This window comes from Streptomyces sp. NPDC059224 (assembly GCF_042754285.1).
Taxonomy (GTDB): Bacteria; Actinomycetota; Actinomycetes; order Streptomycetales; family Streptomycetaceae; genus Streptomyces.
This window is the reverse complement of the sequence record NZ_JBHZAN010000060.1, coordinates 1-42,386: the sequence shown is the minus strand read 5'-3', so window position 1 is coordinate 42,386 and position 42,386 is coordinate 1. Positions and strand designations below refer to the sequence as shown.

Genomic DNA, 42,386 nt, shown 5'->3' with positions numbered 1-42,386 from the left:
CTTTGCATGGCGGATGTCAGGGGTTCGACTCCCCTAGGCTCCACAGCAGGTCAGGACCCCTCCCGGACACCATCCGGGAGGGGTCTTGCATGATCGAAGTCCGCATAGAGTCCACATCCCCACGATGCTCACCCTCCCGGGGGACTGGACTACGTTCAACAAACACGTAAAGTGCTGATCACGAGGGGGGCAGGCGTGCCTCCCCCACCCGCGTCTGAGACGTGCCCCTCGCATACCTGCTTGGTGCCACCTGGGGAGGAAGGCCCGGCAGGCAGAGGCCCCCACCGGTGATATCGGTGGGGGCCTTCTTGTCTCCAAGGTAAACCGCCCCGAGGCTCGATGCCCCGGGGCGGGACGCCTCGGCCGAAGCCCGGCGTCTAACGACCGAAGTTGGCGGAGACGTGTACGCCGACTCCGGTCGCTACCGAACCGCAACCGCCTGGCAGGGACGGGCGGTAAGCGGTGTCAGCGGGATACCCCCTGACAAGATCAATAAATATGCCTGACCAGGCAAAGACAAGACCGCAAGATCAATACAGCGTGAACGGGTGCCCCTGGACCCCCCGCCTGACTGGCTACTCCCCCGGCGGCGGGAGATCGGCAACCGCATCCGCGCCGCACGCGAGGAACGCGGTCTGAGCCAGAACCAGTTAGCCGACCTGATCGGCCGCGAGTACCGCACGATCCTCCGCTGGGAGTACGCGCAGCGCATCCCCAACCTGGAAGACCTGCTGCTCATAGCTGACGTTCTCGGCGTCCCGGTGTCCGACCTTGTCCGGTGAGCCCGGCCCCGGAGAATCGGCAACCCCGGGGCCGGGGGTTTCAGCGACCGAGCCCGCGCGGCGTCGTCTGCCGCGGCTGCGCGGGACGGCAGTAGCTCGGGCAGACGGTCACCGTGGTGCCGCCGGCCGTCCCTCCGGGGATCTCCCACGTCCTCGGCTTGCCCCTGATCGGCTTGTCACAGCGGGCGCAGCGGTGCATGCAGCATCTCCTTACGGACGTGGGTGGCCGGCCGCCTTATGGCACTCGGGATGGGCGTACACGTCGATGCTCATGTCGTGCGCGCCCATGAAACCCGTGGCCCGACCGGCAGGTATGGCTCCCGACTTGAGCGGCTTGGCGCACCAGACGCAGGCCCATCCGCGGTGCTGCGGGCCGTTCAGCTTGGTCGCGTCGGGGAGGGGCTGCTTCCGCCGTCTCACGGCTCGACTACCTCGGCCCAGATATGCGGCCCGGTCCCGACGTCGCTGCTTCCCCAGTTGTCCGCCTGGCTCAGAACGGCGATGGCTTTCCGCCAGCTGTCCCAGTCCGAGGCGGCCGGTGCGGGTGCGGTCACGCGTATGCCGCGCCGTGCAGGGATCTCCCGCACCGGGCCGCCGAGGGCGTCCTCAAGTGCGGCACGCAGTAAAACTGCACGACTTTCAGGCACAGCTCATCCCCGCTCTCGTGCGAGAGAATGACTCTCGTACGAGAGTAGACCGAGGCTCACTACTCTGTCACGTAAGTCACATGGAAGGAGGCGGACGGTGAGCGAGACACCGCTGTACCTGCGAGTAGCTGACGACCTTCGCGCCCGCATCGAGAGCGGCGAACTCCAGCCCGGCGCTCGCCTGCCCTCCGTCGCCGAGCTGATCGAGCAGTACGGCGGCAGCAACAGCGTGCCCAGCTCGGCCTACCGGCTGCTCGTGTCCGAAGGCCTCGTCGTGTCTCGACATGGCGCCGGCCACTACGTCCGCGGCACGGACACCCCCGACCTCCTCGTCCGCCAGCACCGTCGCCGTAGCGAGGACTCGCCGTTCGCGCAGGGCGCGGCCGAGCAGGGCGCCGTTGGCACCTGGCAGCACGAGAGTACCACGGAGAAAGCCAGCGAGGCAACGGCGGCCCGGCTCGGCATCACGGCCGGGGACCCGGTCATGCACACCTCGTACGTCTACCTCGCCGACGAGCGCCCCGTGATGATCGCCGAGTCATGGGAGCCGCTCGCGCTTACCGGTCAATCCCTCATCGCTCTACCTGAGGTCGGTCCGTACGCGGGTGTTGGGGTGGCTGCGCGAATGCGGGTGCTCAGCATCGACGTCGGGGACCCAGTCGAGCGGGTCCAGGCCCGGCCCGCCACGCGCGCCGAGGCGCAAGCCCTCGGTATCACCCCGCCCGGGGCCGTGCTGGCGATCGAGCGGACGTACTACGACCAGGCCACCGGCCGCGCCGTGGAGACTGCGGACATCGTGCTGCGTGGCGACCGGTGGGTGGCGGTGTACGGGCAGGTCCCGCAGGTCTAGGACGCGGCGGCCCACACGTTGTTCGCGTCCGGGGTGTACCCGGAGAGCGTGATGCTGCTCGCGAGGGCCGTCTGCCCCGAGGCACTGCGGCACCACCTGTACGAGCCCGCGCTCAGGTTGGCGTTGCCCGGCGTGAAGGTGTTGCCGTGGGTGCTGCCGCAGCTGAAGTTGGGCGAGGTCGTGCCGTTGAACAGCAGCGCCGCGTAGTACCGTCCGGCCGCCGCGGTGTACGGCGCGGTCAGGCTCATGGCCTTCGCGCCCACGCTGTTCCACACCGTGGACTGGTCAGCGGTGATCCCCACCCGGGCGCCGCTGGAGTCGTACAGCCCGGCCAGACACTGCCCGGACGTCAGCCCGCTGCCCGCGGTGCCGATCACGGCGTGCAGCCGGTTGATGGTCGCGCCCTGCCGCAGCACCAGCTCCAGCAGGTAGATGAACCCCGCGCTCAGCGTCGTCCCCGAGGGGCCGCACGCGGCCGGGTCAAACGTCCACGCGGTCAGCCCGTGGTCGGCCGGCGTCCAGATGTTGCCGTAGGAGGCGAGGCTGAGCGCGCCGATCGCGCTCGGGGACAGTGCGTCCGAGCCGCCCGCAGCGTGGCTGGCCGCGTGCGCCGTCGGCGTCCGGGCGTTCGTGGTCGTCGGATCCGTCGACACCAGGGCGATCCCCGAGCCCGCCCCGGCCGCGCCGAGCGAAGGCTGCGGACCGGTCGCACCGGTATCGCCCTTCGGCCCCTGCGGTCCGACGTCGCCCGTGTCGCCCTTGGGGCCGGTGGCGCCAGTCGCTCCGGTCGCTCCTGCTGGCCCCTGCGGTCCCGTATCGCCAGGGTCTCCCTTCGCGCCCGCGGGCCCCGTGGCACCGGCAGGGCCCGGGTCACCCTGCGGTCCGGGCGGGCCCGGCACAAGCACGTACTCGCCGTCATCCGCGCCAGCGTCGGTCAGCGCCGACAGATCGACCGTGCCGAGACTGTGCGGCAGCGACAGGTACAGGGCGTCACCACCCGTCTCCAGACGGTACGTCCACCCCGTCGGCGTGAACCCGGCAGCGTCGTTGGCCACGAGGTCGACAGACCAGGGCCCATCTGCGTCGGGCTGAACGACGACGGGCTGATCGTTGCGGACGACGACGCCCCACTCCTCGCCCACAACGCGCGACGGCACCGGCCGGATCTTCACCGGCAGCAAGCGGCCCTCGCCGTCGGCCCGGGTCTGGTAGCCGGTCAGGGTGACGGTCTGCACCCCATCAGGAAAGGCCATGACGACTCCTACGTACGACGACGTCCGCTGAGGACGATCGGAGGGGTAGACGACTCAGACGGGTCAGGCTGCGGCGCACCGTCCCGCCGGCACACGAGAGCATCCGGGTCATCCGCTGGAGCCTGGAGCCCGTAGCCGTCCGGGCACGCCGGTCCGGCCGGGCCCTGGTCACCCTTGGGCCCCTGCTCGCCCTGCGGTCCTGGCTCACCCTGCGGGCCCTGCGGCCCTTGGGGGCCGGCGTCGCCAGGCGAGCCCTGCTGGCCGGACGTGCCGGGCGTTCCGTCCTCGCCGTCCTTGCCGTTCGCCCCGTTCTTGCCCGCGCTGCCGCTTGGGCCGGTGGGACCGGTCGCGCCGCGCGGGCCCGGTATCGGCACTGGTACCTCGGTCCTCGCGGGCAAGTTGTCCACGGCTCGGGTTGGGTCTGGGGCGACCGGGGTGCGGCCGGTGGACTGCACCTGCGCGCGCAACGCCCGAACGTCCCCGGCCAACGTGGACACCGCATCGCCGCGGCGGTCAGCCTCGGCCGCCGCCGCGGCGTACCGGCTGTCCGAGGCGTCGATGCGGTGCCACGTTGCCCACGCGATCCCGAAGAGCGCGACGATCGCGCACACCGTCGCGATGCTGCGCCAGTGCTGAACGATGGTGCGCTCTGTCCGGGTCATGGCGGGATGTTTCCTCCGAGTCGGATGATCTCTATCTCAAGCTGGGTGATCCTGATCAGGTCGTCGCGCCTGCGCTGGTGCAGAACGTCGACTTCAGCCTGTGCGGCCTTCCGCTCGCCGCGCTCCGAGTTCAACTCCTCTTGGAGCTGGTCGGTCAGCGAGTTCTTGCCTTCGCCGCGCTTGCCGATGAACGTCACCACCGAGCCGGACACGACGCCCACGCAGGCGAGAATCGCGCCGATGGTGGTGACGTCCACGGGCCTCCCTTACCGGTCGGACACGGACTGCGCGGCCGACCTGTTCGGCACGGCGTAGGTGATGCCCCACGCGCCGAGGACGGCGAGCACGATGGTGACGCCCTCGCCGGCCGTGATGATGTTGTCCTGCGCGGCGGTCACGGCCGCCGCGGTGCCGGCCGACAGACCGGCCAGGATGGACTTGACGTAGGTGGCGATCCTCATGGGTCAGGACTCCTTCTGCGCGGTGTGCGCGGCCAGGGCCGACGCGAGCGCGTCGACCTTCTGTTCCAGGCGGCGGACGACGATCTCGATGTTGTTCAGCCCGGTCGCCGGGGCGATGTAGGGGTTGGTCTTGTTGGTCTCCGGGTTGGGGTTCTTCACGACCCCGTCCGTCAGCCACACGGTCTTCACGTCGGCGGCGGTGAGCGCCACGTTGGTCTCCTTCGTGTCGGTGCTGCTGGCGCCGCCCTTCGCGGCCACCAGAACGGCGGCCATCGGGAACGCGCCCGGGTCGCCGTGGTCGTTCTCCGGGACGTGCTGGTGGCCACACCAGCCCTTGAAGGACCGCCACTCGGCCATCGACATGCGCGCCGGGTTAGCGCCGTACGACGCAGGCGTGACGCCCGGCCGACGCGCGTCCTTGCCGTACGCCAGCCAGTCCTTCACGCACGTCAGCGGGATTCCGTGGTTCGCGTTCAGCCACCGCACCAGCCACGCGAACTCGGCCACCGCCCAGTCCGGGGCCGTCGGCCAGTGGATGTAGTCGACGCCCGCCTTCTTGCCGCCCCAGCTGGTCTTCTTGGCGTCGTCGCACGTGCCGACCAGTTCGACCTGGAAGGCGTTCGCGGTGTTCGTCTCGACACCACCGGGCCGGTTCTCCAGGGCGCGCGCCGACTCGTCCACGTCGAAGTGCTGGTACCAGCGGATCTTCCGCGCCTTGAAGTCCGGGACACCGGTAACCGTCGGGGCGATCGAGCCGCCGCTGTAGTCCGTCAGCGTCATGCCCTCGGTGGTGTGGACGACGCCGCAGTTGACTTCCATCGCCGAGCCGCTGTACTGGCCCGTGCCGTAGAAGTGGGACAGCGAGGCGCCCGGTATCTTCTGGGGTCCGGTCATGGTCATGGGCTGTGCCTTTCAGAGGAGTCGTGCGTACCGGGGGGATCCGCCGATGGCGCCGCCACCGCCGTACTTGCCGCCCGTCGTGGCACCGGACGTGCGGCGCACCTGGAACAGCACCTTCAGCTGCGACACACCGCGGTATGGGGTGAGGTCGAGGGTCAGCGCCGGGAAGACGTACGAGAACGTGGCCGGCACCGTGCCGTTGGCGACCACCGTGCTCTCAAACAGCACCTGCCACGACCCACCGGTGTTCGTGGTGGAGACGACGTCGCCGATGAGCACCAGGCCGAGGGACAGCGTGGCCGTGCGCGGGCTCAGCACGGTCTCCCACAGGGTCACGAAGCTGGCCGAGTCCTCGTACACCAGGCCGTGCAGGCTGGTCGGGTAGAACGGCAGCTCATCCCGCTCCCACCCCGAGCGGCGCAGGTCGTCCACCTGCTTTTGCAGGTCGGCGATCTGCCGCAGGATGTTGGGGGGCTTCTGGACTTTGGGCATCAGGCCACCGCACAGGTGATCTTGACGACCTCGGGGCCGTTGACCGAGCTGTTCTCGATGGCGACGATCCGCAGCACGCCCTCGCGGCCGTTCGGAGACTGCGGCTCGGGGTCGATGACGAACAGCGCCTCGTCGCCCACCGAGTACGAGCCGAACGCCGGGTCGACGTCCGCAGCCACCGTGAACGTGGGCTGCACCGTGGCGCCCGAGGCTGCCTGGAGATCAGCGTTGGTCAGGCTCTGCACCTGCGTTTCATCTGTGACCCCGTCGTACGTGGCAACTCCCTCAAGGAGCGGCCATCCCGCGTCGAGCATGTCCTGCTCACTGGCGGTCTTCACGATCTTCGCCTCGCCCGTGCCGGCACCGAGCCCGGACATCTCCGTCACCAGCGAGGTGCCGTCCTCGGGCCAGTCGTAATCGAGGATCGACCCAGAGGGGCCGCCTTTCGAGAACACGAGCCCCGACTCGTCCGAGCTGCGGCCCCGGTTCGGGAACCACGTACGCGCCCGCCTGAATCGGCTGGGCGGGTTGTTGTTCGTGATCGGCGTCCAGCCCACCTCAATTGCGAAGTCGAACCCGTTGTCGGCCGCGCTCAGGTCGGCGATGCTTTTGTAGATCTCCGGGCGCTCGTACCCGAAGTACGTTGCCGTCCGGGTGATCCCGTCCGCGCCTGCCGCCAGCGCGTTGATGTCGACGTGGATGTCGCCGCCCGCCTGATCGTTCGCGTACCGCAGCAGGGACCAGACGATGAACTTCTGGTCCGCGTACAACCGCTGTCCGCCCGCATCCACATACGACGGGTCAATCAGCAGCGACGTGTCCGTGGACAGCGTCTTCTTCACGAATCGGCGCTGGTAGTAGCTGAGGAACTCGGCGGCCTGGATGGACTTGCCGCCGGTCGCGGGTGTCCGGGTCCACACGATTCCGCCCCACACGATCACCCCGTCCCGGTCGACGTAGACGGCGGTCCGGGCCGGGGTCGACGCAGTCTCCGGATCGAGCGGCAGCGTCTCGTTGTTGTAGGGGATCGTCCCGGTGAGGGTGCCGATGCCGTTCAGCGTGTAGTTGTACGTCACGTTGGACAGGGGCAGCTCGGCGAGTAGCACGTCCGTGCGCAGGTCGCAGAACAGGTACGTGTACGTGTGCTGCGGCTCGGCGCTGGCATCGAACAGGGAAGCGCTCAGGGCGCTCGGGTCGGCCGTCATGACGTCGTCTCGTACTGGCCGAGGATCGAGAATTTCATGGTGGACGCCCACGTGAATGGGGTGATCGAGTCGACCAGACCGCCGGGCGTGGAGCCGAGGTCGACGCGTGGCCCGTCAATGGCCAGCTGCAACTTGGTGGTCTGCCCCGGCACGCCCTGCGCCAGCGCGCTCACGGCGCGGACCGTGCTCGCGGGCTCCAAGCTGGCCTTGCCGACCGGGGCACCATCCACGGCCAGGGGGAACCCGGACGGAAGGCTGAAAGTCCAGTTGTCTCCGGTGCCGGCGCCGCTGCCGAAGTTCGTGCTGCTGCCGAATACGACGTTGATGTAGAAGAGAATCGTCCGGCCGATCTTGGTGTACCGGCTGTCCACCGTGGAGTTCCCGAAGGACGGGTTCGCCGCCCCGGTGGTCGTGCCCCACGCTGGCGTCCACGACGTCCACGCCCCCGGCGCCTTCTGGATCTCCCCTGAGGAGCCGTCCAGCTTGCCGTACAGGATCCGGTCGGTGTCGGTCAGGTAGCGGAGCTGGCCGGGCGCCGGATGGTTCATGTCGGCCGCCGCCGCGTGCGGCGTCATCCCACCCAGCAGCGGGGTGAACTGGCGGATATCCGTGATGTTGCCTGCGGCCACGCTGGTCTGGCTCGGGGCGACCGCGATATCGGCGAGGAGCTGCGCGTTGGACGGCAGCGTGCCCCGCACCGTCGCGCCCGCGGACGCCGCATACGGGCCCTGGATCAGCTCGATCCGGAACTCTGAAGTGGAGCCGGTGGTTTCCTGGTCGTACACCGAGGCGACGATGCAGTCTTTCCGGTACTGCCCGGCCCCGCCCGCGGGTGGCACCGTGACTGTGTAGTCGCCGTCGTTGACGCAGGCGTAGGAGCCGTACGCGGCCAGGTCGTGGTTCTCGATGAACGCGAACCCTGCGGACACGATGACGGTCATGTTCGGGGTGGCCGCGGCCCGCACCTTCAGCTGCTGCATCTGGTAGCTGGGGCGCACCCCCTGCCGGATCCGCATTGGGGTTGCCTCGTCCGCGGTGAACCCCGGGTAGCCGCACAGCGCGGAGAGGACCAGACGGTCCATGCGGGCCGAGTACGTGCCAGCCTGCATCCAGGTAGGCGGCGAAAGTGGTGCCACAGCAAGGCCTCCTTACAGGCTGGTGTCACGCCAGGTGACGGTCAGAAGGGACGTTTGGCCGGGGGCGCCCGCGAGCGCACTCCCGCGGTAAGCGAGATCGTTGGCGCCGGGCTGGAGCGTCGGCCACGAGGAGCCACCCCGCACCCACGAGCGGCGCGGCGTGGCGCCCATGAACAGCACCGCCCGGCTGCGGGTGTCGATCAGCAGGTACTCGCCGCTGTTCAGGGACGCATCGATCTGGAGGACACCGCCCGTGGTGACCTGCTCGACAGCAGGCGACGCCACCGGGCCGTCCACCCGCAGGACTGGGTAAGCAGGCGATGCGCCGCCGTTCACAGCCGTCAGCCGCCCGGCCGTTCCGGCGCTGCCGTACACGCGGCCCGTGCCGGCCACACGGCGGGACATGGACGCCTGCGGGGTGCCATCCCAGACACACCCGAACTGGTCGCCGTCCACGTACGGCTGTGTGGCCGAGGACGGGGTGGCCATGACGCCATCGATGTGCAGGGCAGACGCACCGGTCGTCGTCATGCGGATGCCCACGCCGTCGCAGACCTGCCCGACAGGGACCGTGAACTGCGCCTCGATGCGATTCCAGCCGCCGGCGCCCGGGGTCGTCAGCGATGAGGGCGTGTTGATCAGCGTGGTGCCGTTGAAGTACAGCATCTGGAGCGCGCTTACGCCCGACGTGGACGGCAGGTACACGTAGGCGATGAACCGGACGGGCGTGCCTGCGGGGATGCTCTCGCCGAGCAGGTAGCGGGCGCCCCCCGTCGCCGCCGCCGAGTACGTCACCAGCGCCGTGTCCGCACCCCACCGGGCCCCGAAACCAGGCGTGTTCTGAGCGATCGTGGGCGCGGTCCCGGACGAGGTGTATGCGGCGATGTTCGCCACGTCGACCTCGGCGCTCGGGTTGAGCACCAGGTTCCGCACCTCGGTGACGCCCGAGTACGTCAGCGGGTACGCGCGGCCGGCCGACGGGCTGTAGGCGGTCGTGGACACCGACTGCTCCTCCAGCCCGTACAGGTACGGGTCGGCGCAGTAGAACTCCAGGGCCGCATCCCCGAGGCGCCACAGGTATTCGGCGTCGTACGGGATGCTGCGCTTCCTGACCTTGCCGTAGACGAGGACGCCCTGATCGAGGAACTGCAACGGTGCGGGCTGCATCTGCGGTTGGGTGGCCGCGCGCAGGGCGAGGCTGAGCGCGCGCAGGTCGTCGGGGCTGTCGCCGCGCAGGCCGAGCCCGAGGGTGACCGTGCGTGGCCCGGTCCAGTCCGGCCCGGTGTAGTCGCCGTGCTGGCTCGGCCGTGCCACGTCCTCGGACCGGATGTCCGGCAGGTCATCGATCCCCTGCACCGACGTGATCGCGTACTGGCTTCCGGGCCCGAACGTCAGGTCGCCCCACTGGACTTGCCCGAGTGCCTGCTGCGGCATGTCACCCACCCCCCACAAGGCCACGCCAGCTGAGTTCGCGGATCATGTCCTGAGGCGTGGCCCGGGTGCCGTTCAAGTTGATGTGGTAGACGTCGCCGCCCCGGCCGGCGCCCGCCGACACGGCGGCCAGCTGCGGGCCCGACGGCACGGCCAGTGCGCCCCCGGCGATGTCCAGGGCGCCGCCGGCCACCGACCGGTATGCGGCCTGGATCTTCGCGGCCATGGACTGGAAACCGCCGCGCAAGCCCTCGCCGTCCATGACGCCGATGTCATGGAACGCGCGGCTCGGGCTGTGGGTCTTGTGGGTCTTCTTGACCGTTTTCAGCATGTTCTCGGCGATCTTCCGCATCATCGCCTCGATGGCTTTCTCCTGGCTCTTCAGCCCGGCCACGAGCCCCTGTGCCGCCTTGATACCCGCGCCGTACAGGGCGTCTCCGACCGTGTTGCCGGTCGCGGTCGCCGCCTTGGAGAGCTTCCCCTGAAGATCGTTGATCTGCTTCAGCTGCGCGGGCGTGGCCTTCGCCAGCGCCGCGGCCGTCGCCGCGCCACCCTCCACACCAGCGTCCGCGATCTGCTGCAACAGGTCCGAACGCAGGCCCGACTTCTTCAGCTTCGCGATGTTCGCCTGGAACGCCTGCGCCGCCTTCAGCGATTGCTGGAGCCCGACCGTGATGGACGAGACGCTGTTGACGTCCTCGTGCCCCGTGGTGATGTTGGCCTCTTGGAGGATGCCCGAGGTGATGTTCCCCGCGGCCTTGCTGCGCGCCGAGATGAGGCTGTCGAGGTTCTTCTGTGCGGTCGCCAGCTTCTTGATGACGGCGTCCCGCTTCGTCACTTCCTTCTGGAGTTCGGCCGTGGCCTTCGCCAGCACCTTGCCGTACCCGGAGCGGACGTTCGCGGGTAGCGCCTTGGTGATGGACGCCAGCGTGGACTGCAACTTGGCGGTGGTGCCGGTGATGCCCTTGATGAACCCCTCGATCAGCAGCTTTCCCGCCGGGGTGAGGATCTTGGCGTCCTTCGCCTTCGGCCCCTTCCAGTCCGTCAGCTTCCCGGTGAGGCTCTGGAGGGTGGACTGCACCGCCCCGATCTTGCTGCGGATACCGGCCACGAACCCTGAGATCAGCGAGGCGCCTGCACCGACCAGGACCCCGCCGAGGCTGCCGAGCGCCGACCTCGCGCGGCCCGGGATGCTGCGCACCTCGGCCACCGCCGCATCCAGCTTCGACCGCAGCGCCGACAGCAGTGACGAACCCGCCTGCGAGGCCTTCGCCGACAGGCTGCCCGCCAGACCGCCGAGCGCCGCCGCCCCCCGACCCGGCAGGCCCGCGATGTACTTCACCGCCTCATCGATCTTCTGCCGGACGTACGCCGTGATCGCGTTCCAGGCCGTGTGCACGATCGTGTTCAGGATGCTCATGGCCTTGCCCGCGGCGGCCGTCGCCCGCGGCGTGTCCCCGCTCATCAGGATGTTCAGGGCCTTGAGAGCGGGAATCACCAGGTACTGGAGCGTGACCACGAGCGCCGTGTTCAGGATCCCGGCGAGCTGCGCGATGGACTGGATCAGCGACGGCAGGTAGGGGGCGATCTTCTCGAACAGCTGGGAGCCGAGGAGAACGAACTGCGGCAGCAGCGGGCCGAGTTGCACGAGGGTGTCCCCAAGGGACTTCGCCAGCTGCACGAAGCTGGGTGCCAGCTGGGTGAGTAGGTCGGCGAGGATCGGGCCTTCCTTGACCGCGATGTCGGCGAAGGCGGCAGCAAGCGGCCCGATCAGCCCCGGCAGTTGGCTCAGGATCGGGGTGAGAGTGTCGCCGAGCACGTCCGCGACCACCTGCACCACGGGGGCCAGTGCGGTGAAAATCGTGGTCAGCCCGTCGAGGAGCGGGCTCAGGGCCGGAAGCAGGGCGGCGACCAGCTGACCGATGACGGGCAGCAGCGGGGACACGGCGGTCAGCAGTGCGCCGACGGCGCCGGCGGCGGACACCAGGACCGGGCCGAGGGCGTCGATGATCGGTGACAGGGCGCCGCCGAGCGCGGTGATCAGGGTTTGGATGGGCGGCCCCAGCGCGGTGAACACCGGGGCGATGGCACGGAGTGCTTGCGCGAGCAGCGGGGCGACCGTAGCCCCGAGCGTGCTCATGGTGGTGAAGATCGCCTTCAGCCCGCTCTGTACCTCGGGGCTGGAGCTGATGTCGGCGAGGGCTGCCGAGACCTGACCGAGGATTCCGACCAGGCCGCCGCCGCCCGCCGGGATCGCTGTGAAGATGTTGCCGATGATCTTCCCGACGTTCACGCCGACGGTCAGCAACTGGCCGATCAGGTCGACCGCGTGCTCGATGGCCGACTGCAACCCGCCCGACGCGAACGCCTTGGACAGCTTGTCGCCGATCGTGGAGACCACGCCGGCCGCGCCGCCGGTCAGCTTCTCGAAGCTGGGGCCCGCTGCCGCACCGATCTGCCCCAGCGACCGGACCACGATGCCCGGCACACCAGCCAGGTTCCTGAGGCCCTTGCTCGCCGATCCGATCGCCCGGCCGAGCGTGCCGCTGTCCGCCAGCTCCTTGCCGGCGGCGAGCACACCGGCGCCCATCTGGTTCAGGGTCGTCGCCATGGAGAGCACACCCTGCCGCAGCACCGGCAGCACGGACTTCGCCGTCCGCTGGAGCTGCGTGGACCAACCGTCGAACGTCTTGTCCTGCACCTCTTGCTGAAGAGCGTGCAGGGCGGGCGCGGCATCGTGCACCGCCTCGGCGAACTGCCGGGCCTCGGGGGACAGCTTCTTCAGCGCGTCGGCGTAGTCGTCCGCCTTCGACGGGTCCAGGGCCGCCGTGAGCGCATCCCCCATACCGGCAGCCGCCAGCTTCACCGTGCCCGACGCCAGCTGCACCGCGGCCAGCCCGGTCACCGCGATGGCCCCGGCCGGGGCGACGTTGGCCAGCGTGGTCACCACGGACGCGGCGGCCGGGACAATCGCGCCGATCCCGGCCGCGGCCTTGCCGATGGTCGCGCCGATCCCGCCGATTGAGCCGAGGCCGCTGGTGATCCGGCCGAGGATGCCCGGCAGCCTGGACAGCCGGTCCTCGTCCACGTCCACGTGCACGGTGGCGTTCGTGCCGTCCACGCGGCGGGCCGAGGCGAGGAGCGCGTCCAGCTGCGCCGCAGCCTGCCGGGTGGACGCCTGCACGTTGATATCCGGGTGCTGCTCGGACAGACGCTGGATGTGCGGCTGGAGTTCGTTGATCCGGCGGATCGCCTGATCGATGGGGATGTCAATCCCGATGCGCTGGTTGGACAGTTCCTCTATCTCGCGGCGCACCCGCGCGAGGTCCCGATCCAGGTCGGTGGAGTTGCCATCGATCTGCACCTCGGGCAGGTGCGAGACCAGGTCCCGCAACTCCCGCTGCACGCCGGCGCCGAGCGCGGCGCCGATGCTGGAGCCCTGCCGCTGCGCGTCGGCGATCGTCCCGGACAGGCCGCCGAGGTCGACGTTGAGGTGCGACACCAAGTCCGGCAGGTTGATGTCTTCAGGCATCGGTCACACCTCCTCGTCGTCGGGTTACTGCATGAGGGCCATCTCCATCAGCCCGGGGCCCGCGGTCTGCTCGGGGCGGTCGCCGCCGGCCTGGTGCGCGGCCTGGTGCTCGTCAGCCAGCGTCATCAGCTGGCCGAACGTCATGTCCCAGAAGGCGCCGGGAGGAAGGTGGAGGGCACCGACGGCGAAGTAGAAGAGCTGGGACCAAGGGAAGGAACCATCTCCACTACCGCCCCGGCCGGCACCGGGGCGTCGTCGTTTCCCAGACCCTGGAGGGCGCGGGTGAAGGACGAGTTGAAGGCCTCTACGTAGCGGGTGAGCTGGCCGGGCAGCAGCAGGTCGGCGAGGTCCATGCCGTCGGTGCGGCGCCGGAAGTTGATGTCTCCGCTGACCTTCCGCTGACCGTTCACGTCCTGGTGCTCGCGGTAGTGCGGCTCGAACCCTCCGGGCCCGAGCGCGCCGGCACCCACGAGCTGGATGATCGGGCCGAACGCGGCCCCGTTGCCGCTGGTGTCGATCGCGTTCTGCACCGCTGTGACGGACCCGTACCGGGCCTCCAGCAGGGCGAGGGCGCGCATCGAGTAGCGGAGGGTCACTTCGGTGCCGTCGGACAGCGGGATGGTGCCGCCGTCGCCGAGCAGGTCAAGGCCTTGCGTCATGGTGGTCTGTCCCTACGTGAGTGCCGGGGTTCGGCCTGCGGGTGGGAGGTGGCCGGGGCGGGCGCGCTGAGCGATGACGCGCCCGCCCCGGAGTCGTCAGACGATCGCGGCGGCGGTCTCGTTGAGGGTCGCCGAGATCCACTTGCCGTTGGAGATCAGCGGGGAAGCGTCCGCGGTGAAGGACACGATGCGGTAGTCCTCCTGCGCGAACCCGAGGTCCGGGAACGCCGACAGGTTCAGCTTGTGCAGCGTCCAGTGCAGGTCACCGCCGATCAGGTCGGTGCCGCCGGCCGGGGTAACACCCTCCAGCTTGAACGGAGGCAGGGTGGCGGTCGCGGCCGTCAGGTCCCACACGGTCTTCTGTGCGGGCGTGGTGCCCGAGTCGGTGACCGTGCCGCCGAGGATCGCCACGAGGACGTCCAGCGACAGGCGGGCGTGGTCCACCTTGACCTGGATGTTCGAAACCGTCGAGTTGCTGTCCAGCTTGGTGTTATCGCCTCGGAGCTGCTTGGTCTCCACGTCGCCCGAGATCTCCATCGTCTGGATACCGGGGACGTCGATGACCGTGGCGTACGTCGGCGAGCCAGTCGAAGGGTCAGCCGTGAGCGCGGCGATCTTCGCGTCCACCACCGAGTACAGCTTTGTTACGCGGGTGAGAGTGGGCATCGTGGGTTCCTTCCTGGTGCCGGGGTCCGGCTCAGTCCGTGTATGTGCTGTCCGTGTCGATGGGCGGCGTGTCCGGCCCCGGGTTGAGATTCGGGGCCGTGCCCAGAACCGAGCCCGGCAGCAGCGCAGCGAGCGCCTCATCCGGGACACCGGCGTCCTGCTGCGGAATCGTGGAGTCGACCACCCACCAGGTGGTCCCGGGGCGGCCCTCGTCCGGGTAGACGGTGGCCGCGCCGTCGGTGATGCCGGTGTCCGGGGGGATCGTCAGCGACGGCTCACCGGAGCGCGGTGGCCAGCCACGGCCGAGGTAGGAGATCACCTCGTTGCGTTCGATCGCGGTGTACACGGGGTTCACTGCGGGATCACCTCTTCGGCGAGGAGCACGCGATGCACGCGGACGGTGATCGAGTGCCGGACCTTGTTTTCGGCGATGGGGATGCGGTCGATGTCCTGCACGCGGACCGCTGTGACCTTGGCCGGGTGCGCGGGGAGGGTGCAGCCGTGGAGGGCGTGAGCGATGGCCTCGGCGAGTCCGTACCGCTCGGTTACCTTCGTGGTGCGCTCGCCGGTCTTCACGCGTGCCACCTGCACGAGGTCGACGGTGAGCGTCTCCACGATGTTGATCTCGGCGTTCGGGTCACCGAAGTCCCCGTTGCCGGTGTCGAGCCCGGCGGGCATGCCCTCTTGGACGACGATGTACGGCTCGCGCTGTCCCTCTCGGGGGCCGTCACGGAAGACGGGTACGCCGAACGGCTTGCCTTCGAGGTACGCCTTGATCGCGCCCGAGGTGCTCGCGGCCATCAGCCCCGCCTCCCGATCTGTGAGGCGTGCGCCCGCCAAAAGACCGGCGTCAGCTCGATCGCTGGACGAAGGAACGGCTGCGCGGCCGTGCCCGGGTGGTTGACCTTCGCCACCGGGTGCGCGGCGCCCGGCCAGTACAGGGCCTTGCGATTCTTCGGCACGATCACGTGCGGGGCGGTGCCGTACTCCACGGCCGCCGCGTAGTTCACGTTCGAGCCGACCACGTAGCCGAGCGACCGGCCACCGCCCTCGGTACGCGAGACGATCGAGGAGCGCAGCCTGCCAGTATCGACCGGGGCCCGCCGCCTCGCCTCGTTCTGCACGTCGATGCGAGTCCGCTCCACGGCGCGCGCCACGTCCTCGGACGTCCGCCCGAAGTACCGACGAAGGCCCCGCTCGAACTCGCGGGTATTGATCGTCGCCGAGGACACTGCGGCACCCCGGAACGGCACCCGTCGGCTGGCGCGCACCATCACACACCGCCGATCAGGTTGTAGCCGCGGTTCAGGAACGGGGCCAACAGCCCGTCAACCTGCGTCGATCCGGTCGACGCCGACGGGGCGACGGGCGTCTCAGACGGGGCGTCGTCGGTGTCCTCGATGGCCACGTTGTTGCCCTCGTCGTCCACCTGAAGGCTCGGGTCTTCGGCGGCGTCGGCGTCGGACGGCGTGGCCTGCCCCTGCATGTGCGCGGCCAGCAGCGCGTTCCCGAGGGACACCCCGAGCGGCGGCGAGTCGTAGCCGAAGCTGCCGAGCACCTTGACCTGCTCGGCCCCCCACCGCTCCCACAGCCCGAGCCAGCCCCCCGAGTACGACTCAGCCCCCGCCACCAAGTCGTCGTAGCCACCCCACATCAGGTGGATGGCATCGATCTGCCCGAGCACGCCAGACGACGTGACCCGGTAGGCAGACGACGGAATCGACGGCCCGTCGTCCGCCTCCAGCACCGGCATGACGGCAGTCACCGTGCGGACGCGGCGCGGCAGGATGACCAGTCCTGCCGCGCTCACGTCCGCGACCACCGCCATGTCCGTTGGCTCAAAGCACTGCTGGGTGTAGGCGTCGATCCGCTCGCGGGCAGCACCGATCCACGCGGCCACCTCGGCGTCAGTGCCGGTGCAGCCCGCTTCACGCGCGGCCTCGTTCGAGCAGTACGCCATGGGTCAGCCCTGCTCGCCCTCGGCGGCCGGCTTGTCGCCCGCCTCCAGCTCGCGCTTCACGCCTTCGGTGATCAGACCGCCTTTGGCGACGATCTGCCGGGCGTAGCCGCCGGGGTGGGTGTGCAGGACCGGGCCGACCTGTTCTCCGGTGCCGCCCGAGTCGAGGGCCCGGAACGCGTCGTCGGGCGCGGCCTGGCCGATCTCCCATCCGGGGCCGCTGGCGTACTCGCGGGTGCGGACGACGGCCGCGTTCGGCTGCTCTGGGGTCTCGTTGCTCTCGTCAGTCGCGGGCTTACTGCGTGCTGCCATGTGGATTCAGCTCCTACTGGATGACGCCGCGCGTGCGCAGGGCGGCGAGCAGGGCGTTGAACTGCGCCTGCGTGGGGGCCGCGCCTGCGTCGGCGATGGTGGGCTTGGTGGTCCCGTCCATGAGGCCGGGAGCGCTGCCGATGACCTGGAGCACGGTGGTCTCCTGGGTCGCTACCTTGCTGCCGCCCTTGGTGAGGGTGACCTGCTTCGTGACGCCGGCCATTACGGCAGCGCCGCAAACGTGATCTTGGTGAACGCGAGCGGGGTGTGGACCGCCACGTTCGCCCGACGCTCGGCGAGGATGACCAGCGTGTTCGCGGTGAAGTAGTCCGCGTGGCTGTCGGTCATCAGAATGGTGACGCCCTGCCGCTCCCACAGCGTGGCGCCTACCCGGAACCCGCCGAGCAGCGCCGTGCCGGACGCCATGGCCACCGAGGTGACGACGGTCAGGCCCCAGATCCGCATGGGCGCACCGGAGTCGGCCACGGACGTGATGACCCGGAACCGGCCGTCGGCGTCGGTGTCCAGCTCGATGTCCTGCCAGTCGAGCGGGTTCATCACGATCGCGTCCGGCGGGTACAGGGCGAGTTCGCCCTGCGTCTTCGCCTTGCGGACCGTGATCAGCTTGGAGTCGGTGTTGCCCGACGCCGGCTGGTAGGTGCCGATGCCCGAGGTCGTGAGGATCCCCTGCATCTGCGTGCTGCCGTTGCCGGTGAGGATCTCCCGGTCCAGCTTGTACTCCAGGCCGTACGTCAACCTCCCGTTGATATAACCCATCAGCTGGGAGTCGTCGTCCGCGGCCTGCCTCGTGATCGGCACCCAATGGGCGACGGTCTTGAGGGTGGTCGTGATCAGGTCGAAGGTGAACGGGCCCGACTTGGGCTTGTCGCCGCCCTCGGCCACGACCGCCGCCGCGTTCCACGAGGACTGCGGGCCGGACGTGTCCCGCATGTACTCCAGCGTGGTCCCGTCGCTGGTCTGCCTGTCGAGCAGGTTCGCGATGAGCAGCGGGAAGTCAGGGTTCTGCGGGATGATCCCCGGCTGCCGGCTGTTCTGCGGCAGCATCGTGCCGGTGGTGACCGTGCCAGACGGAGCCGCCCGGAAGTCCGCGCCGTCCACGCTGAAGTTGCCGCGCTTGCCGCGCTCCCGGAACGCCTTCAGCGCCTCGGACCGGACGAACGCCTCGGCGACCGTGAGCGGATGCTCGCGGCCCTTCGCGTCAGGCTGCATGCCCGGCTGCACGCGGGTGTCGGGAGCCGGGTCACCGGCCGGCAGGGTCGCGGCCCGGAGCGCGCGCAGGCGGGCGTCCCGCTGGTTGGCCTGCTCGATCTGCGCGGCGATGTCGTCGGCCCGCTGGAGCAGCTCGGCCATGTCGCCGTCGAAGTTCTCGTCCTGGAGCTGCACCACGATCGCGTCGCGCTGCTCGATCAGGGTGGGTGCGCCGCCCTTGATGGCGTAGATCGGGTACCGCTTCTTGGGGTTCTCGCCGTGCGCGGCGCGGCCCTTGCGGTAGCCGATGGGGCGGACGCGGGCAAAGTTGCTCACGGGGTCCTCCTCGGCCGGTGGACGGCGCGCAGCCGCCCATGCGTGATGGGTGTCTGCGGTCCGTCTTCTACGGCCGGTGGATCGCGCCCGGCATGCTCACGGCTTTTACGTCCGGTGCGAGCGGCCCGGATGGGTGGAGAGTAGATCGAATCTGGAGTGCGTGTTGCTGGGGGCTGCAATTCGCAGCGGGACGGGCGTCTACCGGCGTCGTCGGCCGCCGCGCGCCCGGCGCGGCAGCACGCGGTACGAGCGCGTGCGGTGGGCCCATGCGCGGGCCCACGGCATCTTCCGGGCGAACGCCCACCGCCACTGCGCGCGAGACACGAACCTGCCAGCCATCACGCGCCGCCGACCGTGGACAGCTTCAGCAGCGCGGCCCGCCGCTGCCGGCGCCGCATCTCTTGTTCGTGCGCGAGCGCCGTGTCCCGGCCGTGCTCGCGGTCGTACTCGGCGAGCCGTTCGGCGAGAGTGGGCTCGGCCACGGTCTCGGTGTAGAGCGCGCCGAGTGCGGAGCGGACGGTCTTCAGCTTCGATCCCGGCACGGCCGCCATACGCGCGGTGATCTGCGAGACCTCCACGAGCCGAGCGGAGCGGATGTTCTCCAGCACGTCCGCGCGGTCCTCGTCGCCCATCTCGGCGAGCTTCTTCCACTCGGGCAGGTCGGTGCGCACGAACCCGACGGACAGCTCCCGCGCGCTGCCGGACCGGGCCATCGCCCTCTTGTCGCGGCCATCCTGCGTGTCGTCGTAGGCCCCGGCGATGTGGAGCAGGTTGGTCTGTTCGTCGGCGCGGAACGTGCCGATCGGAGAGTACGGCGAGTGCATCCACAGGTAGGCGTACGAGCCCTTGTCGATGCCCTTCCGGAACACGCCCGGGTGGAAGGTCGTCCCGTACGAGTCCTTCTTCCCGTACTGGCAGGCCACGCCGTCGAACGTGCCGTCCTGGCCCTCGTCTACGCGGAACTCGTGCGTCTCGAAGACGCGGAACTCGATCTCCATCAGCTCTTCCTCTTCGTCCGGCAGCGGCGGTTGCCGCAGTCGATCAGGTCGGGGTCCATGAACTGGTCCGTGATGCTGTCCGGTGGCGAGGAGATGGGCAGGCCTGCCTCGTGCTCCAGCCGGGCCGTCACGGCGTACGACGCACGGTCGTGTGTCTCACAGCGGCCAGCAATGGCGCGCAGCAGCGCCTTCACGTCTGCGCCTGCTTCAGTGCGTGCTCGGCATAGACCTCGGCCACGCCGTTCATCACCTCGCGGTGCGAGGGGCTGAGGTTCGGGGCGTACCGGTAGACGGCGCGGCCCTGCTGGTCGCGGCCGTCGTACTCGTATGCCACCTGGCCGCCGCCGAACGTCATCACCTGCGGTAGTCCGCCGTCGGCGTCGGGCCGTACGGCGATGTCCTTCTTTCCGTCGAAGGGGCCGCGGCGTACCTCCTTGAAGGGCACGCCGGGCGGGCAGTAGGCGCCCTGGTACTGGGCTGTGCCTGCGGGCTGGAGGATGGCACGGACTTCCCCGCGCAGCAGCGTCGCCATGTTTAGTTGCCTCCCCGGAAGTTGACGGCGAAGCCAGGTAGGCCCATGCCGAAGTCGGGGTCCGCGCTCGCGGGACGGAGCGGGGCGCGCAGCTCGGTTTCGTCCACGCTGCACATCGGCCCACGCGGGGACAGACCCGCCTGTACGCCCGTCCACCGGAACGGCTCGGCGCAGTCGCGGCACGTCACCTTGATCTCGGCCGAGTAGCCGATCACGGTCGGGTCGGTCTCACTGGCCGTGATGCGGCCGACGTCCACGAAGGCGTCGAAGTTCTCGTGCGGGCAGGGGCGGTCTGGGTCGGTGGTCATGGTCAGGACTCCTCGAACTGGTAGGTCAGCGCGCAACGGCACTGAATCGACTGTGCGGCCGGGGCCGATGGATCGGCAGGCCACCGCGACTTGGTGAGGGTGAACCGCTTGTTCATCGGCGCGGACCGGCCGTTCTCCTGCCGGTGCGTCTCCCGCGTCCGCTGGTCGTCCGTCGCCAGCCACGTCTTCGTCGTCGCCCCCGCGTCCAGCGCGGCTAGGAACGACGCCTGGTTGTAGCCGCCCACCGTCTCCGTGCGGGCGATCATCGTTGCCCGGTAGTCGCCGAGGTTCGTAAACACCTGCTGGATCCGCGCCCGCAGCTCGGGTACCGACTCGCCCTCGGCGACACCGTGCGCCAGCACCTGCGAACGAAGCACCTGCTCCGTGGTCGCCGTCACCTGCCCGGCCAACTCCTCGATCCGGTCCCGGAGGGCGTCCGCCACGGTCGGCTCGTCCAGGTCGAAGTCCGCGGTGATGCTCGCGCCGCCACGCTTCCACGCCCGCTCCACAAACGGGCGCAGCACCTTCGCCGTCTGCCGCCGCCAGTACGCGCCGTCGAAGAAGTCCCGCAGCTTGATCCGCTCCTCCCACCCCTCCGGGCCCGAGGCCACATCCAGATCGGTGAGCCGCGCGGCCGGTACCTGCTCCGGGTCCGGCGGCGCGAGCACGAGCTGCTGCTCGCGAGCCAGCGCGCACGCCTCGGTGCGCACCTCGCCGAGCCAGGCTGCGGACCGCTCGGGCTTCTTCATCAGCCGGTCGAAGTCCCGCAGCACCCGCTCCCGCTGCTCGCGCGCGAGGGCCTGCACCGCGCGGCGGCCGGCGCCCTCCAGCTCGTCGTACGCGGCGTTGATGTCGGCGATCGACGGGGACGATGGGGCGTCGTCGGCGCGCAGCAGTTCCAGACGACGGGGCGCCGGACGGGCGTCGAGCTGCGTCATCGGCGCCATGAGCGGGGCCAGCACGGACGTCACCACGCGGGTGACGATGGCCTCCAGGTCGACGGTGTCGAGGCGCTGGGTGCCTGCGGCCGTGGCCGGGGCGGGCTCGTACTGAGACCGGTAGGCGGTCAGCGTCTGCTGTCCGATGCCGCCCGGCAGCGGGTCGTACCCGGCCTCTGCGCGGGCCTCGTCCAGCATGACGATGTCCGCCTCGGTCAGCTGGGTTGTGCGGGTCACGACCGCGTCCCGGGACTCGCGCAGGGCGTCCACGCCGGACAGATCGAACTCGGCGTCCTCGGCGTCGGAGGGAAGCAGCCGAAGGTCAATCTCGCTGGCGATCATCTCCAGCTTCGGCACGATGGTGTCCGACCACAGCGTGGTCTTGGCCGCCGCCCGGTTCTCGTATGTGGTGCCGGCGGACAGGTAGTCGTGGGGGATCCCGAAGGCGAGCATCACCTCGGCGGCGTTGGCCATCCGGGATTCGAGGTACTCCATCTCCTCGGGCGTGAACGTCATCCGCTCGACGGCGATGCCCTTGCCGCCGTTCCCGCCAGAGCCGGGCTGCGACCGCACGAACAGGGACTTGCCTGCGTTGCCGGGGCCCTGCATCGAGGACCGCCACGCGGCCACCGTCTGGTTGTACTCGCGCTCTTCCATGTCGCCGAGGTAGACGACGTTCGAGGGGCGGGCCCCGTTGGCGTAGCTGGAGCGCTGCCACTCGCGGGCGTACGCGTCCATGTCGACGGCGTGCCGCGCGGCCTTCCACGGGGCGAGGCAGCCCAGCGGATCGAACGGGTGCGGATACCGGAGCCAGAGCATCTCCTCGGGCAGCACCGGGACTTGTACGCCGTCGGTGCGGCGGATGACGAACCCGAGGAGATCGGCGATCGTCGGCCGCTGCGCGAGCGGCTTGTCCACGATGACGTCCACCCTGTCGAAGACGAGGTGGGCCTCGGTGATCGGGCCGAGTCCGGTCTCACCTCGGTTCAGCCAGACGAAGGACTGGCCCGCCAACTCGGCTTGCTGGAGCATGAGCGACTTGAAGGCCCGCGCGCTCATGAACGGGTTGGGCCTCTTGTTGAAGAGCTGCGCGACCTCGTGGCCTTCGATGTACGAGCCGTCCGGGCGGGCCACGGCCAGGGGCACGCTGGAGCCGTTGTCGGCGATCGCGGCGACGCACCGGTAGGCGACCGCGCTGTGGGCGTAGCCGCGAGCCTCGGCGTCCAGGGCCATGGTGAGGGACTGCTGCCCGCCGACGGAGGCGACGGTGATGGGCATGCGGTCGCGCAGGGTGTCGATGCCGAACGCGGCCCGGGTCTCGGCGGCTCGGCGAAGGGCTCGGTTCCTGTTGTGGGTCACTGGTCCTCCTAGGCGACCGCGGCTGTGTTGCCCGCGGAAGCGAGCATGAGATCGGTGAGGGCCCACACGTACGCGTCGAGCCGGTCGGGGGAGTCGTCGCCGGGCACCCACGTGACGAGCTGCTCTTCCAGCTCGGGGAGGCTGCCGACGATGTGCGCGCTGCCCTGGTCGGTGAGCGCGGCCACCGGCTCGGCCCGGGTCACCTTGCCCCGGCTGGCAGTGACGGTCCGGTAGTTCACGGTCGGGTCGACCTGCCGCACTACGGTGCCGATCCATTCGCCGCCGTTGTTGACCTCGGCCACGATCGCGTCAGCCCGGTGCTCGTGGTACGCCCGGATCGCCGTCCGCGCGGCCTCGATGGGTGGCATCCGGCCGGACAGGTCGTCAATCGCGTACCCGTGCCGGCGGGCGAATCCGTTCTTGTCCGGGATGTACGCGGTGCCGCGGCCGGCCACGATGATGCCCATCTCGTCGGCGTCGTCGGTGGACGTCGCCGCGGGGTCCATGGCCACGACGACGCTGGCCAACGGGGGCTTGGCACCGACGCGCGCGGCGTCCAGCCCACTGCGGGACCAGAGGGCGCCCTCGATGTCCTCCAGCAGGATCCCGTCCAGCTCCTGTGCCTCGGTGCGGGTGCCGGCGTACTTGGCGATCAGCTTGTCCCGCTGCTCCTGCGGCAGGTGGATGGCGTCCCGGGTCCGGCCGCGGGTGAGGATGACGTCTGCGCGCTTCGTCAGTTCGATGATCTCGGTGCGTGGCTTGGGCGTGGTTGACGCGATGTAGTGCGGGTTCGGTCCGATACGCAGGCCCATCTCCGAGTGTGTGATCGCGTCCTTCAACCGGCGTTGCGCGGCGACTTCTTCCATCCACACGAGGCACCGGTTACCGCCCGCGCGGAGACGCTCCACGTCGTCCGGGGTGTGGCTGCCGAAGAGTTTGGCCTCGGCCCCGGACGGCCAGCGCGCGAAGGTGCCGCCAACGGTCGTGCGGAGCAGTACCCGCGGGTCGTGGGCCTTCAGTCCAGAGGGGCCGTTGACGCAGGCTTCCACGGCGTCGCCCTGCGTCGGGGCGATGATGGCCATGCGGTGCCCGCCGGGCAGCCTCGGGTCACACGGGGGGCCGTTGACGTGGGCGACCATGTAGCGGGCGCAGCCGTCGGTCTTGCCGGTTCCTCGGCCGCCGAGCTGGAGCCACCAGCCGAGGGTCTCGATGTGCTCGGGCGCGACCTGCCACGGGTACGGCTTCCACCGGCCCCACCGCTTCGCCCACAGCTTCGCCGCCAGCTGCTGCTCCAGCAGCTCCAGCTCGGCCGGGGAGAGACCGGCGAGGGTGGCGGGGATTTCGGCGAGGCGCATGGTCACACCTCGTCCAGTTCGGCGATCTGCTCGGCGAGGGCGGTGATGCGGGCGGTCATCTCGTCGGTGATGGTGACGTTGGCCTTCACCGGGGCGAACAGCCCGAGCAGCTTGGCCTGGTGGTCGAACAGCTTGACGAGGCCTTCCACGGCGCGGACGTCACCCTTGATGACCTTGGGCATGAGGCTGTCGATGGCGATGGCCAGGTTGGCGAGCTGCTCGCCGAGGTACTCGCCGTGCGCCTCAGCGGCCTGCGCCGCGAGTTCGGCCACGCCGCGCTTCCACGCCACGTAGACGTTCTTTACGTCGCAGTCGAGGCGTTCGGCGATCTGCCGGAACTGGAGCTTCTCTTGGGTGCGCAGGCGTACGACCTCGTGCTGTCGCACGAGGCCGAGATCGTGGTTCGCGTTCCGCCGTGGCACCGCACCTCCCTGGTGTGAAGGTACGGATTTTCGGCTGGCCAGGATCTTGGGGGCTGCAATTCGCGGGGGCGACGACGCCCCGCCGACGCAGGTCGACGGGGCGTCCGGGTGGTGCGCGGGGTCAGCAGGCGTCGTACTTCCAGGTACCGCCCTCACGCGCCCACGGCTGCGCGTCCTGGTCGAACTTGGGCAGGCCCTTCACCTTGTACGAGACGCGGCCCATGTCCCCCGATACGGTGGCGTGCACGTCCGTCGCCGGGTGGTCCGGCCCGTAGTCCTTCGCGGCCTGTTCCACGGTGGCCGTGAACACGTCCGGGTCCGCCTTGGCCTTGCAGCGCTTCGACAGGAACGCGTACGCCGCTTTCCCGCTCCCCCCGAAGTACAGGTCCGTGTACGTGCCTGCGACGCGCTCCAGCTCGGTGGCGTCGGCTGGCGTCGGCGTGGTGCTCGACTCCTCGGTGACGGCGGCCGTGGTGGCCGGGGTGGTGCTCGGGCTGCTGCTGGCGTCGTCGGACGAGGAGCAGGCGGTGAGCGCGAGGAGCGCGGCGGCGGTGACGGCGAGCAGGCCGGTGGTGTTGCGCATGGTTCCCCCCATTGCGGTGTGGTCTGAGGGGGCATGGTGGCACAGCGGACCGACAGCGGACAGGGGTGAGGCCCGCGCCCCCGGGGGAGGTAGGCGCGGACCTCGATGACCCGTCCACTGTAGGACGGGGGTGTGACAGCGGTCAGGCGCACCAGCGCGCGAAGTCCAGGGTCTCGGTGCGCAGGGCGGCGGCGGCCAGCAGCTCGGCGTCAGGCGCCCCGGCGGCGATGGTGGCGAGCACGGCCCGGTGAAGGTCGTCGGTACGGCCGTGGGCGGCCTCGGGATCGTCGCGGACGGCGTGGATCTCGGCGAGCAGCCGGGCGATGTCCTCGGCGGTGAGCAGGGTGGGGGGCTCGGCCGGTTCGACCTCTGCGCCGCGCTTCGCGATCTCGGTCATGACTGCATGGTCCTCTCGGGGTGTGACAGCGGGTCGGGCTACTTCTGGTGCGGGCAGTTCTCCACCCACCAGCCGCACTTGCCGCAGTACTCGTGCACACGGGCGATCAGGCGACGGAACATCAGTCGGTCACCTCCTCGTGCCACGTGACGGTGCAGTGCCCCGGCCGATCCTCCGTGACCGTGAACTGCGGGTTTGCGTCTGAGCCACTCTCGGGGGGCGGTGGGGGAGCGGGGTTAGCTGTACGGCGCACGGACCGCCACAGGGCGAACACCCCGGCCGCGACGAGGACGAGGATGGCGAGCGCGTCGCTGATCGCGAACAGCGCGGCCACGACCACCCCGGCGAGGGCCACGAGGACGCACGCCCCAGCCGCGCGGGACGGCTGCTCCTCGGGCTCCTCGGCCTCTTTCCGGCTGCCCATCACATGGCCCCGTAGACGGTGCCGCCGAGCCAGTTCGCGGCCGTGGCGAGGGGCACGGCGGCGAACCCGGCGATGCCGGCCGAGGTGCCGAGGGTCATTCCGCACCAGGCGCCGCGGCTGATCGCGCCGCCGTGCTTGGTCGACTTCTTCGCGGTGACGACCACGATCACGGTGAGGATCAGGACCAGGGCGCCGCCGGTCTGCGTGAGCGGGAGGTAGACCGTGCCGCCTGCACGCTGGCCGGCATCCGTGCCGACACCCCAGACGAGTGCGACGTCTCCGAGCCATGAGGTGATCCACACGGCGGTGCGGGCGGCCCATCCGATCAGCCCGCCGATGCCGAGGACGGTGAGGGCGCCGTACGCGCACGAGAGGAAGAACGGCAGGAGCGCGGCGGCGTGGCGCACGGGGTCCTTACGGAGGGGCTTGAGTCCGGGCCACCAGAGGGCGAGCTGGTAGGCGAGGATCATGAGTCCGACGGTGACACCGCCGATGGTCACGTACGTCATGGGTGCTGGGTCCTTCAGCGGAGGACGGCGACGCCGAGCGCCGCGAGGGTGAGGATGAGGGCGCACGTGCCGCTGATGGGCGGGACGGTGCGGTGGTCGACCAGGGCGAGGCCGAGAAGCGCGGCGAGGGCCACGAGGGCGTAGCACGCGGCGGGCACGGCCGGGCCTACGGGTTCTGTCCGGCGGCCATCGGCAGCGCGGGCGGCAGCTGCGCGAGGTGCGGCTCGTGCTGCTCGATCTCGGCTCGGATGACGCCGCGGATGGTGGAGTCTCCGACGCGGCCGTGGCCGGCGGTGATGAGGGCGGCGCGCATGGCCGAGGTGGACGGGCGGGTGCCGGTGTCGTACAGCGGGCGTACGGCGGCGCAGCGCGGGTCCTGGTAGACGATCGCGGCCGGGGCGGGCAGCGCGGGTGCAGGCGCCTGCTGCACGGCGGCGGGGGCCTGCGCGGGCATCGGCGGTGCGGCAGCTGGCGCGCGCTGCACGGTGACCGGTGCCGGGGCGGGCTCGGCCGCGGGCGCCTCGGTGGGCACGGGCGTGGCTGCTAGGTGCAGCAGGTGAGCCAGCACGGCCGGGGGCACCATCGACGTGATGGCGATCAACCAGGCCTGGTTGTGGTCCATGTGCCCGGTGTTCACGAGGTGGGCGACGACCTGTGCGGCGAGGGCGAGCACGATGGCGAAGGCGGCCCCGGCGGTGGCGGAGAACCGGCCGCGTGCGCCCTTCGGCCGGGTGGCGGCGACGACCGCGGCGATGCCGGCGTAGGCGCTGAGGGAGAACGGCATGCCGTACGCCCACGGGTCGGTCCAGCCTGCGAACTTGGCCACGTGGTACTCGCCGGGCATCGACATGAGGAGCGTGGCGGCGAGGACGGCGGGGCGGCCGGCGGCGGTGGCGGTTCTGGCGTACCAGGGTGCCGCTGGTGTGGTGGGTGTGCGAGGCTTCGTCCAGCCCATGGAGGTCACTCTCCGGTGGTCAGAGCCTCGGCCGGTGGTCGCACACCGTCCGGGGCTCGTTCAGTTGTGGGGCGTCGTCGGGCGTCGTCGGCCCGTCGTGACGCTAGTGTCGGGTATCCGACACCGTGAAGGCTACCCGACACGACGACGGGTGTGCAGACCTACGCTCCGGCGGGGAGGTGTCGGGTATGGCCGAGGAGACGGACGAGGCGCGCGAGGCTGCGGATGCGGTGCTCGCCGGGGTGCGGTCTGCGCTGCGCGGGTTGGAGGCCATCCCGGATGCTGCGGTGCGGGCGCGGGCGGCGGGCCTGATCCTGCGGGAGTGGCCGGGTGAGCGGACCCTGGCGAAGGAGATCAGGCAGCAGGCGGTCGACACGCTGCACGAGGGCGGCATGGACTTCCCGGAGATCGGTGAGGCGATCGGTACGGATCGCAGCCGGGCGTGGCGGATCTGGAAGGGCATGAGCTGACGACGACGCCCCGTCGACCGCCGTCGCGTGACGGGGTGACGGGGCGTTGACCTGCGTCGGTCAGTCGTCGGGCCACTCAATCCCGTTGGCCGCGAACGCCTGGACGATCGCCGGGTCATCGAGGAACAGCTGAAGGCTGTCCAGCTCGGTGTCCCAGTCCTCGGCCTGGAGGGCGGCGATCATGGGTGTGAGGGTCTTCTCCTTCAGCTCGTCGCTGGCGCCTGCCTCTCGGAGGGCGCGCGCTACGGGGTCGATAAACGTGGCGCCGGCGGATCCCCATCCCATGGTCAGTTCTCCTTCGTGGTGGGCTCGGTTGCGGTGTGGGGCGTGGCTCCGGTGGCACGGTCCGACCACACGTGTCCTTGACCGTCGTCGTGCCAGCCTCCCGGGGAGTGCTCCTCTTCGGTGAACACGGGTTCGTTGCTCTCGTCGTAGTGCCCTGCGGGTGCGGCGCAGCGGTGGAAGGCTGCGCCCGGTTCGAAGCTGTTGGGGATGGTGGCCGTGCAGGTGACGGGCTGCTCCGTGGTGGGCTCGGTGCCGTCCAGGGCGCGGACGGTGTCGCACGGCCAGGCGTGGCCGCAGTGGGCGCAGACGAGAGCTTCCATTCGAAGGACGCTGGCGTGCAGGTCGCGCACCCGCTCAATGGCGTCCTCGGCCCGGTCCCCGCGCTCCTGCCACGCGTGCCGTTCCTCGGCCATCTCCTGCCGCTGCTCACGCGCCAGCCGTGCCGCCTCGTCAGACCGGTCGCGCTCGCCCCGCGCCTGCTCGGCGCGTTCCTTCCACCGGTCCCGCTCCTTGGCGAGGGCGAGGCGCAGCCGCTCCTCCTCGGCGCGCCTGGCTTCCGTGCGCTCCAGTTCGGGCACGATCAGCTGCACGTGCCGCTTGTTCCCGGCTGCCACCTCGCGTGCGGTGTCGGCCTCGCGGATCTCGGCCTCGGTGTGCTGGCGTAGTAGGTCGCCCTCGTCCCACGTCAGGCCGACACGCTGCGCGCGGCCGAGGAGGATGCGCAGGCTGTCTCGGCGGACGGCGCGCTGTGTGTCCTCGTCGGCGGCCTGGTCCGCCAGCGCGGCCCGCTCCTGCGCCGCCTGGAGCTGCTCGTCGCTGAGGATCAGGGGGTGGCTGATCCGCTTGACCGACAGCTGCTCCTCGGTGGCCGGCGCTGCGGCCGTGTCGAGCCAGGGCGTGGGGTCCTCCGACTCGAAGCGGGCGCAGGGCCGGTCCCCACACGGGCCGTTGTAGGACTCCGGGCAGGTGCGGGTCTCCATCCGACGGCAGGTGGCCAAGGGCATGTTGTCGGCGATGAGGTTGTAGGTCGTCGCCGCGTCGTCGTCGGTGGCGACCTCGGTGCGGACGACGGGCGTCGACAGGGCGTCGGCGATGCGTCGGACCTGCGTCGTCAGCTGCTCGGCGGCACGGACGACGGCCTTCGCGTCAGGGCTGGGCTGGCTCACAGCCGCTCCTTCGGGTCGATGCGGTCGGCGCACATGCACCGGCATGTGCCCTCGTCGCCGCAGTCGCACTGTCGGCGCAGCTGCTCGGCGAGCTGGTGGGCGAAGGCGTCGGCGAGCTGCTCGGCGCGCTCCTTGCCGACGACGTACGCGAGCTCTTGCACGAGCTCATCGCGGGGCGTGCTCACAGGGTCTGGTCCTTTCGGGTGCAGTGCTTGGGGTCGTGCTCGGCGCCGGCGGTCGCCCACCACGTCTCGCAGCAGCCGGGACCCGGCGGGGCTGCGGGCGGCGGCGCAGTGGTGGGCCGGGCCGTGTGCTCCAGGCGGGCGAGGGCGTCCCGCAACTCCTCACGGTGGTAGGCGTGGTGGACGGCGGCGGCAACGAACAGCACGGCCATCACCCCGAACACCGCGGCGTACCCGTAGCGGCCGGCGTTGCGGGCGGTGCCGCCGAAGTGCAAGAGCACCCCGGCGGCGGCCATGTAGCAGCAGGCGAGCACGGTGGTGATGCGGCTCATCGGCTGATCACGATCTGGTCGAGTGGGGTGTGGGTGGCTATCTGGCCATGGAGTTCCCGGAGCCGGGCGAAGGCCTTGCTGTCGCTGAGGTTGAGCCGTTGGCGGGCGGCTGCGGTGAGGCGGAACCAGCAGGCCCGGCACAGGTAGTGGCCGGCGGCCCGGGTGTTGGGGCAGTTGGGGCAGCTGAGTTTCATCGGCGTCTCCAGGGTGGGAAGAGGGCGTGGCCGCAGAGGAGTGCGGCGGTGGTGAACACGAGGACGACGAACGCGATGACGCCGGTCACCGGATCACTCGGATCACGCCGAGCGGGATGCGGTCGCGTAGCGCGGCCCGTAGCTGGGTGCGCCTGCGCTCGGCGAGGACGTCGCGGCGCTGGAGTCGGGTCCGGGTGTCGTGGGGCAGCTGGGGCCAGCAGTCGGGGCAGAGGAGCTGGCGGGGGGTGCGCCAGCCGGTGTGGCAGCCGGGGCAGTCGAGGGGCAGGTGTCCGTTCACGGCGGTCTCCGATGGGTCAGCTGGCGATCGCGAGGGCGTGTGCGCCCGCGTGCGGGCCTCGCAGGGGTTCGGCGGGCTCCAGGGCCACGACAGGCGCACACGGCCGTGCAGCCTCGGCCCGCAGCCGCTCCCGGCGCTTCGCAGACTGACGTCCCTGCGCCGACCTACAGCCGTCACACGGCCGCTCCCCCAACTTCCGGTGCATGGCGTAGCCGCGGACCGTGCCGCCCTCCCGGTGCGCCAGCTCCAGCAGCCGGCGCCGGTTCGCTTCCACCGCCTCGTCGTGGACCGCCTGGCAGCGCGGGCACACCTCCTGCTTCCGCCGAAGGTGGACCTGGTAGCCGCGCTCGGTGCCGCAGCCCATGGCCCGGGCCTCGAAGTCCACCCCGCCCCAGACGCCGTGCTGCTCCCTGGTGGCGAGGGCGTGCTGCTGGCAGGCGAGGAGCAGGGGGCAGCGGTGGCACTGGCGGGCTGCGTAGTGCCGTTCGTTCGGGTCTGTGCTGAAGAACGGGGCGGGCTCTTCGCGGCAGGGCAGGCCCGTGGTGGTGGCGGTGAGGGTGGCGAGGCTGGGCATGGGCGCTCCCCTGGGGGTTGGTCGTGGGGCGGTTGGCCGGGCTGCTGGTCAGGCGGTGGTGGGCTCGGGGGCTTCCCAGAGCGTTCGCGGGATGTGCTCGGTGCCGGTGGGGTCACGGGGTCGTGCTGGCGTGTCCCAGCCGGGCCGAGGGGGGCGCTCGGCGATGACGCGCCACCCGGCTGCTCGGAGTGAGGCGCCGGTCTCTCCGGCCTGCGTGTAGGTGATGAGCCGCGTGTAGCCGAGGGCGTAGGCGGCTCGGCAGGCGGCGCCGTAGAGCATCGAGTTGACGTTGGGCGTGCCGTCGGTGGCGGATCGGGTGACTTCGAGGGTCTGTCCGTTGTCGAAGTGGCGGGCGACCGGTCGGCCGACGATCACGACGCCGTGGAGTATCCGGCGCTCGTCGGCAACCCCGACCGTGAACTTCATGCCCTGCGGTGCGTCGTGGTGGCGGTGCCACATGGCAACGAAGGCGGCGGCGTCGCGGAAGTGGACGGGCACGAGGTGCAGAGTCATGCGCTGTGCCTTCCGTGGTCGGTGGTGGCGAGGTACTGCTCGCAGCCCGCGCAGAGGTCGCGGCCGGTGCGGATGAGCGGGATCTGGCAGCGGCGGCAGCGGCCGGCGGTGGCGGCGGGTGCCGGTCCGGCGTCTGGCCGGTCGGTGTGGGGGTGTTCCTGGTGATCGATCTGCTCTCCAGGGGGCCCATCCACCTGAGGTTGATCAACTGCGTCAGCCCCGTCGTGGGAATCCCTTGGATACCCCCCTGGGTTGTTCGGGCCGCGGTGGCCCGAACCGGTCGGGCCGCGGTGGCCCGAACTCATACGGGCCGCGGTGGCCCGAACTTCTTCATCCGTACCGTCGGTAAGTTCGGGCCGCGGTGGCCCGATGTGGTTCGGGCCGCGGTGGCCCGAACTCTCGTCGTCGTCCTGCCACGGCGCAGCACCCTTGCCGGGCGCCCTGCCCGTCGACTTCAGGTAGTCCTCGGCCGCCTGCCAGTCCGGGAACGGGTGCACCACGAGGACGTACCGGGTCGCCTTGCCGCGCTTCCGCTCACCCACCACCCGGACGACGCCGGCACGGACGGCGGCCTCCAGGTAGCGGCGCGCGTCCTTCTCGCGACAGCAGGAGACAGCGGCGATGTCGGTGATGCGGATGGGCTTGCGGTCGCCGTTGAAGGCGATCTCCCCCGAGGCGCTGGCCAGGTTCCGCAGTTGGCACAGGAGCAGGGGCAGCCCGGAGCGGCGTAGGTACGCGGACATCTGCTTCCGCGTCCACTGCCACGCCAGCGCGTTCCCGAAGGCGTTCGGGACGCTGCCGGGGGCCGGGGCCTGCTGGTCAGTGCTCAACTCGGGCTTCTCTCGGTGATGTTGCGGAACCGATCCGGCAAGATCCGGTCGGTCCGGGGCGCCCGCTGTACGGCCGCCCCGGCGACGGGCAGCTAGTTCTGGTACTCGGCCCGGCGGCGCGCCTCCACGCGCGCCTTGTGGGCCTTCAGCTCGGCCTCGGTCGGCTTGCTCGCGGTGAGGTCGGCGAGCGTGTCGTCCGGGTGGATGGGCCCCTTGCCGACCTCGTCGAACGTCCCGTCGATCTGTCGGCCGCGGTACATGGCGGCGCGGGCCTCGATCAGGGACTTGGCGTCCTCGTCGGAGCGGGCGACCTCGCAGCCGGTGACGCGCAACTTGACGTTCGGCTTCTTGTCCTCGCCCTCGGCGTGGCCGGTGTAGGACTTCGAGGTGAGTTCCACGATGGCGTAGACGACCTGGCCCGGCTTCTCGAAGAGGCCGCGGCGCTGCTCGCGGGTCATCGACGCCTCGATGGCGACGGCCGCCGAGTCGAGCTTGACCTCGGGGACTTCGGTGGATGCGAGCTTGGGCATGTGCTGGCCTTTCTGGATCGGGTGGTGCGGGTGCTGGGGCGGGCCCGCCGAGGGGGCGGCGGGCCCGGTGACGGCCGCGGGTTGGGGCCCGGGGGTTCGGCCGTCGGGAGGGTGGTCAGGAGCCGTCGGCGATGGCGCGCAGCTGGTCGATCCCGGCCGTCCCGCTGCGCATGAGAGCGATGGCGGCGGCGTACTCGGGGAAGGCGGCGGCGAGGCGGTCGGCGTTCGCGGTGTCGGCCGACGTCCAGAGGTTGAGGAGCTTGGCGGCGAAGGTGCTGGGGGGCCAGCCGCCGAGCCGCTCTTGGAAGAGGACGTGCGCGGCGGCCTCGGCGGGAATGGCGCCCTTGGCGGGGGCCTCGGCCGGGGTGGCAGCGGCGCGGACGTCTTCCCAGACCATGGTGGTCTTGGGGCGCTGCTCCACCTCGGCGCCCTTGACCTCGCGGTCGTCGTTCCAGGGGTCGGTGTCTTCCTGGTTCTCGGTCAGGCCCTCGTCGTAGTAGACGCGGTACGCCTTGCCGTCATCCGGGGCGCGGAAGATCAGCTCGTTCACGGACACCCAGCGCCGGGTGTCGACCTGCTCACGGTGCAGGATCTCGGGGGCGTCGTCGGCCCACGCGCCGGGGAGGTCCCAGGCTTCGAGCTGCTCGCGGGTGAAGATGCGGTCGGTCATCGTGGTCCGTTCTGCTGGTAGCGGTCAGCCGCCTCAGCGGCCTGGATAGCGAGGGCTTCCTCGGCGCAGGTCTTGTGCGCGGGCTTGCCATGCGAGTCGCGTAGCTGCGTGTCGAACCCGCAGTAGCGGCAGGGGCGCGGGCCGTCGTAGTCCCAGTGCTTCGAGTCACGCCAGTCGAGGAGCTGGCCCGGGACGTAGTCGCGTTGCGGCGGGGCGCGGCGCCCGCGGGCCGGACTCACCGCGCGGCCTTCGTCGTGCCCGTACGCCGCAGCCGGTTGTCCGCGTCCGTGTTCGCCTGCCGGCACGGCCCGCAGATCTCCGTCCGCTCCCGGATGTGCTTCTGGTAGCCGGGCCTGGTACCGCACTTGGCGGGCTGGCGGGGCTGCTTCGGCACCGGTGCGGCCTTCGGCGTCGCGCGTCGCTGGCGCCGCACCATGTCGGTGCGCTCGGCCGCGCTGAACCCGCCGAAAACCCCGTACCGGGCGGACTGGTCCTCGGCCTGGAGCGCCTCGGCGAGGCAGTCCCGGCGGACGGGGCAGACCGCGCAGAACCGCTTGGCCTGCTCCATGCCGGTCCGGGACTCGGTGAAGAACGCTTCGAGGTCGATGCCTCGGCAGGCCGCTCGCAGTGCCCAGCTCGCGGCGGTCATCGGGCCACCGCCTGGTAGCCGAGGGGGTCCTCGTCGGGCTCCAGCCCGCGGACCACGAGGACCAGCTGCCCGCGCTTCACGACCGTGCCGAGACGCATGTCCGGGCCCACGACACGCGTGTGGTCGTCGTCCTCGAACAAGCCCGCGTCCACGAGCCCGTCCACCGCCGCTTTGAAGCTGCCGTACCAGTTGGCCGGATCTCGGCGGCGGCCGTCAGTGGACGGGTGCAGCACACCGAGGATGTGTGCCCGCTCGAACAGCGGGTCCGGCTTGGCGGCGGCCAGAGCATCCATCAGGGACGGGCACTCACTGACCGATTCGAACGCTGCTTCGCGGATCTTCTTCGTCAGCCGGGCGCGGGCTTTCTCGTGCATGCGCTGGTTGGCGTTGATCAGGTCCAGCCCCGCGGGCAGGGTGATGACGTAGGGCCGGGGCCCGGCCGCCGTGGTGGCGGCCGGGACCTCGGGCTCGAAGAGCGTCGGCTCGATCACTCCGCACCGCCGCTCTGGCGGGAAGCAGCGCGAGCCTGCCACTCCTCTTCCGTCAGGTACTGCTTCGGCTTCGGAGCAGCCGCCTTCCTCGGCTTCCCAGCGGAGTGCCCCCGTTGGTAGTCCCGCTGTGCCGCGAGGCACTCCTCGCAGGCCTGCTCACGCCTATAGCGGTGCTGCTTGTACCCGCCGAGGGTGCCGTGCGCGATCGGCTTCAACTGCGACGGCCGCTTGACTGGGGAGTTGAAGTTCTCGCGCTGTTCCGTGGTGTTCGCCTCCGTGCACGGCGGGCAGGGCTGTTCGCCGTTGCGCCGATGACGGCGGTAGCCAGCAGCGGTTCCGCACGATGCGACGGCGCCGGGCCCCCGGCGAGGCCGGTTGAAGATGGCGGTGAACAGCTCGTCCAGCTGGTCATCGGTGTCAGCCACGGCCCACCTCCGGCGTGCGCGGGGTCGGGTCCGTGGTGATCGTGCGGCATGTCCAGCACTGCCGGCCGCCGGGCCGCAGGAACGCGTGCAGCGTCTCCCGCTCCTCGGCCGGGCACCACGCCACGTCGTTGACCATGGCCTCGGTGGGACGCATCAGCGCGCGCAGCGAGACGGTGGCCTCGGGGCACTGGGTGCTGGCGCCTTTGCGGCGGTGGCCGTGGCCGGGCTCCATGAACTGTCGGATGCGGGCGAGAGGGCTCACGACTCGTCCCTCGATCCGGGAGCCGGGGCCGTCGGCCACGAGGTGTTGGCGAGCAGGCTCACGATTCGGCCCCCGCTCCCACCGCAAGCGGCGCCGAGAACCCCGGGACCACGAGCCGCCCCGCCTGCCACGCCCTCGCGATGTCGTCCCGCCCGGTGGGCTTGAAGCGCAGCGAGTGGTTCCGCGACCGGGTGGCCTTCACCTCCACGCCGGGCACGTCGTGCATCTCACCGGTCGCGGTGTCGACCACCCGGGCCACGCCCGCGGCCGTCATCTCGGCGAGCACCTTGTCCGCGAAGGCCGGCCGCACCTCGGCGACGAACCTGCGGGCGATCTCGTCCGGGTAGGCCTCCATTACCCACGCCTGGAACGCCTCGGCGTCGGTCACCTTGGCCTCGGGCTTGGGGTCGGTGAGCGAGATGGTGGCGATCGGCGTGCCGTCGTCCAGCTTGGCGGCGACCTGCCGGGTACCGGTCTGCTCCTCGGCCGTGTCGAGCGCGGCCTGCGTCTCGGCGCGGACCTGCTTCAGCCGGTCGGTGACCGCGTCGGCGAGGGCCTTCAGGGTGGCCTCTTCGCGGGCCAGTTCGAGGAGGTTGCTCATGCGGCGGCGCTCCCGGTCATGAGGTCGCGGGCCTGCCGGAACTCGGCGGCGGTGCCCTGGTCGATGGGGTGGCCGAAGGCGGACACGAACTGCGCGGGCAGGCCGTCGGCGAAGTTGACGGCGCGGGCGGCGTCCCACATCGCGTCGAGGGCGGTCTGCCGCTCGTTCGCCCCGGCCGGCGGCATGGCGCCGGGCCGCTGCTGCGCGGGCGCCGGGTCCGGAACAGCCGTCGGCGCGGACGCGGGCGCGGGCGCGGGCGGCGGCGGGCTGCTCGGCGGCGGGGTGTCGTCGTCCTCGCCGGGCGGCGCCTGCTCGGGCTTCACCGGGGCGTCGTCGGCCTCGGGCACCGGGTCACCCATATAGGCCAACGACCGCATGACCACGGCGTCCTGCGAGCCGTCGTTGTACAGCGAGAGACCGAACTGGTCGCCGAGGTTGACCGCACATCGCTTCAACGCCTGCGACAGCGCGGTCTTCATGGCGAGGTCGTGCGCGTCGCCCACGGACGGCTGGTTGATCGCGTCCCCGGCGGCGGCGTCCTCGAACACCGTGAGCGGGCGCCCGTCCGTCGCCTTGACGGTGAGGCGGACCTGCGCCCGGTAGACGACGGTCCACGCGGGGTAGGCCGGGCCGTACTCCTCGCCCGCCTTGTTCTTCTTCCGGTACTTCGGGTTGACGTGGTCGTGGACGAGGTCCAGTGCCACGGTCTCCACAGTGAACCCGTCGAAGCCGAAGATCCGGATGAGCTGGCGGCGGACGTCCCACGCCTCCAGGTGCGACATGCCGCGCAGGTTGCGGACGCGCTTGCCGCTGATCGGCTGGAGCAGGAACGCGACCTGCTGTTCGGTGAGCTTGGGGCCGGTCACGGGCGGCCGTCCTTCCGGTTGGTGCGGAGCGTGTAGTAGCGGGCGTTCGGCCGGTCGTGGAGCTGCATCAGCCCCTGGTGCGCGCGGCGGGAGAGGAAGGCGCGGGCGTCGGTGCGGCCCACGGGCCGCCCGTAGCGGGCGAGGTACAGCCGCTGCACGCGGGCGGTGTCCCATTCGCCACCCCACGTGCGGATGGCGGTGTCGAGGACGCGCTCCCAGTCGGTCGGCCAGCCGGGCTCGGGCCCGGCGGCCGAGGCGAGGGCCTCGGCCGGCACGGTGGTGGTCATCAGGCGTCGTCCCCGTCCACGACGACGGGCGCGGGGGTGGTCGCGGCGGCCGAGGCCCACGCATCCCACTCCGTCTCGGTCAGTCCCGCGTTGTCGTTGCCCGCCGTAGCCGCGGACAGGGCGGTGGCGGCGGCGAGCGCGAGGGTGGCGTGGCCCACGACCGCCGTGGCGATCGCGAGGGCCGCAGTCGGGTCGGCGTTGTCGCCGAGGGCGAGGCGTTCTACCTTCCGCAGCAGCGCCTCGGCCTCGCGGTAGTGAGAGGGTCCGGTGGCCATCAGCGGCCGTCCTTCCTGTGCAGCACGTAGTGCCGGTTGTCGGGCTCCTCCACGAGCACGAGGTAGCCGGCCTTGTGGAGGGCTTCGAAGTCGCGGCGGTGGGTGCCGCGCTGGACTACGCCGGGGTCAGTGAGGGCGTAGAGCGACCCCACGCGGGCGGTGTTCCACTGGCCCCCGTAGGTGCGGATCGCGCCGAGGAGCCGCTGTTGCCGTTCGGTGAGTCCGGGGGTGGCGTCGGCCAGCGTCCGGCTGCTCTTCCCCTTGGCCTGCTCCCGAGCGGCGGCGTCGTCGCTGGCGTGCAGCCACAGCAGGCGCCGGACCTCGGGCAGCTGGTCGTCATCGCGGACGACCGTGCGGAGGGTGCGGACCAGCGTGCGGAGCATGGCCAACTCGCCGTCGTACGCCTGCCCATCGGCGGCCAGCACCTCGGCGCGGTAGGCGTCGATCAGCTGGTTCGCCCCGGGGCCGTTCAACTCGGGCGTGACGGCGCAGGCGAGGTCATCGCGGGCGCTCATCGGCGGCCTCGCTTCCAGTGCCAGTGCAGGGCGAGGGTGGGGGCGTCGACCGCGCAGTACAGGAACCAGACCGCCCACACGAGGCCGAGCCACAGCACCCACTCGATGACCTGGTCGGACGTCACGACGCACCACCCGTCGCGGGCTGCGTCACCGTGGTGTCGAGGCGGTAGAGCTGACGGAACAAGCCGACGCGCAGCGCGCTGAACGACGTCGCCGGACGTCCGCGCCAGTCCCTACCGCGGATGTCGAAGGCGATGCTCGGCTCGGCGGCACCGTCTACGGTCCAGACCCGGGTCACCTTCACCCGCACGTCCGGCTCGGCGGCCCGCCAGTAGATCTGACCGACGACCACCGGGGCCGTGTCCTGCATTGCGGCCAGCCCGTCACGGAAGGACCGGATCACCTCGTGCACGCGGTTGATCGCCTCGCCCATCGGCTCGTGCTCGGCCGCGGACCCGAGGGAGATCAGGAAGTTGTCGAGGGACTTCGCGTCCAGCTGCTCGGCGAAGGCCAGCGGCGCGGCCTCCAGCTCGGCGACCCGCGCCCGCAGCTGCTCCAGCTCGGCGGCGGTCTCCGGGGACATCAGCAGCTGCGCCGACTCCAACGCCAGCGCGATACCCGCCGCCGTCCTCGTCTGCATGAGCGCGCGGTTGATGACGTCCGCCGCGGTATTCACCCGGCGCGTGTTCATGCCGCACCGCCCGACTCCGGGCGGTAGCCGCACTCGTTCGGGGCGTGGTCCGTGTTGCAGCCGGTGCACCACTCGTCGGGCTCGCCGTCTTCCTTGGGCGCGTCCAGGAGCGTCCAGATCTTCACCGGGATGCCTGCGACCACCGCGTTGGCCACGGTGTACATCTGCGGGTCGGTCTCGCTGTGCGGTCGGGTCGTCGTCTCGACCCCGAGAACCTTGGCCAGCTGCTCCACGCCGTCGAGGTCCATGTGGAAGCTGACGTCCACGTGGGACTTGCGGGGGCTGAAGCTGTAGCACGTGACGGTGACCGTGGTCGGCGGCACCGGGGACACCACCTGCACGTGCAGGGCCACCGAATGCGCGGCCATCAGACTCTTCTTGCGCTGCACGTCGCTCATGCCGACACCGCCGTCTCGGCCGCGCGCTCCAGCACCGCCACCGCCGACTCCGTGGTCCGGGACTCCGCGTCCCCCCACGAGTCCACGTGCGCCTCCAGGTCGAAGATGCCGCCGAACAGCGGTCCCTCCCCGTCGACCTCCAGCCGCAGTGCCAGCGTGGCGATCGCCTCGTCGGCCAGCAGCGAGGTGCGGTGCGGGTCGCCGGTCGTCGCGCACTTCAGCGCCGCCACGATCGACATCGGCCGCAGGTGATGCGGGACGTCCATCTCGCGGTCCATGGCGTCGGGGACGAAGTCGCCCTTGTGCAGGCCGTTCGCGGCGAGCAGGCGGGCCGCCGCGCGGAACACCGCCGGGACCGAGGCCGGACGCGCGAGAGGCGACTCGTGCAGCGGGATCGCCCGCCTGCGGGTCTGCAATGATGTGGCCATTCGGTGGCCTCTTTCTGTGTGTAGGGGCGCCGGGTCGGGGGTCGCCAGGCCGGTCAAAGCGGGCGGCCCTTCGGCGTTTCTGGGGTCAGGCGGTCGGCGCGAGCGCGGCCTGCTTGGCGTGCCACTCCTCGCAGCGGGCGAGGTTGAAGCGGCGACCGCGGCCGGCGAACGGCTCCTCGGGCATCCCCGCGTCGATCCAGCGGAGGATCTGCCAGTCGGAGACGCCGTAGTACGTCTCGATCTGCTTCTGCGTGAGCAGCGGGACGAGGCCGGCCGGGAGGGGGGTGAGTCGTTCAGCCTTCGTCGGCATCGGGGGTTGACCTTTCGATATTCGAAGTCGAAGGTGAGGGCATGGCGAAGAGGTCTTGCAGGGGGGCGTTCGTCCTCCGGTGCAATGCTTCGGCAACGAACCAGGCAGTGGTCCACTCGCAGTGGTCACGTGCGGTTTTGCCCTGCCCGGTGATCCGCCCGACGGTGGCGGGGCTGACGCCCTTGCCGGTGGGGTCCACGTCCTTCGTCGCCTCGGCAAGTTCCGGGCCGGACATCTTGGCTCGGGCCATGGCGTCTCTGAGTGGCTTTCCGTCGCGCTTGCGGAGCAGCTTGGGCATGCGTGGACCTCGTGCCGTGGTGGCTGGTTCGCACCTCGTGTGAGGTGCTTCGATATTTCTACTTTCGAAATCGAAGCCTGTCAATGGATTCGCCGAGTTTCGCCAAGGCCTGCCGAGTCGGATGCGCCAATCGAAGACGTGTTCTATTCTGTCGGCATATGCAGCGTGCGACGGCGCGTAACGGGGAGGTCGCGCGCCGCCAAGTTCTCGCCATGCCTTCTACTTTCACTTGCGAAAAGTAGAAGCTGGCAGGCACTCTTACCTGCGTGGACACCCCCAGCGATCCCGCCGTGGAAACCTTTGCGCAGGCACTCGCCGCGCTGAAGGACGAGTACGGCGTCAAGGAGCCGGCCATCGCCGACCGGCTCGGCGTCCACGTCTCCACCGTGAACAACTGGGCCCGCGGCCTGGCGACCCCACGGCCGAAGTACATCCGTGCGCTTGCCGCGGCCTACCCCAAGTTCACCGAGGGGCGCCTGTTCGCAGCTGCCGGAAAGAGGGCGCCTGCCCCGCTCTCCCCGGACCGGCGAGACGCCGTGCTGAAGGTCTTCGACCGGCTCACCGAAGAACAGCAAGCCATGGTGTTGATCCAGGCCAACGCCCTAGCGGACAGCAACGACGCCGCTTCCTGACTGCTGCTCAGAAACTTTCGTACAACCCTGCCTTGGGCTCGCGTGTCTCCGTAAAACGGATCCGACTACTCCCCGTCAGGTTCTATGCATTCTCTGTGCGCAGAGTGGTCGCATATTCCACCAGACGGATGTACGGTCGGTCACAGAGCCGATGTCCTCCCCCATCGGTGCACCTCAGCCACACGTGCAACCCGGGGGAGTGCCTATGTGCATCCGCGTCCAGTCAGCGCCGCTCCAGTCGCTCACCGACCCATGGGACGCCGACCGGTTCACCATCACCATCCCCGCCGAACTCCACGGCCTCTACGCCATCGAAGCCCTGCGCACCGTTCTCGAAGAACTCGGCGTGGACCAACCCGAGTTCGGTGCACGCTGCTTGTGCGGCGAGCAACTAGACCTGCTCGCTGCCATCCCCAAGCAGAGGAGCAACGAGGTGATCCACCTTGGCGCGTAGGGCAGCAAACAACCCGAGGCAGCTGCGGTCCAAGTCCTGCGGCTGCAAGCAGTGCATGGCGAAGTTCCCGCCCGCCGACGGCGACGCTCGCAAGCCACGCCGTGACTGCATCGGCTCATGGCAGGCCCGCTACCGCGACGCTGACGGCGAGCAGAAAGCCCGGAACTTCCCGAAGAAGAAGGAGGCAGAAGCCTTCCTGGACGACGTCCGCGGATCAGTCCGGAAGGGCACCTACCTGGACCCGAAACGGGGCGACATCACCCTGGAGAAATGGTGGGACGAGTGGTGGCCGGCCAACACCCCATCGCGGCCGACCACGCGGAACCGGAAGTACTCGGCGTGGACGCACCACATCCGCCCGAAGTGGGGGAGGCGCAAGCTGAACTCCCTCACGTACCTGGAGCTTCAGACGTGGGTGGCCAAGGAGCTGAAGGGCCACGCCACGCAGACGAAGGTGCTGGAGCTGCTGAAGGCACTCCTGCGGGACGCAGTCCGGGATCAGCGGATCCCGTTCAGCCCGGCCGTCGATGTCACCAAGACGTCGTCGCCCCCAGTGAAGCACCCGGACGACATCGCACCGCCCACCACCGAGCAGTACGCCCTCATCCGTGAGCAGCTGCCCTCCTGGTGGCACCCCATCGCTGACTTCCTCGAGGAGACCGGTCTCAGGTGGGGCGAGATGGCCGGCACCCGCCGTGTCTTCTTCGACCTGGACGACGACACGGTCAAGGTGAGGGAAGTGGTCATTGACGACCGCGGCACGCTGCGGCGGCAGGGAATCCCCAAGACGGCCGCCGGCTTCCGCACCGTACCTCTCTCGCCGAAGGCCCGGACAGCGGTGGACATCATGATCGCCCGCCTGGATCCGGCCGCCACGGTCACCGCGGTGGAGGACGGCATGCACGCCGAGGAGCTGATGTTCCGGTCCCCGCTCGGCGGCGAACAGCGCAAGGTGGACGGGAAGCTGGTCACAGTCGAAGGCGCCTTGAACAGGAACAACTTTCGGCGCTACTGGATCCCGGCCATCAAGTCGGCCGGGCTCGCGCGGATGGTGACGAATCCGGAGACCGGCCGGAAGGAGTGGTGGCCGCGCGTCAGCGACTACCGGGACCGGTTCGCTTCGCGGCTGCACGAGGGCGGCATGTCCGAGGTGGACGTGCAGTACATCCTCGGGCACGAGCGGGGCGGGAAGGTGACGTGGATGTACACCCACCGTGGTGAGCAGGCACTGGAGAACGCGCGTGCGGCACTGAGCGAGGGCCGTCACCTGCGGGCCGTGTCGTGACGCGACAGGGCCGGGAGTCCACATGGATTCCACAAAACCCACCCGGAGGATCTTGGCGAGCCTCGGCGAACCGGGATCTCGGTAGGTCTCAGCACTACTGACCTGCACTCGGGGCCACCCGGCGACACCCGGCGAAACCGGGTCTGCGGTGCACGTGACTTTGCATGGCGGATGTCAGGGGTTCGACTCCCCTAGGCTCCAC

The 42,386-nt window shown here is 70.4% G+C and carries 65 protein-coding genes and 1 pseudogene; 7 read left to right on the top strand and 59 right to left on the bottom strand.

Translation table 11 applies throughout. From position 1 onward, the window contains the following. Positions 1 to 548: 548 nt before the first annotated feature. Complete coding sequence (locus ACFXI4_RS41395; RefSeq protein ID WP_385001933.1) at positions 549 to 782, top strand: helix-turn-helix transcriptional regulator; 234 nt, start codon at positions 549 to 551, stop codon at positions 780 to 782. 744 nt (positions 783 to 1,526) lie between these two features. Next, positions 1,527 to 2,279, top strand: a complete 753-nt coding sequence (locus ACFXI4_RS41390) for a GntR family transcriptional regulator (RefSeq protein WP_385001930.1) — start codon at positions 1,527 to 1,529, stop codon at positions 2,277 to 2,279. On the opposite strand, the gene ACFXI4_RS41385 is transcribed toward ACFXI4_RS41390, so the two are convergent. After that, positions 2,276 to 3,532 (bottom strand): hypothetical protein, encoded by a 1,257-nt coding sequence (locus ACFXI4_RS41385; RefSeq protein WP_385001927.1) that lies wholly within the window; start codon positions 3,530 to 3,532, stop codon positions 2,276 to 2,278. The two genes, ACFXI4_RS41390 and ACFXI4_RS41385, sit on opposite strands and share 4 nt — an antisense overlap. A 444-nt stretch (positions 3,533 to 3,976) precedes the next feature. Between ACFXI4_RS41385 and ACFXI4_RS41380 the strand changes: the two genes are divergently transcribed. After that, complete coding sequence (locus tag ACFXI4_RS41380) at positions 3,977 to 4,168, top strand: hypothetical protein (protein WP_385001924.1); 192 nt, start codon at positions 3,977 to 3,979, stop codon at positions 4,166 to 4,168. Between the two features lie 22 nt (positions 4,169 to 4,190). Here the strand turns inward: ACFXI4_RS41380 and ACFXI4_RS41375 are convergent, their stop codons facing one another. The 31 genes and pseudogenes from ACFXI4_RS41375 to ACFXI4_RS41225 form a co-directional block, all read right to left on the bottom strand. Next, positions 4,191 to 4,451, bottom strand: coding sequence for a hypothetical protein (locus ACFXI4_RS41375; RefSeq protein WP_385001921.1), 261 nt, complete (start codon positions 4,449 to 4,451; stop codon positions 4,191 to 4,193). 9 nt (positions 4,452 to 4,460) lie between these two features. Next, entirely contained in the window at positions 4,461 to 4,655 is a 195-nt protein-coding gene (locus ACFXI4_RS41370; RefSeq protein ID WP_385001919.1) for a hypothetical protein, read from the bottom strand. A 3-nt stretch (positions 4,656 to 4,658) separates the two neighbouring features. Beyond that, a complete protein-coding gene (locus ACFXI4_RS41365; RefSeq protein WP_385001916.1) occupies positions 4,659 to 5,555 on the bottom strand; it encodes a hypothetical protein in 897 nt (298 codons plus the stop codon). Positions 5,556 to 5,567: 12 nt separating this feature from the next. Then, positions 5,568 to 6,047, bottom strand: a complete 480-nt coding sequence (locus ACFXI4_RS41360) for a hypothetical protein (RefSeq protein WP_385001913.1) — start codon at positions 6,045 to 6,047, stop codon at positions 5,568 to 5,570. After that, a complete protein-coding gene (locus ACFXI4_RS41355; protein WP_385001911.1) occupies positions 6,047 to 7,252 on the bottom strand; it encodes a hypothetical protein in 1,206 nt (401 codons plus the stop codon). The genes ACFXI4_RS41360 and ACFXI4_RS41355 overlap by 1 nt, the downstream gene beginning before the upstream one ends. Continuing rightward, positions 7,249 to 8,361, bottom strand: a complete 1,113-nt coding sequence (locus ACFXI4_RS41350) for a hypothetical protein (RefSeq protein WP_385001908.1) — start codon at positions 8,359 to 8,361, stop codon at positions 7,249 to 7,251. The genes ACFXI4_RS41355 and ACFXI4_RS41350 overlap by 4 nt, the downstream gene beginning before the upstream one ends. 39 nt (positions 8,362 to 8,400) lie before the next feature. Beyond that, positions 8,401 to 9,822: a phage distal tail protein gene (locus tag ACFXI4_RS41345; RefSeq protein ID WP_385001905.1), complete on the bottom strand. Its 1,422-nt coding sequence runs from the start codon at positions 9,820 to 9,822 to the stop codon at positions 8,401 to 8,403. 1 nt (position 9,823) lies between these two features. Continuing rightward, positions 9,824 to 13,351 (bottom strand): hypothetical protein, encoded by a 3,528-nt coding sequence (locus ACFXI4_RS41340; RefSeq protein WP_385001902.1) that lies wholly within the window; start codon positions 13,349 to 13,351, stop codon positions 9,824 to 9,826. 24 nt (positions 13,352 to 13,375) lie between these two features. Continuing rightward, positions 13,376 to 13,510: pseudogene (locus ACFXI4_RS41335) on the bottom strand (hypothetical protein); the annotation flags it as partial. Beyond that, positions 13,492 to 14,010, bottom strand: coding sequence for a hypothetical protein (locus tag ACFXI4_RS41330; protein WP_385001899.1), 519 nt, complete (start codon positions 14,008 to 14,010; stop codon positions 13,492 to 13,494). The pseudogene ACFXI4_RS41335 and the gene ACFXI4_RS41330, both read right to left, overlap by 19 nt. Before the next feature lie 96 nt (positions 14,011 to 14,106). After that, a complete protein-coding gene (locus ACFXI4_RS41325; RefSeq protein WP_385001896.1) occupies positions 14,107 to 14,676 on the bottom strand; it encodes a phage tail protein in 570 nt (189 codons plus the stop codon). A 31-nt stretch (positions 14,677 to 14,707) separates the two neighbouring features. Continuing rightward, a complete protein-coding gene (locus ACFXI4_RS41320; protein WP_385001893.1) occupies positions 14,708 to 15,031 on the bottom strand; it encodes a hypothetical protein in 324 nt (107 codons plus the stop codon). Then, a complete protein-coding gene (locus tag ACFXI4_RS41315; protein ID WP_385001892.1) occupies positions 15,028 to 15,477 on the bottom strand; it encodes a hypothetical protein in 450 nt (149 codons plus the stop codon). Before ACFXI4_RS41315 ends, ACFXI4_RS41320 begins: the two co-directional genes overlap by 4 nt. Then, positions 15,477 to 15,908, bottom strand: coding sequence for an HK97 gp10 family phage protein (locus ACFXI4_RS41310; RefSeq protein ID WP_385001889.1), 432 nt, complete (start codon positions 15,906 to 15,908; stop codon positions 15,477 to 15,479). Before ACFXI4_RS41310 ends, ACFXI4_RS41315 begins: the two co-directional genes overlap by 1 nt. Positions 15,909 to 15,949: 41 nt before the next feature. After that, positions 15,950 to 16,636 carry a hypothetical protein gene (locus tag ACFXI4_RS41305; protein WP_385001886.1) on the bottom strand — a complete coding sequence of 229 codons (687 nt, stop codon included), beginning with the start codon at positions 16,634 to 16,636 and terminating at the stop codon, positions 15,950 to 15,952. Positions 16,637 to 16,639: 3 nt separating this feature from the next. Beyond that, entirely contained in the window at positions 16,640 to 16,945 is a 306-nt protein-coding gene (locus tag ACFXI4_RS41300; protein ID WP_385001883.1) for a hypothetical protein, read from the bottom strand. A 13-nt stretch (positions 16,946 to 16,958) separates the two neighbouring features. Then, positions 16,959 to 17,168, bottom strand: coding sequence for a hypothetical protein (locus tag ACFXI4_RS41295; RefSeq protein ID WP_385001880.1), 210 nt, complete (start codon positions 17,166 to 17,168; stop codon positions 16,959 to 16,961). Next, positions 17,168 to 18,490: a phage major capsid protein gene (locus tag ACFXI4_RS41290; protein ID WP_385001877.1), complete on the bottom strand. Its 1,323-nt coding sequence runs from the start codon at positions 18,488 to 18,490 to the stop codon at positions 17,168 to 17,170. The genes ACFXI4_RS41295 and ACFXI4_RS41290 overlap by 1 nt, the downstream gene beginning before the upstream one ends. Before the next feature lie 338 nt (positions 18,491 to 18,828). Continuing rightward, entirely contained in the window at positions 18,829 to 19,488 is a 660-nt protein-coding gene (locus tag ACFXI4_RS41285; protein ID WP_385001874.1) for an HK97 family phage prohead protease, read from the bottom strand. Further along, positions 19,488 to 19,682, bottom strand: a complete 195-nt coding sequence (locus tag ACFXI4_RS41280; RefSeq protein ID WP_385001871.1) for a hypothetical protein — start codon at positions 19,680 to 19,682, stop codon at positions 19,488 to 19,490. Before ACFXI4_RS41280 ends, ACFXI4_RS41285 begins: the two co-directional genes overlap by 1 nt. Beyond that, positions 19,679 to 20,020, bottom strand: coding sequence for a hypothetical protein (locus ACFXI4_RS41275; protein WP_385001868.1), 342 nt, complete (start codon positions 20,018 to 20,020; stop codon positions 19,679 to 19,681). The genes ACFXI4_RS41280 and ACFXI4_RS41275 overlap by 4 nt, the downstream gene beginning before the upstream one ends. 2 nt (positions 20,021 to 20,022) lie before the next feature. Next, positions 20,023 to 20,328 (bottom strand): hypothetical protein, encoded by a 306-nt coding sequence (locus tag ACFXI4_RS41270; RefSeq protein WP_385001865.1) that lies wholly within the window; start codon positions 20,326 to 20,328, stop codon positions 20,023 to 20,025. A gap of 2 nt (positions 20,329 to 20,330) precedes the next feature. Then, positions 20,331 to 22,625 (bottom strand): phage portal protein, encoded by a 2,295-nt coding sequence (locus tag ACFXI4_RS41265; protein WP_385001862.1) that lies wholly within the window; start codon positions 22,623 to 22,625, stop codon positions 20,331 to 20,333. Between the two features lie 8 nt (positions 22,626 to 22,633). Continuing rightward, positions 22,634 to 23,980, bottom strand: a complete 1,347-nt coding sequence (locus tag ACFXI4_RS41260) for a terminase large subunit domain-containing protein (protein ID WP_385001859.1) — start codon at positions 23,978 to 23,980, stop codon at positions 22,634 to 22,636. Positions 23,981 to 23,982: 2 nt separating this feature from the next. Beyond that, the gene (locus ACFXI4_RS41255; protein WP_385001856.1) at positions 23,983 to 24,402 is read right to left on the bottom strand and encodes a hypothetical protein; all 420 of its coding nucleotides are present in this window, start codon (positions 24,400 to 24,402) and stop codon (positions 23,983 to 23,985) included. A 121-nt stretch (positions 24,403 to 24,523) separates the two neighbouring features. Beyond that, the gene (locus ACFXI4_RS41250; protein WP_385001853.1) at positions 24,524 to 24,985 is read right to left on the bottom strand and encodes a hypothetical protein; all 462 of its coding nucleotides are present in this window, start codon (positions 24,983 to 24,985) and stop codon (positions 24,524 to 24,526) included. A 142-nt stretch (positions 24,986 to 25,127) separates the two neighbouring features. Further along, entirely contained in the window at positions 25,128 to 25,382 is a 255-nt protein-coding gene (locus ACFXI4_RS41245; RefSeq protein ID WP_385001850.1) for a hypothetical protein, read from the bottom strand. A 121-nt stretch (positions 25,383 to 25,503) separates the two neighbouring features. Beyond that, on the bottom strand, positions 25,504 to 25,806 hold the full coding sequence (locus ACFXI4_RS41240; protein WP_385001847.1) for a hypothetical protein: 303 nt from the start codon (positions 25,804 to 25,806) through the stop codon (positions 25,504 to 25,506). Then, complete coding sequence (locus ACFXI4_RS41235; protein ID WP_385001844.1) at positions 25,806 to 26,315, bottom strand: hypothetical protein; 510 nt, start codon at positions 26,313 to 26,315, stop codon at positions 25,806 to 25,808. Before ACFXI4_RS41235 ends, ACFXI4_RS41240 begins: the two co-directional genes overlap by 1 nt. Positions 26,316 to 26,329: 14 nt before the next feature. Further along, on the bottom strand, positions 26,330 to 26,473 hold the full coding sequence (locus tag ACFXI4_RS41230) for a hypothetical protein (RefSeq protein ID WP_385001842.1): 144 nt from the start codon (positions 26,471 to 26,473) through the stop codon (positions 26,330 to 26,332). An 8-nt stretch (positions 26,474 to 26,481) separates the two neighbouring features. Then, the gene (locus ACFXI4_RS41225; protein ID WP_385001839.1) at positions 26,482 to 27,270 is read right to left on the bottom strand and encodes a hypothetical protein; all 789 of its coding nucleotides are present in this window, start codon (positions 27,268 to 27,270) and stop codon (positions 26,482 to 26,484) included. Positions 27,271 to 27,458: 188 nt separating this feature from the next. Here ACFXI4_RS41225 and ACFXI4_RS41220 point away from each other — a divergent pair, with 188 nt between their 5' ends. Next, entirely contained in the window at positions 27,459 to 27,740 is a 282-nt protein-coding gene (locus ACFXI4_RS41220) for a hypothetical protein (RefSeq protein WP_385001836.1), read from the top strand. Positions 27,741 to 27,800: 60 nt separating this feature from the next. Here the strand turns inward: ACFXI4_RS41220 and ACFXI4_RS41215 are convergent, their stop codons facing one another. The 27 genes from ACFXI4_RS41215 to ACFXI4_RS41085 all read right to left on the bottom strand — a co-directional run bounded on the left by ACFXI4_RS41215 (position 27,801) and on the right by ACFXI4_RS41085 (position 39,813). After that, the gene (locus ACFXI4_RS41215; RefSeq protein ID WP_385001833.1) at positions 27,801 to 28,025 is read right to left on the bottom strand and encodes a hypothetical protein; all 225 of its coding nucleotides are present in this window, start codon (positions 28,023 to 28,025) and stop codon (positions 27,801 to 27,803) included. Between the two features lie 2 nt (positions 28,026 to 28,027). Further along, complete coding sequence (locus tag ACFXI4_RS41210; protein ID WP_385001830.1) at positions 28,028 to 29,191, bottom strand: hypothetical protein; 1,164 nt, start codon at positions 29,189 to 29,191, stop codon at positions 28,028 to 28,030. Next, complete coding sequence (locus ACFXI4_RS41205; RefSeq protein WP_385001827.1) at positions 29,188 to 29,352, bottom strand: hypothetical protein; 165 nt, start codon at positions 29,350 to 29,352, stop codon at positions 29,188 to 29,190. Before ACFXI4_RS41205 ends, ACFXI4_RS41210 begins: the two co-directional genes overlap by 4 nt. 20 nt (positions 29,353 to 29,372) lie before the next feature. After that, on the bottom strand, positions 29,373 to 29,705 hold the full coding sequence (locus tag ACFXI4_RS41200; RefSeq protein ID WP_385001824.1) for a hypothetical protein: 333 nt from the start codon (positions 29,703 to 29,705) through the stop codon (positions 29,373 to 29,375). After that, positions 29,702 to 29,899, bottom strand: a complete 198-nt coding sequence (locus ACFXI4_RS41195; RefSeq protein WP_385001821.1) for a hypothetical protein — start codon at positions 29,897 to 29,899, stop codon at positions 29,702 to 29,704. The genes ACFXI4_RS41200 and ACFXI4_RS41195 overlap by 4 nt, the downstream gene beginning before the upstream one ends. Positions 29,900 to 29,984: 85 nt before the next feature. After that, a complete protein-coding gene (locus tag ACFXI4_RS41190; RefSeq protein WP_385001818.1) occupies positions 29,985 to 30,197 on the bottom strand; it encodes a hypothetical protein in 213 nt (70 codons plus the stop codon). Between the two features lie 16 nt (positions 30,198 to 30,213). Next, positions 30,214 to 30,771 carry a WhiB family transcriptional regulator gene (locus ACFXI4_RS41185; RefSeq protein WP_385001814.1) on the bottom strand — a complete coding sequence of 186 codons (558 nt, stop codon included), beginning with the start codon at positions 30,769 to 30,771 and terminating at the stop codon, positions 30,214 to 30,216. A gap of 48 nt (positions 30,772 to 30,819) precedes the next feature. Then, positions 30,820 to 31,284: an XF1762 family protein gene (locus tag ACFXI4_RS41180; protein WP_385001811.1), complete on the bottom strand. Its 465-nt coding sequence runs from the start codon at positions 31,282 to 31,284 to the stop codon at positions 30,820 to 30,822. Next, the gene (locus ACFXI4_RS41175; RefSeq protein WP_385001808.1) at positions 31,281 to 32,114 is read right to left on the bottom strand and encodes a hypothetical protein; all 834 of its coding nucleotides are present in this window, start codon (positions 32,112 to 32,114) and stop codon (positions 31,281 to 31,283) included. Before ACFXI4_RS41175 ends, ACFXI4_RS41180 begins: the two co-directional genes overlap by 4 nt. Before the next feature lie 92 nt (positions 32,115 to 32,206). Then, positions 32,207 to 32,644: a hypothetical protein gene (locus ACFXI4_RS41170; protein ID WP_385001805.1), complete on the bottom strand. Its 438-nt coding sequence runs from the start codon at positions 32,642 to 32,644 to the stop codon at positions 32,207 to 32,209. 115 nt (positions 32,645 to 32,759) lie between these two features. Beyond that, on the bottom strand, positions 32,760 to 33,314 hold the full coding sequence (locus ACFXI4_RS41165) for a hypothetical protein (RefSeq protein ID WP_385001802.1): 555 nt from the start codon (positions 33,312 to 33,314) through the stop codon (positions 32,760 to 32,762). Then, the gene (locus ACFXI4_RS41160; RefSeq protein ID WP_385001799.1) at positions 33,311 to 33,553 is read right to left on the bottom strand and encodes a hypothetical protein; all 243 of its coding nucleotides are present in this window, start codon (positions 33,551 to 33,553) and stop codon (positions 33,311 to 33,313) included. Before ACFXI4_RS41160 ends, ACFXI4_RS41165 begins: the two co-directional genes overlap by 4 nt. Continuing rightward, the gene (locus ACFXI4_RS41155) at positions 33,550 to 33,963 is read right to left on the bottom strand and encodes a WhiB family transcriptional regulator (RefSeq protein WP_385001796.1); all 414 of its coding nucleotides are present in this window, start codon (positions 33,961 to 33,963) and stop codon (positions 33,550 to 33,552) included. The genes ACFXI4_RS41160 and ACFXI4_RS41155 overlap by 4 nt, the downstream gene beginning before the upstream one ends. Beyond that, positions 33,960 to 34,454, bottom strand: coding sequence for a hypothetical protein (locus ACFXI4_RS41150; protein WP_385001793.1), 495 nt, complete (start codon positions 34,452 to 34,454; stop codon positions 33,960 to 33,962). Before ACFXI4_RS41150 ends, ACFXI4_RS41155 begins: the two co-directional genes overlap by 4 nt. Further along, on the bottom strand, positions 34,451 to 34,879 hold the full coding sequence (locus tag ACFXI4_RS41145) for a hypothetical protein (RefSeq protein WP_385001791.1): 429 nt from the start codon (positions 34,877 to 34,879) through the stop codon (positions 34,451 to 34,453). Before ACFXI4_RS41145 ends, ACFXI4_RS41150 begins: the two co-directional genes overlap by 4 nt. Next, the gene (locus ACFXI4_RS41140; RefSeq protein ID WP_385001788.1) at positions 34,872 to 35,141 is read right to left on the bottom strand and encodes a hypothetical protein; all 270 of its coding nucleotides are present in this window, start codon (positions 35,139 to 35,141) and stop codon (positions 34,872 to 34,874) included. The genes ACFXI4_RS41145 and ACFXI4_RS41140 overlap by 8 nt, the downstream gene beginning before the upstream one ends. A 58-nt stretch (positions 35,142 to 35,199) precedes the next feature. Beyond that, positions 35,200 to 35,742, bottom strand: coding sequence for a hypothetical protein (locus ACFXI4_RS41135; RefSeq protein ID WP_385001785.1), 543 nt, complete (start codon positions 35,740 to 35,742; stop codon positions 35,200 to 35,202). Then, positions 35,739 to 36,608 (bottom strand): Rad52/Rad22 family DNA repair protein, encoded by an 870-nt coding sequence (locus tag ACFXI4_RS41130; protein WP_385001782.1) that lies wholly within the window; start codon positions 36,606 to 36,608, stop codon positions 35,739 to 35,741. The genes ACFXI4_RS41135 and ACFXI4_RS41130 overlap by 4 nt, the downstream gene beginning before the upstream one ends. Beyond that, positions 36,605 to 36,895 carry a hypothetical protein gene (locus ACFXI4_RS41125; protein WP_385001779.1) on the bottom strand — a complete coding sequence of 97 codons (291 nt, stop codon included), beginning with the start codon at positions 36,893 to 36,895 and terminating at the stop codon, positions 36,605 to 36,607. The genes ACFXI4_RS41130 and ACFXI4_RS41125 overlap by 4 nt, the downstream gene beginning before the upstream one ends. Next, complete coding sequence (locus ACFXI4_RS41120; protein WP_385001776.1) at positions 36,895 to 37,170, bottom strand: hypothetical protein; 276 nt, start codon at positions 37,168 to 37,170, stop codon at positions 36,895 to 36,897. The genes ACFXI4_RS41125 and ACFXI4_RS41120 overlap by 1 nt, the downstream gene beginning before the upstream one ends. Beyond that, positions 37,170 to 37,685, bottom strand: coding sequence for a hypothetical protein (locus ACFXI4_RS41115; RefSeq protein ID WP_385001773.1), 516 nt, complete (start codon positions 37,683 to 37,685; stop codon positions 37,170 to 37,172). The genes ACFXI4_RS41120 and ACFXI4_RS41115 overlap by 1 nt, the downstream gene beginning before the upstream one ends. Beyond that, entirely contained in the window at positions 37,682 to 37,810 is a 129-nt protein-coding gene (locus ACFXI4_RS41110) for a hypothetical protein (protein ID WP_385001770.1), read from the bottom strand. The genes ACFXI4_RS41115 and ACFXI4_RS41110 overlap by 4 nt, the downstream gene beginning before the upstream one ends. Beyond that, positions 37,807 to 38,379: a hypothetical protein gene (locus tag ACFXI4_RS41105; protein WP_385001767.1), complete on the bottom strand. Its 573-nt coding sequence runs from the start codon at positions 38,377 to 38,379 to the stop codon at positions 37,807 to 37,809. Before ACFXI4_RS41105 ends, ACFXI4_RS41110 begins: the two co-directional genes overlap by 4 nt. After that, the gene (locus ACFXI4_RS41100; RefSeq protein ID WP_385001764.1) at positions 38,376 to 38,777 is read right to left on the bottom strand and encodes a hypothetical protein; all 402 of its coding nucleotides are present in this window, start codon (positions 38,775 to 38,777) and stop codon (positions 38,376 to 38,378) included. Before ACFXI4_RS41100 ends, ACFXI4_RS41105 begins: the two co-directional genes overlap by 4 nt. After that, entirely contained in the window at positions 38,774 to 39,205 is a 432-nt protein-coding gene (locus tag ACFXI4_RS41095; protein WP_385001762.1) for a hypothetical protein, read from the bottom strand. The genes ACFXI4_RS41100 and ACFXI4_RS41095 overlap by 4 nt, the downstream gene beginning before the upstream one ends. Before the next feature lie 85 nt (positions 39,206 to 39,290). Then, complete coding sequence (locus tag ACFXI4_RS41090; RefSeq protein ID WP_385001759.1) at positions 39,291 to 39,515, bottom strand: hypothetical protein; 225 nt, start codon at positions 39,513 to 39,515, stop codon at positions 39,291 to 39,293. Beyond that, a complete protein-coding gene (locus ACFXI4_RS41085; protein ID WP_385001756.1) occupies positions 39,499 to 39,813 on the bottom strand; it encodes an XRE family transcriptional regulator in 315 nt (104 codons plus the stop codon). The genes ACFXI4_RS41090 and ACFXI4_RS41085 overlap by 17 nt, the downstream gene beginning before the upstream one ends. Positions 39,814 to 40,079: 266 nt before the next feature. On the opposite strand from ACFXI4_RS41085, the gene ACFXI4_RS41080 reads away from it, so the two are divergent. The 3 genes from ACFXI4_RS41080 to ACFXI4_RS41070 all read left to right on the top strand — a co-directional run bounded on the left by ACFXI4_RS41080 (position 40,080) and on the right by ACFXI4_RS41070 (position 42,184). Next, positions 40,080 to 40,445, top strand: coding sequence for a helix-turn-helix domain-containing protein (locus ACFXI4_RS41080; RefSeq protein WP_385001753.1), 366 nt, complete (start codon positions 40,080 to 40,082; stop codon positions 40,443 to 40,445). 199 nt (positions 40,446 to 40,644) lie between these two features. Further along, complete coding sequence (locus ACFXI4_RS41075; RefSeq protein ID WP_385001750.1) at positions 40,645 to 40,899, top strand: hypothetical protein; 255 nt, start codon at positions 40,645 to 40,647, stop codon at positions 40,897 to 40,899. 55 nt (positions 40,900 to 40,954) lie between these two features. Next, the gene (locus tag ACFXI4_RS41070; RefSeq protein ID WP_385001747.1) at positions 40,955 to 42,184 is read left to right on the top strand and encodes a tyrosine-type recombinase/integrase; all 1,230 of its coding nucleotides are present in this window, start codon (positions 40,955 to 40,957) and stop codon (positions 42,182 to 42,184) included. Positions 42,185 to 42,386 lie beyond the last annotated feature (202 nt).

Excerpts from the sequence above, each read along its gene's own strand:
- ACFXI4_RS41385 (WP_385001927.1), bottom strand. The coding sequence starts at position 3,532 with ATGGCCTTTCCTGATGGGGTGCAGACCGTCACCCTGACCGGCTACCAG.
- ACFXI4_RS41370 (WP_385001919.1), bottom strand. The coding sequence starts at position 4,655 with ATGAGGATCGCCACCTACGTCAAGTCCATCCTGGCCGGTCTGTCGGCC.
- ACFXI4_RS41365 (WP_385001916.1), bottom strand. The coding sequence starts at position 5,555 with ATGACCATGACCGGACCCCAGAAGATACCGGGCGCCTCGCTGTCCCAC.
- ACFXI4_RS41360 (WP_385001913.1), bottom strand. The coding sequence starts at position 6,047 with ATGCCCAAAGTCCAGAAGCCCCCCAACATCCTGCGGCAGATCGCCGAC.
- ACFXI4_RS41355 (WP_385001911.1), bottom strand. The coding sequence starts at position 7,252 with ATGACGGCCGACCCGAGCGCCCTGAGCGCTTCCCTGTTCGATGCCAGC.
- ACFXI4_RS41350 (WP_385001908.1), bottom strand. The coding sequence starts at position 8,361 with ATGCAGGCTGGCACGTACTCGGCCCGCATGGACCGTCTGGTCCTCTCC.
- ACFXI4_RS41345 (WP_385001905.1), bottom strand. The coding sequence starts at position 9,822 with ATGCCGCAGCAGGCACTCGGGCAAGTCCAGTGGGGCGACCTGACGTTC.
- ACFXI4_RS41340 (WP_385001902.1), bottom strand. The coding sequence starts at position 13,351 with ATGCCTGAAGACATCAACCTGCCGGACTTGGTGTCGCACCTCAACGTC.
- ACFXI4_RS41330 (WP_385001899.1), bottom strand. The coding sequence starts at position 14,010 with ATGACGCAAGGCCTTGACCTGCTCGGCGACGGCGGCACCATCCCGCTG.
- ACFXI4_RS41325 (WP_385001896.1), bottom strand. The coding sequence starts at position 14,676 with ATGCCCACTCTCACCCGCGTAACAAAGCTGTACTCGGTGGTGGACGCG.
- ACFXI4_RS41315 (WP_385001892.1), bottom strand. The coding sequence starts at position 15,477 with ATGGCCGCGAGCACCTCGGGCGCGATCAAGGCGTACCTCGAAGGCAAG.
- ACFXI4_RS41305 (WP_385001886.1), bottom strand. The coding sequence starts at position 16,636 with ATGGCGTACTGCTCGAACGAGGCCGCGCGTGAAGCGGGCTGCACCGGC.
- ACFXI4_RS41300 (WP_385001883.1), bottom strand. The coding sequence starts at position 16,945 with ATGGCAGCACGCAGTAAGCCCGCGACTGACGAGAGCAACGAGACCCCA.
- ACFXI4_RS41295 (WP_385001880.1), bottom strand. The coding sequence starts at position 17,168 with ATGGCCGGCGTCACGAAGCAGGTCACCCTCACCAAGGGCGGCAGCAAG.
- ACFXI4_RS41285 (WP_385001874.1), bottom strand. The coding sequence starts at position 19,488 with ATGGAGATCGAGTTCCGCGTCTTCGAGACGCACGAGTTCCGCGTAGAC.
- ACFXI4_RS41275 (WP_385001868.1), bottom strand. The coding sequence starts at position 20,020 with ATGGCGACGCTGCTGCGCGGGGAAGTCCGTGCCATCCTCCAGCCCGCA.
- ACFXI4_RS41270 (WP_385001865.1), bottom strand. The coding sequence starts at position 20,328 with ATGACCACCGACCCAGACCGCCCCTGCCCGCACGAGAACTTCGACGCC.
- ACFXI4_RS41260 (WP_385001859.1), bottom strand. The coding sequence starts at position 23,980 with ATGCGCCTCGCCGAAATCCCCGCCACCCTCGCCGGTCTCTCCCCGGCC.
- ACFXI4_RS41250 (WP_385001853.1), bottom strand. The coding sequence starts at position 24,985 with ATGCGCAACACCACCGGCCTGCTCGCCGTCACCGCCGCCGCGCTCCTC.
- ACFXI4_RS41245 (WP_385001850.1), bottom strand. The coding sequence starts at position 25,382 with ATGACCGAGATCGCGAAGCGCGGCGCAGAGGTCGAACCGGCCGAGCCC.
- ACFXI4_RS41240 (WP_385001847.1), bottom strand. The coding sequence starts at position 25,806 with ATGGGCAGCCGGAAAGAGGCCGAGGAGCCCGAGGAGCAGCCGTCCCGC.
- ACFXI4_RS41235 (WP_385001844.1), bottom strand. The coding sequence starts at position 26,315 with ATGACGTACGTGACCATCGGCGGTGTCACCGTCGGACTCATGATCCTC.
- ACFXI4_RS41225 (WP_385001839.1), bottom strand. The coding sequence starts at position 27,270 with ATGGGCTGGACGAAGCCTCGCACACCCACCACACCAGCGGCACCCTGG.
- ACFXI4_RS41220 (WP_385001836.1), top strand. The coding sequence starts at position 27,459 with ATGGCCGAGGAGACGGACGAGGCGCGCGAGGCTGCGGATGCGGTGCTC.
- ACFXI4_RS41215 (WP_385001833.1), bottom strand. The coding sequence starts at position 28,025 with ATGGGATGGGGATCCGCCGGCGCCACGTTTATCGACCCCGTAGCGCGC.
- ACFXI4_RS41200 (WP_385001824.1), bottom strand. The coding sequence starts at position 29,705 with ATGAGCCGCATCACCACCGTGCTCGCCTGCTGCTACATGGCCGCCGCC.
- ACFXI4_RS41195 (WP_385001821.1), bottom strand. The coding sequence starts at position 29,899 with ATGAAACTCAGCTGCCCCAACTGCCCCAACACCCGGGCCGCCGGCCAC.
- ACFXI4_RS41185 (WP_385001814.1), bottom strand. The coding sequence starts at position 30,771 with ATGCCCAGCCTCGCCACCCTCACCGCCACCACCACGGGCCTGCCCTGC.
- ACFXI4_RS41180 (WP_385001811.1), bottom strand. The coding sequence starts at position 31,284 with ATGACTCTGCACCTCGTGCCCGTCCACTTCCGCGACGCCGCCGCCTTC.
- ACFXI4_RS41170 (WP_385001805.1), bottom strand. The coding sequence starts at position 32,644 with ATGCCCAAGCTCGCATCCACCGAAGTCCCCGAGGTCAAGCTCGACTCG.
- ACFXI4_RS41165 (WP_385001802.1), bottom strand. The coding sequence starts at position 33,314 with ATGACCGACCGCATCTTCACCCGCGAGCAGCTCGAAGCCTGGGACCTC.
- ACFXI4_RS41155 (WP_385001796.1), bottom strand. The coding sequence starts at position 33,963 with ATGACCGCCGCGAGCTGGGCACTGCGAGCGGCCTGCCGAGGCATCGAC.
- ACFXI4_RS41135 (WP_385001785.1), bottom strand. The coding sequence starts at position 35,742 with ATGAGCAACCTCCTCGAACTGGCCCGCGAAGAGGCCACCCTGAAGGCC.
- ACFXI4_RS41125 (WP_385001779.1), bottom strand. The coding sequence starts at position 36,895 with ATGACCACCACCGTGCCGGCCGAGGCCCTCGCCTCGGCCGCCGGGCCC.
- ACFXI4_RS41120 (WP_385001776.1), bottom strand. The coding sequence starts at position 37,170 with ATGGCCACCGGACCCTCTCACTACCGCGAGGCCGAGGCGCTGCTGCGG.
- ACFXI4_RS41115 (WP_385001773.1), bottom strand. The coding sequence starts at position 37,685 with ATGAGCGCCCGCGATGACCTCGCCTGCGCCGTCACGCCCGAGTTGAAC.
- ACFXI4_RS41105 (WP_385001767.1), bottom strand. The coding sequence starts at position 38,379 with ATGAACACGCGCCGGGTGAATACCGCGGCGGACGTCATCAACCGCGCG.
- ACFXI4_RS41100 (WP_385001764.1), bottom strand. The coding sequence starts at position 38,777 with ATGAGCGACGTGCAGCGCAAGAAGAGTCTGATGGCCGCGCATTCGGTG.
- ACFXI4_RS41095 (WP_385001762.1), bottom strand. The coding sequence starts at position 39,205 with ATGGCCACATCATTGCAGACCCGCAGGCGGGCGATCCCGCTGCACGAG.
- ACFXI4_RS41090 (WP_385001759.1), bottom strand. The coding sequence starts at position 39,515 with ATGCCGACGAAGGCTGAACGACTCACCCCCCTCCCGGCCGGCCTCGTC.
- ACFXI4_RS41085 (WP_385001756.1), bottom strand. The coding sequence starts at position 39,813 with ATGCCCAAGCTGCTCCGCAAGCGCGACGGAAAGCCACTCAGAGACGCC.
- ACFXI4_RS41070 (WP_385001747.1), top strand. The coding sequence starts at position 40,955 with ATGGCGAAGTTCCCGCCCGCCGACGGCGACGCTCGCAAGCCACGCCGT.